Annotated in this window: 58 protein-coding genes and 2 riboswitches (2 of these 60 cut by a window edge); of the genes, 20 read left to right on the top strand and 38 right to left on the bottom strand. The window is 37.5% G+C overall.

The genetic code is table 11. The annotated features are described in order from the left end of the window. From phnE to C7437_RS14445, 14 genes are all read right to left on the bottom strand, one after another. A protein-coding gene (gene phnE / locus C7437_RS14510; protein WP_111440634.1) for a phosphonate ABC transporter, permease protein PhnE crosses the window boundary here: on the bottom strand, positions 1-121 show its start. It extends 668 nt beyond the left edge of the window; 121 of the gene's 789 nt are visible here — the first part of the coding sequence; its start codon is at positions 119-121; its stop codon lies beyond the left edge, outside the window. A gap of 12 nt (positions 122-133) precedes the next feature. Beyond that, entirely contained in the window at positions 134-913 is a 780-nt protein-coding gene (gene phnC / locus C7437_RS14505) for a phosphonate ABC transporter ATP-binding protein (RefSeq protein ID WP_111440632.1), read from the bottom strand. Between the two features lie 87 nt (positions 914-1,000). After that, positions 1,001-2,041 carry a PhnD/SsuA/transferrin family substrate-binding protein gene (locus C7437_RS14500; RefSeq protein WP_111440630.1) on the bottom strand — a complete coding sequence of 347 codons (1,041 nt, stop codon included), beginning with the start codon at positions 2,039-2,041 and terminating at the stop codon, positions 1,001-1,003. A gap of 119 nt (positions 2,042-2,160) precedes the next feature. Then, positions 2,161-2,964 (bottom strand): PHP domain-containing protein, encoded by an 804-nt coding sequence (locus C7437_RS14495; RefSeq protein WP_111440628.1) that lies wholly within the window; start codon positions 2,962-2,964, stop codon positions 2,161-2,163. Next, entirely contained in the window at positions 2,954-3,676 is a 723-nt protein-coding gene (gene phnL, locus C7437_RS14490; RefSeq protein WP_111440626.1) for a phosphonate C-P lyase system protein PhnL, read from the bottom strand. The genes C7437_RS14495 and phnL overlap by 11 nt, the downstream gene beginning before the upstream one ends. 17 nt (positions 3,677-3,693) lie before the next feature. Next, the gene (gene phnM / locus C7437_RS14485) at positions 3,694-4,875 is read right to left on the bottom strand and encodes a phosphonate metabolism protein PhnM (RefSeq protein WP_111440624.1); all 1,182 of its coding nucleotides are present in this window, start codon (positions 4,873-4,875) and stop codon (positions 3,694-3,696) included. A gap of 14 nt (positions 4,876-4,889) precedes the next feature. Then, positions 4,890-5,729, bottom strand: coding sequence for an ATP-binding cassette domain-containing protein (locus tag C7437_RS14480; RefSeq protein WP_111440622.1), 840 nt, complete (start codon positions 5,727-5,729; stop codon positions 4,890-4,892). Then, on the bottom strand, positions 5,722-6,588 hold the full coding sequence (locus C7437_RS14475) for an alpha-D-ribose 1-methylphosphonate 5-phosphate C-P-lyase PhnJ (RefSeq protein WP_111440620.1): 867 nt from the start codon (positions 6,586-6,588) through the stop codon (positions 5,722-5,724). Before C7437_RS14475 ends, C7437_RS14480 begins: the two co-directional genes overlap by 8 nt. Further along, positions 6,578-7,693, bottom strand: coding sequence for a carbon-phosphorus lyase complex subunit PhnI (locus C7437_RS14470; protein ID WP_111440618.1), 1,116 nt, complete (start codon positions 7,691-7,693; stop codon positions 6,578-6,580). The genes C7437_RS14475 and C7437_RS14470 overlap by 11 nt, the downstream gene beginning before the upstream one ends. Continuing rightward, a complete protein-coding gene (gene phnH / locus C7437_RS14465) occupies positions 7,694-8,290 on the bottom strand; it encodes a phosphonate C-P lyase system protein PhnH (protein WP_111440616.1) in 597 nt (198 codons plus the stop codon). An 82-nt stretch (positions 8,291-8,372) separates the two neighbouring features. Beyond that, positions 8,373-8,795, bottom strand: a complete 423-nt coding sequence (gene phnG / locus C7437_RS14460; RefSeq protein WP_111440614.1) for a phosphonate C-P lyase system protein PhnG — start codon at positions 8,793-8,795, stop codon at positions 8,373-8,375. A gap of 301 nt (positions 8,796-9,096) precedes the next feature. After that, positions 9,097-9,801, bottom strand: a complete 705-nt coding sequence (locus C7437_RS14455; RefSeq protein WP_111440612.1) for a GntR family transcriptional regulator — start codon at positions 9,799-9,801, stop codon at positions 9,097-9,099. Between the two features lie 327 nt (positions 9,802-10,128). Beyond that, positions 10,129-11,733, bottom strand: coding sequence for an ABC transporter permease (locus C7437_RS14450; RefSeq protein ID WP_111440610.1), 1,605 nt, complete (start codon positions 11,731-11,733; stop codon positions 10,129-10,131). Beyond that, positions 11,714-12,616, bottom strand: a complete 903-nt coding sequence (locus C7437_RS14445) for an ABC transporter ATP-binding protein (protein ID WP_111440608.1) — start codon at positions 12,614-12,616, stop codon at positions 11,714-11,716. Before C7437_RS14445 ends, C7437_RS14450 begins: the two co-directional genes overlap by 20 nt. A gap of 262 nt (positions 12,617-12,878) precedes the next feature. Between C7437_RS14445 and C7437_RS14440 the strand changes: the two genes are divergently transcribed. Then, positions 12,879-14,810 carry an FUSC family protein gene (locus C7437_RS14440; protein WP_245909302.1) on the top strand — a complete coding sequence of 644 codons (1,932 nt, stop codon included), beginning with the start codon at positions 12,879-12,881 and terminating at the stop codon, positions 14,808-14,810. A 48-nt stretch (positions 14,811-14,858) separates the two neighbouring features. Here C7437_RS14440 and C7437_RS14435 read toward each other — a convergent pair whose 3' ends face one another. From C7437_RS14435 to C7437_RS14410, 6 genes are all read right to left on the bottom strand, one after another. After that, positions 14,859-15,755: a DUF2971 domain-containing protein gene (locus C7437_RS14435; protein ID WP_111440604.1), complete on the bottom strand. Its 897-nt coding sequence runs from the start codon at positions 15,753-15,755 to the stop codon at positions 14,859-14,861. 164 nt (positions 15,756-15,919) lie between these two features. Then, the gene (locus C7437_RS14430) at positions 15,920-17,131 is read right to left on the bottom strand and encodes a quaternary amine ABC transporter ATP-binding protein (protein WP_111440602.1); all 1,212 of its coding nucleotides are present in this window, start codon (positions 17,129-17,131) and stop codon (positions 15,920-15,922) included. Continuing rightward, positions 17,128-17,988: an ABC transporter permease gene (locus C7437_RS14425; protein WP_111440600.1), complete on the bottom strand. Its 861-nt coding sequence runs from the start codon at positions 17,986-17,988 to the stop codon at positions 17,128-17,130. Before C7437_RS14425 ends, C7437_RS14430 begins: the two co-directional genes overlap by 4 nt. A 79-nt stretch (positions 17,989-18,067) precedes the next feature. Then, complete coding sequence (locus C7437_RS14420; RefSeq protein WP_111440598.1) at positions 18,068-19,060, bottom strand: ABC transporter substrate-binding protein; 993 nt, start codon at positions 19,058-19,060, stop codon at positions 18,068-18,070. A gap of 505 nt (positions 19,061-19,565) precedes the next feature. Continuing rightward, complete coding sequence (locus C7437_RS14415) at positions 19,566-20,603, bottom strand: ribonucleotide-diphosphate reductase subunit beta (protein ID WP_111440596.1); 1,038 nt, start codon at positions 20,601-20,603, stop codon at positions 19,566-19,568. 12 nt (positions 20,604-20,615) lie between these two features. After that, positions 20,616-22,841 (bottom strand): ribonucleoside-diphosphate reductase subunit alpha, encoded by a 2,226-nt coding sequence (locus C7437_RS14410; protein WP_111440594.1) that lies wholly within the window; start codon positions 22,839-22,841, stop codon positions 20,616-20,618. 179 nt (positions 22,842-23,020) lie between these two features. Then, positions 23,021-23,198, bottom strand: a riboswitch (cobalamin riboswitch). A 148-nt stretch (positions 23,199-23,346) separates the two neighbouring features. On the opposite strand from C7437_RS14410, the gene C7437_RS14405 reads away from it, so the two are divergent. After that, positions 23,347-24,144 (top strand): enoyl-CoA hydratase/isomerase family protein, encoded by a 798-nt coding sequence (locus C7437_RS14405; protein WP_111440592.1) that lies wholly within the window; start codon positions 23,347-23,349, stop codon positions 24,142-24,144. Between the two features lie 38 nt (positions 24,145-24,182). Here the strand turns inward: C7437_RS14405 and C7437_RS14400 are convergent, their stop codons facing one another. The 4 genes from C7437_RS14400 to C7437_RS14385 form a co-directional block, all read right to left on the bottom strand. After that, the gene (locus C7437_RS14400) at positions 24,183-24,998 is read right to left on the bottom strand and encodes a nucleoside/nucleotide kinase family protein (RefSeq protein ID WP_111440590.1); all 816 of its coding nucleotides are present in this window, start codon (positions 24,996-24,998) and stop codon (positions 24,183-24,185) included. 64 nt (positions 24,999-25,062) lie between these two features. Continuing rightward, positions 25,063-25,890 (bottom strand): undecaprenyl-diphosphate phosphatase, encoded by an 828-nt coding sequence (locus C7437_RS14395; protein ID WP_111440588.1) that lies wholly within the window; start codon positions 25,888-25,890, stop codon positions 25,063-25,065. Positions 25,891-25,899: 9 nt separating this feature from the next. Then, entirely contained in the window at positions 25,900-26,502 is a 603-nt protein-coding gene (locus tag C7437_RS14390) for a DedA family protein (protein WP_111440586.1), read from the bottom strand. Further along, positions 26,502-27,590, bottom strand: a complete 1,089-nt coding sequence (locus C7437_RS14385; RefSeq protein ID WP_111440584.1) for a metallophosphoesterase — start codon at positions 27,588-27,590, stop codon at positions 26,502-26,504. The genes C7437_RS14390 and C7437_RS14385 overlap by 1 nt, the downstream gene beginning before the upstream one ends. Positions 27,591-27,748: 158 nt before the next feature. Here C7437_RS14385 and C7437_RS14380 point away from each other — a divergent pair, with 158 nt between their 5' ends. Genes C7437_RS14380 through C7437_RS14350 form a run of 7 tightly spaced genes read left to right on the top strand, consistent with a single transcriptional unit; the run spans position 27,749 to position 31,950 of the window. Further along, complete coding sequence (locus C7437_RS14380) at positions 27,749-28,102, top strand: lmo0954 family membrane protein (RefSeq protein ID WP_111440582.1); 354 nt, start codon at positions 27,749-27,751, stop codon at positions 28,100-28,102. Between the two features lie 12 nt (positions 28,103-28,114). Continuing rightward, positions 28,115-28,753 (top strand): PspA/IM30 family protein, encoded by a 639-nt coding sequence (locus C7437_RS14375; RefSeq protein ID WP_111440580.1) that lies wholly within the window; start codon positions 28,115-28,117, stop codon positions 28,751-28,753. A 48-nt stretch (positions 28,754-28,801) separates the two neighbouring features. Beyond that, positions 28,802-29,239, top strand: a complete 438-nt coding sequence (locus tag C7437_RS14370) for a hypothetical protein (RefSeq protein ID WP_111440578.1) — start codon at positions 28,802-28,804, stop codon at positions 29,237-29,239. Beyond that, positions 29,236-29,937, top strand: a complete 702-nt coding sequence (liaF, locus tag C7437_RS14365; RefSeq protein WP_111440576.1) for a cell wall-active antibiotics response protein LiaF — start codon at positions 29,236-29,238, stop codon at positions 29,935-29,937. The genes C7437_RS14370 and liaF overlap by 4 nt, the downstream gene beginning before the upstream one ends. Then, positions 29,934-31,013 (top strand): sensor histidine kinase, encoded by a 1,080-nt coding sequence (locus C7437_RS14360; protein ID WP_111440574.1) that lies wholly within the window; start codon positions 29,934-29,936, stop codon positions 31,011-31,013. The genes liaF and C7437_RS14360 overlap by 4 nt, the downstream gene beginning before the upstream one ends. Next, entirely contained in the window at positions 30,988-31,629 is a 642-nt protein-coding gene (locus C7437_RS14355; RefSeq protein WP_111440572.1) for a response regulator transcription factor, read from the top strand. Before C7437_RS14360 ends, C7437_RS14355 begins: the two co-directional genes overlap by 26 nt. A 60-nt stretch (positions 31,630-31,689) precedes the next feature. Beyond that, a complete protein-coding gene (locus C7437_RS14350; protein ID WP_111440570.1) occupies positions 31,690-31,950 on the top strand; it encodes a hypothetical protein in 261 nt (86 codons plus the stop codon). Positions 31,951-32,110: 160 nt separating this feature from the next. On the opposite strand, the gene C7437_RS14345 is transcribed toward C7437_RS14350, so the two are convergent. From C7437_RS14345 to C7437_RS14335, 3 genes are all read right to left on the bottom strand, one after another. Continuing rightward, positions 32,111-32,575, bottom strand: coding sequence for a DinB family protein (locus C7437_RS14345; protein WP_111440568.1), 465 nt, complete (start codon positions 32,573-32,575; stop codon positions 32,111-32,113). Positions 32,576-32,648: 73 nt separating this feature from the next. Then, positions 32,649-34,829 carry a sensor histidine kinase gene (locus tag C7437_RS14340; protein WP_111440566.1) on the bottom strand — a complete coding sequence of 727 codons (2,181 nt, stop codon included), beginning with the start codon at positions 34,827-34,829 and terminating at the stop codon, positions 32,649-32,651. A 141-nt stretch (positions 34,830-34,970) separates the two neighbouring features. After that, positions 34,971-35,663 (bottom strand): response regulator transcription factor, encoded by a 693-nt coding sequence (locus C7437_RS14335; protein WP_111440564.1) that lies wholly within the window; start codon positions 35,661-35,663, stop codon positions 34,971-34,973. A 180-nt stretch (positions 35,664-35,843) separates the two neighbouring features. On the opposite strand from C7437_RS14335, the gene C7437_RS14330 reads away from it, so the two are divergent. After that, positions 35,844-36,716 (top strand): BsuPI-related putative proteinase inhibitor, encoded by an 873-nt coding sequence (locus C7437_RS14330; protein ID WP_111440562.1) that lies wholly within the window; start codon positions 35,844-35,846, stop codon positions 36,714-36,716. Positions 36,717-36,884: 168 nt separating this feature from the next. Here C7437_RS14330 and C7437_RS17085 read toward each other — a convergent pair whose 3' ends face one another. The 3 genes from C7437_RS17085 to aceA are packed head-to-tail and all read right to left on the bottom strand — an operon-like array spanning position 36,885 to position 39,948. Next, positions 36,885-37,007 (bottom strand): YhfH family protein, encoded by a 123-nt coding sequence (locus tag C7437_RS17085; RefSeq protein ID WP_211310036.1) that lies wholly within the window; start codon positions 37,005-37,007, stop codon positions 36,885-36,887. A 27-nt stretch (positions 37,008-37,034) separates the two neighbouring features. Further along, positions 37,035-38,633 (bottom strand): malate synthase A, encoded by a 1,599-nt coding sequence (gene aceB / locus C7437_RS14325; RefSeq protein WP_111440560.1) that lies wholly within the window; start codon positions 38,631-38,633, stop codon positions 37,035-37,037. Between the two features lie 31 nt (positions 38,634-38,664). Next, positions 38,665-39,948, bottom strand: a complete 1,284-nt coding sequence (gene aceA / locus C7437_RS14320) for an isocitrate lyase (RefSeq protein ID WP_111440558.1) — start codon at positions 39,946-39,948, stop codon at positions 38,665-38,667. Positions 39,949-40,161: 213 nt separating this feature from the next. On the opposite strand from aceA, the gene C7437_RS14315 reads away from it, so the two are divergent. Then, positions 40,162-40,806 (top strand): LytTR family DNA-binding domain-containing protein, encoded by a 645-nt coding sequence (locus tag C7437_RS14315; protein ID WP_111440556.1) that lies wholly within the window; start codon positions 40,162-40,164, stop codon positions 40,804-40,806. A gap of 107 nt (positions 40,807-40,913) precedes the next feature. Here the strand turns inward: C7437_RS14315 and C7437_RS14310 are convergent, their stop codons facing one another. Then, positions 40,914-41,804, bottom strand: a complete 891-nt coding sequence (locus tag C7437_RS14310) for a DMT family transporter (RefSeq protein WP_111440554.1) — start codon at positions 41,802-41,804, stop codon at positions 40,914-40,916. Between the two features lie 103 nt (positions 41,805-41,907). Between C7437_RS14310 and C7437_RS14305 the strand changes: the two genes are divergently transcribed. Continuing rightward, on the top strand, positions 41,908-42,138 hold the full coding sequence (locus C7437_RS14305) for an excisionase family DNA-binding protein (RefSeq protein ID WP_111440552.1): 231 nt from the start codon (positions 41,908-41,910) through the stop codon (positions 42,136-42,138). Between the two features lie 56 nt (positions 42,139-42,194). Here C7437_RS14305 and C7437_RS14300 read toward each other — a convergent pair whose 3' ends face one another. After that, entirely contained in the window at positions 42,195-43,181 is a 987-nt protein-coding gene (locus tag C7437_RS14300) for a homoserine dehydrogenase (RefSeq protein WP_111440550.1), read from the bottom strand. Between the two features lie 141 nt (positions 43,182-43,322). After that, the gene (locus tag C7437_RS14295; protein WP_111440548.1) at positions 43,323-44,594 is read right to left on the bottom strand and encodes an O-acetylhomoserine aminocarboxypropyltransferase/cysteine synthase family protein; all 1,272 of its coding nucleotides are present in this window, start codon (positions 44,592-44,594) and stop codon (positions 43,323-43,325) included. A gap of 116 nt (positions 44,595-44,710) precedes the next feature. Then, positions 44,711-44,827: riboswitch (SAM riboswitch) on the bottom strand. 334 nt (positions 44,828-45,161) lie between these two features. Between C7437_RS14295 and C7437_RS14290 the strand changes: the two genes are divergently transcribed. The 3 genes from C7437_RS14290 (at position 45,162) to pepT (ending at position 48,647) form a co-directional block, all read left to right on the top strand. Next, positions 45,162-46,859, top strand: coding sequence for a M3 family oligoendopeptidase (locus C7437_RS14290; RefSeq protein WP_111440546.1), 1,698 nt, complete (start codon positions 45,162-45,164; stop codon positions 46,857-46,859). Between the two features lie 15 nt (positions 46,860-46,874). Next, a complete protein-coding gene (locus C7437_RS14285; RefSeq protein ID WP_170122383.1) occupies positions 46,875-47,282 on the top strand; it encodes an RDD family protein in 408 nt (135 codons plus the stop codon). Positions 47,283-47,420: 138 nt separating this feature from the next. Next, the gene (gene pepT / locus C7437_RS14280) at positions 47,421-48,647 is read left to right on the top strand and encodes a peptidase T (protein WP_111440542.1); all 1,227 of its coding nucleotides are present in this window, start codon (positions 47,421-47,423) and stop codon (positions 48,645-48,647) included. 78 nt (positions 48,648-48,725) lie between these two features. On the opposite strand, the gene C7437_RS14275 is transcribed toward pepT, so the two are convergent. Then, the gene (locus C7437_RS14275) at positions 48,726-49,925 is read right to left on the bottom strand and encodes an NAD(P)-dependent malic enzyme (protein ID WP_111440662.1); all 1,200 of its coding nucleotides are present in this window, start codon (positions 49,923-49,925) and stop codon (positions 48,726-48,728) included. Between the two features lie 715 nt (positions 49,926-50,640). Between C7437_RS14275 and C7437_RS14270 the strand changes: the two genes are divergently transcribed. From C7437_RS14270 to C7437_RS14260, 3 genes are all read left to right on the top strand, one after another. Further along, positions 50,641-51,330, top strand: a complete 690-nt coding sequence (locus tag C7437_RS14270; protein ID WP_245909301.1) for a hypothetical protein — start codon at positions 50,641-50,643, stop codon at positions 51,328-51,330. A 79-nt stretch (positions 51,331-51,409) separates the two neighbouring features. Further along, a complete protein-coding gene (locus C7437_RS14265) occupies positions 51,410-51,724 on the top strand; it encodes a DUF3243 domain-containing protein (RefSeq protein ID WP_111440538.1) in 315 nt (104 codons plus the stop codon). Next, positions 51,714-51,926, top strand: a complete 213-nt coding sequence (locus C7437_RS14260) for a hypothetical protein (RefSeq protein ID WP_111440536.1) — start codon at positions 51,714-51,716, stop codon at positions 51,924-51,926. Before C7437_RS14265 ends, C7437_RS14260 begins: the two co-directional genes overlap by 11 nt. 73 nt (positions 51,927-51,999) lie before the next feature. On the opposite strand, the gene C7437_RS14255 is transcribed toward C7437_RS14260, so the two are convergent. Then, positions 52,000-53,079 (bottom strand): AI-2E family transporter, encoded by a 1,080-nt coding sequence (locus tag C7437_RS14255; RefSeq protein WP_111440534.1) that lies wholly within the window; start codon positions 53,077-53,079, stop codon positions 52,000-52,002. 117 nt (positions 53,080-53,196) lie between these two features. On the opposite strand from C7437_RS14255, the gene C7437_RS14250 reads away from it, so the two are divergent. Then, positions 53,197-53,640, top strand: a complete 444-nt coding sequence (locus C7437_RS14250; RefSeq protein ID WP_111440532.1) for an NUDIX hydrolase — start codon at positions 53,197-53,199, stop codon at positions 53,638-53,640. A gap of 51 nt (positions 53,641-53,691) precedes the next feature. Here C7437_RS14250 and C7437_RS14245 read toward each other — a convergent pair whose 3' ends face one another. Both C7437_RS14245 and C7437_RS14240 read right to left on the bottom strand, forming a co-directional pair. Continuing rightward, positions 53,692-55,137: a DEAD/DEAH box helicase gene (locus tag C7437_RS14245; protein WP_111440530.1), complete on the bottom strand. Its 1,446-nt coding sequence runs from the start codon at positions 55,135-55,137 to the stop codon at positions 53,692-53,694. Between the two features lie 8 nt (positions 55,138-55,145). After that, a complete protein-coding gene (locus tag C7437_RS14240; RefSeq protein ID WP_111440528.1) occupies positions 55,146-55,445 on the bottom strand; it encodes an AraC family ligand binding domain-containing protein in 300 nt (99 codons plus the stop codon). A 340-nt stretch (positions 55,446-55,785) separates the two neighbouring features. On the opposite strand from C7437_RS14240, the gene C7437_RS14235 reads away from it, so the two are divergent. Beyond that, positions 55,786-56,007 (top strand): DUF2187 family protein, encoded by a 222-nt coding sequence (locus C7437_RS14235; RefSeq protein ID WP_111440526.1) that lies wholly within the window; start codon positions 55,786-55,788, stop codon positions 56,005-56,007. Here C7437_RS14235 and recQ read toward each other — a convergent pair. Continuing rightward, positions 55,992-57,671: the 3' portion of a DNA helicase RecQ gene (recQ, locus tag C7437_RS14230; RefSeq protein ID WP_211310035.1), read on the bottom strand. Its footprint extends 87 nt past the window's final position; the window shows 1,680 of its 1,767 coding nt (coding positions 88-1,767); its start codon lies off the right edge, out of view — the gene reads right to left on this strand; its stop codon occupies positions 55,992-55,994. The two genes, C7437_RS14235 and recQ, sit on opposite strands and share 16 nt — an antisense overlap.

Raw genomic sequence — 57,671 nt, 5'->3', positions numbered from 1 at the left:
CAATTCCATGAACAATGTTAAAGTCCGTTATGTCCGATGATAAATACGTCAAGGCGATAATAATCCCAGCAAATAGTATCGTTTGCCACTTTCTTTGGTTTCGCATTACTTTTTCATTCACTATAATTGCCCCTTACACAGTCACTAACTGTCTTTTTTGAACTTTTGGTGTAGTTGTTCCGTAAATTAAGTCCGTGCTGTCCGTAGTAAGTTTATAACTCGAACCATCAAATACAATACCGCCTTTACTTAAACCAATAATGCGATCGGAATAGTCTCGTGCAATTTCCACTTGATGCAGATTGACGATACACGTAATATTCAGCTCCATCGTAATGGATTTTAAATAGTCCATAATTACTTTTGATGCATTTGGATCAAGGGAAGCAATCGGTTCATCACAAAGGACAATTTTGGGATCTTGAATGAGCGCGCGTGCTATACCTACACGTTGTTGCTGACCACCACTTAACTGATCACATCGTTTGTACGCATGGTCTTCTATTCCTAATTTTTTCAGTAGGTAAAAAGCTTGTTCTTTTTCATCTTCTGTAAATTTCCCTAGGATTCCTTCAAGCGTTGTTTTATATCCAAATCTACCATGTAGCACGTTTTCAATAACAGATAAGCGTGGCACGAGATTATAATGTTGAAAGATCATACCAATGTTCGTACGCATTTTACGTAGTTCTTTTTTGTTCAAACTGCCTACGTCTTGACCATCAAAAACCACGTTACCTTCGTCGATTTCGACCATTCGATTAATACAACGTAAAAGTGTAGATTTCCCAGCTCCAGATGGTCCTATAATTGAAACAAACTCTCCCGCTTCTACATTAAAGCTAACATCCTTTAAAACTTTGGTTTGTGCGTTATATGACTTCCCCAAATTCTCCACTCTAACTAAAGACATATATATTCGCTCCCTTTTAGCTTATTTATAAAACTAGAGCATGCACGTAAACGTATGCACACTCTAATTTTTCAAACATTTACTTTCTTACTTAGAAAGTTCACGAATTGGATTGAACCAAGCATCTTCTACTTTTGCGAATCTTTCATCAGCTGACCTGAAGAATAATCCTGACTCACCTGAATCTTCCGGAACAAAGATCTTTTCATTGTTCGCGATTTCATCTGAAGTAAATAATGCTACTAATGTGTCATAATCTTCTTGTCCTAATGCTTCTAAATTCGCTGCAAATGGAGCATTTAATACTGGTGTAACAGACATTAACATAAATTCTTTTCCAGTTACTGTGTTAAAAGGTTCTGCTGCATCGTCTTTCACTGTATATACAGATCCTACTGTGTTCGCTTCACCTTCTGTAACTTCTACATAGTTATCTACACATGTATCACAGAAAGCTGCAACCTCTGAATTGTTACTTAAAAGGTTAACCGCAGCTCCTTGATGCGAGTTACCGAATAATACTTGAGAGAATAATGGGCCGCCTTCCATCAAATCTTCTGCAACTAAATCTTCGAAGCCTGGTTTTTCTGCGTAATGAGCGATAATGGATGATGATGGAACAACAAATCCTGATGTTGAACTATTTGATACGAATGACATGCTTTTTTGTTCTAATGTATCTAACGAAAACTCTCCGTCTACTTTAAAGTCATCTTGTGCATCTACATTTACACCTAACCAACTATGGTATAGCGCGTCGTCTAATGTACCTGATTCACCTGTTGGTACAACTAATGGTTGAATTGCATCATTTCCATTTTTAGCTTCGATATAACCTTGTGCTCCCATGAATGCAATATCTGCATTATTATTAACCAATGTTTCAATAGCAATTGCATAGTCAGTTGTTAATTGATGTTCTACTGTTTTACCTGTAGCATCTTCAATTACTTTCCCAATCTCATCACGTGAAGATTTCATGTCTGAACCAGATTCGTTTGGATACCAAGCAATTTTAATCACATCATCCACTTCTGATTCCGATGCACCTGCTTCACCTTCTGAACATCCTGCTAGTAGTAGTGCTGCTCCTAAAAACATCGTGGTAATAGACCATTTTTTCTTCATTAATAATTCTCCTTTTCGCTAAATAAGATGGAATTGCAAAGTCATACCTTTATATTGAAACATAAATTATTTTCCATTTGTGTAAATTTACAGTATCTTCAAAAACTATTACTCTTCGTTTACATCTTTACAAATGAAGGACATACAATATCTCCAACTTCAATAGCTGCTCCGTACAACCCGTGATAGTCTGTTCCCCCGGTCATGATTAAGTCATATTTTTCAGCTAATGCTTCTATCCTCAAGAAATCTTCACTTGTATGATCAAAATGATTCCGTTCAATTCCATTTAAACCAATCTCGACAAGTTCTGGAATAAGGTCATAGGAATTCAACTGACCAGGATGCGCCACAACAGCTATGCCACCATCTCCCAGAATTGCTTGAACTGCATCAAATGCGTCGATGTATTCAACATCACCTGCAGCAACTCCTTCTCCTTTAAATAAGCTTTTGTATAGCTGCTTATATTCGGACGATGTATAGACTGCTTCTGTTAAATGTTGCATGATATGTTGTTTGTAAATGGTCTCGGACGGCATAGCTGTTTCTTTTATAGCCTCCATATTTAGCGCATATCCTGCATCCTTTATTTGTTCTATTTGCCATAAAGAATGCTTTTGGCGTCGTTCTAACAAAGGCTTACAAAGCTTCTGTATATGGACAGCTTCAGGCTGATAGTTGTATCCCAGTACATGTACTTTGCGATCTCTTTTAAAATCGTAAGCTGAAATTTCAATACCAGGTATGACCTTTATCCCATACTCTTCTCCAAGCTTCATAACTTCAGGTAGTCCTTTGACCGTATCATGATCGACAAAGCTGATATGCGTTACTCCATGCTCACTTGCCTTTTTCATCACTACTTCTGCAAAATCTGATCCGTCTGAATAACGACTATGGACATGTAAATCAGCTTTCATGAGTCACTGTTTCTTTCGCTAGAGTCAGTTCTCTTGTTTGCATATCGAAAACCTTGTCACAAAGGCCTTCCATGAATTCGATATCATGAAAAATACCAACTAATGTTGTGCCTTTGTTTTTCAATTTCTCGATCATTTCACGTACCCTCACCTTGGATTGCTGATCTAAACTCGCTGTTGGTTCATCTAGTAATAGAAGTCTTGGTTTTTTCACAGTTGCCATCGCAATATTCAGGCGTAATTTTTCTCCACCTGAAAATGTATTCGGGTAACTATCCCATAGCTTAGGGTTCATCTCAAAATGTGCCAATGCTTTTTCTGCTTCTATAAGTGCTACTTCTTCTGTTTCTCCCATTTCCAGCAACGCATTAATAACGAGCTGACGGCAGGTAGTTCTTGGCATAACATTTAAAAATTGTGATACATATCCGATTTCATATTTGCGTAAATACAACATCTCTCTTTCTGAGATCGTTGCCAAATCCACCAGTCCAAAACGCGCCGAATCGTATAAAATCTTTCCTGTATCGGGTAAATAGGAGCGATAAATACTTTTCAATATTGTCGATTTCCCACTGCCACTTTTCCCAACTATACCGATGAATTCTCCAGCTTCTAGGGAGAAATTAATATGTTCGGTTGCAGGCATCGTTTTTCCTAAATGATGAATAGTAAATCTCTTGCCAAAATCCGTTATTTCTAGCATTGTCATCTTCCTACCTCCTGCACTTATTTGATTCGGTAATGGGTTGTCGTTATTAAAGCTCCATTTACCATAGTTGCTGTCAACATCGGGTAGCCATCTTCCATACGTTCAATTACTAAAATATCGGCTTTCTTTCCAACTTTTATGGAGCCCAACTCATTGTCCATTCGTACTGCTTTAGCAGGATTAAGCGTGACCATCATGAACATCTTGTGTAGATCATTGTCGTACTTTTCATGCAAATCGAATATGGCATGCAGTAGTGCAGCTGGGTAATAGTCACTGCAGAGGATGTCTACACAATCGTTTGCAATGGCTTCTACTGCTGATAGATTTCCTGAGTGCGAGCCGCCTAGCATGACATTTGGAGCTCCAGCAATTGTGTGTAACCCAATTTCCTTCGCTTTTTGTGCAACTTCTAGTGTGATAGGAAATTCACTGATAGTTGTTCCAAACGATTTTACTAACTCAATTTTTTGAATGTTATCATCGTCATGTGATGCGACTGCGATACCTTTTGAAATAGCGAAATCTGCAACTTCCTTTATTTTTTCAATTGTTATGAGCTCCGTACTTTGGCGCTCTGCAATTAGTACATTCACATCATCATCCGAAATATTTCGGTACCCTTTTAATGTTTCACGGTAGACTTCTAGATTTCGATACTGCCCTTGCCCTGGTGTGTGGTCCATAAATGACAGCAAATGTACTTTGCCATCTTCAATATTTTTTACTAGTGTATCTATTTCATCCACATTGTCTATTTCAAAACGTGCATGCATACGGTGACGTATTAAATGTAGTTCTGTGTGCGTTGCATCAATGGCATCAACCATACGTTGTATATTTTCCGGATTTCTCATCGGTTTATGAGTAAACACATCTTCCCGGTAGAATGATAAAGAATGGAACATCGTCGTAATCCCGTGACTAATCAATATTTTTTCAGCTTCTCGTAAACTTATATTGAAGTCCATCATGCTTGTTGGTCTTGGAGAAGCAATTGTCTCAATATAGTCAGAATGGATATCGATGAATCCAGGGGAAATATATCCCCCTCTTGCATCAATTAGCACTGCATTCGGGAAATCCAAAACTTCTTCTTGTGGGATAATTGCTTGAATAATTTCACCCTCCACGACAACTGCAAACCCCGCAATAATTGCGCCTTCTGTTATGATCTTCCCGTTATGAATAATGTACATAGTGACCGCTCCTCCTATAGTAATGAGTAAACTAATTGCTGCGTGTACTCATGTTGTGGGTCTTCCAATACTTGATCTGTTAAGCCTTGTTCGATGATTTCCCCGTTTAATAGGACAATTGTACGGTCAGCAAGCATGCGAATAACTGCTAAATCATGCGATACAACAATCATGCTAATTCCTAAATCACGTTGAATATTTTTGATCAAATCCAGCACATTTGCTTGCACAGATAAGTCTAGTCCAGTCGTTACTTCGTCCAAAAATAGGATTGGAGGGTTATTCGATAATGCCTTCGCAATTTGAACTCTTTGTTGCATCCCACCAGAAAAATTGCGTGGTTCTTCTTTCATTCGATGTATTGGTATATGCACACTTTCCAGTAACCTTTTGCTCGTCGCTTCCATCTCTGAAACATTGCGATTGCCTGCTGCGATTAATTTCTCTGCGATATTGCCGACAGAAGAAAAGTTCATCTTCAACCCTTGCACTGGGTTTTGATACACCATGCCGTATACATGATTTCGTATAGATCGTTTTTGTTGAGAGGACAGTTCAAAAACATTTTTCCCAGCTAGTATTGGTTCGCTAATATATGCTTCTCCCGAAGACACATCTGCATCGAAATACAAGCATTGCATCATCGTAGATTTACCACTTCCACTTTCTCCAACAATCCCTAAAATTTCTCCAGGATACAAATCAAATGAAATATCTTGGCAAGCATAAACAGTTCCGCATTGCTTACAGAAGTTTTTTTCCAAATTTCTATTGTCAATATCCGAACATTGTTTACATCCTGTTCCGAATTGTTTTCGTAGGTTTCTTACTTGTAGTATTGGTTCTTCATGCATAGCTAGTTTGCACCTCAGCTTCCTCTTTCTTATTCAACTGATCCATGCAGTAGCTCGTGTCATTGCATTGATAGATGGTTTTCCCAGATTCTTTATCAATTAATTCATCCAAAAAGACATCTGTTGAACCACATAAAAGACATTGCTGACCTTCAAATGATTCCACTGTAAATGGATAGTCTTCAAAAGCTAAGGATTCTACATTTGTATAAGGTGGCACAGCGTATATTTTCTTTTCTCTACCTGCTCCGAGTAGTATTAACGCATCTGTTTGGTGCATCTTGCCATTATCAAATCTAGGAATTGGACTAGGTGCCATGACATAACGATCATTCACATAAACTGGGTGATCGGCCGATGTAGCCGTCTTTCCGTACTTCATAATTTGTTCAAAAAGCATGAGCCAAACACCACTATAATCATCTTCGGAGTGCATTCTTTTCGTCATATATTCTCTTGCTTCTACTTTACGGAGTGGTTCAGGCATTGGAACTTGCAGAACGATAATTTGATCTTTCGTTAAAGGTACTTCTGGAATACGGTGCCTTGATTGAATGATGCTCGCTTCTGCCGTTTGTTCCGTAAGCTCAACACCAGTAGTTTCGTGAACGAGTTTTTTTATACTGACCGCATTTACTGACTCATCTGCACCTTGGTCAATTACTTTCAGTACATCTGACTTACCAATGATAGATAGTGTGATTTGTAATCCGCCCGTTCCCCAACCGCGTGCTATAGGCATTTCACGTGATGCAAACGGTACTTGATAACCTGGAATTGCCACTGCTTTCATGATGGCACGACGAATTTCTTTTTTTGAACCTTCATCGAAAAAGGCAAAATGTGTGTTAGTTTTCAACTTTTTGTCCCCCTTTCTTCACCTGACGGATGCTGTCCAGTTTTGATTGGAACGTAACATAATGCGGTAATTTCAAGTGAGAAATAAATCCAGTTGATTCTACTGAGTCAATATGAAGTAAAACAAATTCTTCATCATGTGTTGGGAAATCTGATTCCTGATGCTCCAAACATTGATCTAAAATACTCATCGCAATTGCTTTCGTTTCGTTTTGTCCGTAACAAATGCCGTATCCAATTTCAAGTTCTAATTCATACTCGTTATTTTCATTTTTGACATTGTTTGGAACAAATGATTCTACTTCTGTTACTGTGATTTCTCCGATGTAGAACTCATCTTCTTCGTTCTGCTCTGTTTCATTTGGATGTTGCACATAAATAGGAACTGCTCCTACGCGCACCTCTCCAACGTTTGGATGGACTTGCCCATATCCTCGCAGTGACGCATACCCCAGTGATGTAACAGCTCCCGTTTGACCACGCGTCAGCACCTGAAGTCTTTCACTACGAGTTGATGGGAATTGCAAACTTTGCTTCGTGATATCTATTGGTGGTGTATTGTCTGCTTCGTGTGTTTCAAATAGTCCTTCTTCACGTAAGTAATCTACTACTTTAGGGAAATAGATTACTTTATCTAGTGACGCTACTTGGTTTAGTGCTTCCTTATAACTCTGTAACCATTGCATGTTTTCTACAGGATTTTCTTCAATTAAATTAAAATCGAGTAATCGATGTGTGTAATCATATGTAGCGCCTAATAATTGACCACCTGGAATATCCTTGAAACTTGCCGAAATTCGGCGTTCCACGAACATTTTCTCTGGTTCAACCGTTTGACTATAATAAGGTCTTGGCAATGTAGAACGATGTGCACGCATTAGGAACACAGCTTCCTCCATACTTCCTTCCGCTTGTTTAATGGCTAGTGCTGCCAAGTAAGGGGAATACAAGCTACTTTCGGACATTACTTGATCCACCATCGCTCGCATTGTTGACATGATCGTGTTAATCTCGATTACTTCTTGGCCTTTTAAACGTTCATACTTTAATCGCTTTATAGATGCGTCAATTGCTTGTGTACCGCCTTTTACTGGAACGTATCCCATTTATCTCACCTCCGTCATGCTTACTGAAGTTGTGCGAGGAATGCACACGATTTGTGCATTTGCATCTGTGAATATCAAGTCAAGTCCTAGCGGATATTCCTTTGTACGTTCATTTCTCTCTAGCCACATGGATGCGTTAAAGCTCGTATTTACTTGAGATGTATACTGAATTCCTGGACCAGACAGTAGGCACTCACCTGTATTGTTTAATGGAGTACTTTCTACAATCCATGTTGATGACAGCTGTGGATCAATAAGTGTCCCATTTTTACATTTCTGTATAGCACTTTTGATAGCCATTTCCGAATCTTCACGCAACACAATGACAAAGTCTGCTTCGTTAATCGGCGCGAATTTTGCTGCTGTATATTCTGAAATTTTCTCTATCAAATCCTTTTTGTCTTCCGAAAGGATGTGGAATGTTACTTCTGCATCTAAAAATGTCATGGCACTTAACACGGTAGCGTCATAGCAGGGGAGATTCATATCCACTCGCTCCGCTAAGTCAGATAAGGAAGAAATCGTTCCGGGACGTGACATACTGTGTAATACTTTTCTGTAAACTTGCTGCAAATCATGTACTAGATCTATCGCCATACTATCTCTCCTACTCATTTAGAATTTGTGTCTAGATTTTGACTAATATTCAACCGGCGTTCCTCAGCCACTTAAATACTAGTCAAACTTCCATCGTTTCAAAGCTAACTTTTGTCTCAAATAGTTCTGCTTGTTTTTTCGCAAGCTCTTTTGTAATTTGTTTTTCTGCTTTTATTAGTTGCACTTCCCAAGTTGTTGTCTCTGGCAAGTCTGCTTTATATGCTGCATCGATAATTGCTAAATGTTTTGCAAGCTCGTCTTTCATGCCGACTACAATTCCTATACCGATGCGATTATTTATCTCTACTTTTGCTTCTGTTATAAGGACTTCTCCTATATAAAATAGGGAGTTTTTTGCCGTTTCTCGCATCTTAATCATTGTTAATCCATATTGCGGAGCCAAAATTTCACGGCATTCATACGTTTCCATAATGGATTCTGCAAACTGCTGAGCCAACTGGCTATCACCTTGAATGAGAATCTCAGTTCTTTGTCTTCTTTTCATAGGGTTGAATCCTCCTCTGCAATTTCATCTTAACTTGTCGCCAAGTGACCGTGTTTTAAGGTATCGTAAATGTTTGTAAATTTTATTAATAGTTCGGAAATGAAAACGGATGACCGGGGGGCTAGATTGTCGGGTTCAGCTGTGTTTTTGTTGCGTTGACTATGGGATTATCGCTTTCGGAGGCATATTGTCTCCCTTGGGATTATTTTTCCAGTTGATGCCGGTATTTATAGTGAAATAATGGGTTTTCACGCATTAAAAAAGCCAAAGAACATAATTGTCCTTTGGCTGTTCGATATATTTACTCCATCGTGATATCGTATTTAAACCGATCACTACGATACAATATTTTTGTATGCTCTAGTACTTTATTCGTGTTCACATCTATACAATCACTCTCCACAATAATAAGTGGCACCATGCTTTTACAAGACAATAATTGTTGCTCTTCAGAAGTAGGGAACGTAATACTGAGCATACTTTTTTTACTTGTAAATTTCTTATGGCCAAGGCTACGATAGTATGCAAACATAGACTGAATTTTTGGTCCGTCTTGTTGGATTCCTGGAAACATCTTGCTACTAACAAAGGATGCGTGAATGGCGATTGGTTCACCATTTATGTATCTCAGTCTTCCTATTTTAAAAACATCTTCACAAGCTTCAGCGTTCAAACTTGCATAAATTTGTTCACTATATTTGATTTTTTCACATACAACATTTTCTGTTTTTAGCTCATGCCCTGCTTTTTCCATTTTATCTGTAAAACTTGTTTTTCCAGTTAGATGCAATTGAATGGGAATAGATTTTTCTTTTAAATATCTACCTTTCCCTTGCTTAGAATAGATATATCCCCGCTCTTCTAATTTCGTCAATGCATTTCTGACGGTCATTCTTGGCACTTTGTATTCGCTTGCAAGTTCATGTTCAGAAGGCAGTTTCTCTCCATAATTAATCTTCTTCGTAACGATTTGATACATCATATCATCTATAATTTGAGTTTCCATATTTGCTGAGATAAAATCCTCTCCCTTATTCTTTTATCTATAAGATAAATTAGACACCTACAATTACTACATAATTAATATTTCTACTGAATTTATTATGCATGATTTCTAAAATAGAGCAAAATCAATATACGACTTATCCGAAATTAAGTGCAAAAAGAGACTTTTCTCCTGTTTTTGTGCTTATTTTAAAATATGTCGTATCTGACTTTTGCACATTTTGAAGTTTCGCACTTTTTTTGGTAGGTTCGTTTGTGTATCTATCAAAAAAATCATCATACTCTATGATCAATTCCATAAAAAAAAAGTTTCAAATTGCACAAACCATTATCCCAAAATATCTCGTCTATTATAAGTGACAAATCCTAAAATAATTAGGGTAATCGCAATAATAACTATTACGGATAACGTCATAAAGTCCATTTCTTCTACCGGAAGCTGTGGAATATGTCCAAATGGTGTGAGTTTCCCCATCCAGTCCGGTAATTGAAGTAAAGCACCTAAATACACAACTATAAATGAATACACATAATACAGCCAAGTAACCCCTGTGAATTGCGGAAGGAACCCCGTTAACAATACCGCAACACCAATCATCGTCCACATCGCAGGTAGATATACTAGTGCCGCTTCAAGCAATGTACGAACCGGAATTGCCTCGTCCATCACAGCTACACTTGCAGACCACAAACCTACTACCGCTAATAGCAACATTACAACACTCGTAACGATCGAAATGATTACATAACTTCCCATAACACTCGTTCGAGATACTGCACGGGTGAGTAAACTTTCGGTATGTCCCTTTTTCTCTTCACCCTTTAACTTGAAGACTATTAGGAGGGCAGGAACTGTACAAAACATTGCCAATACCATCATTAACATCGGAATAAATTGTTCTATCAATGAAAATCCATCCACTTGTGTCAATAGAGCATCCATCATATCTACATCTTTAAAAAACGATTCTAAATCACCTAAAACAGATCCATAGGAAGCACCCAATACGAGTATTCCGATTGCCCAAGCGATTAATCCTGTACGCTGAACTCTTAGTGCTAGACTAATTGGACCTTGTAAAAAAAGAGATGCATGTATTTTGCCAGGCTTTGATGATAAAAATCCTGCACCTAAATCACGAATAGAATTTAGGAAGAATGCAATCACCAATAAAAGCAATGCTAATAATCCTACTAATAAAATGGGAGTCCAATAGTTATAGACATACACTTCGGCACTGAGTACAATTCCTAAAGGAGAAAACCAAGAAAGTGTTTCATTGCCAATGTCTCCAATTGCTCGGATTAAGTAGGCAAGTATCAACACTGCGAAGCTGAACCCTATCGTTCCGCGAGAACTCTCCGAAAGCTGTGCAAATATAGCGGTTATCCCCACGAAGAAAATTCCGGTTATTCCTAAAGCTGCTCCGTATAACAAAGATCCTTCTAAACCCAAGCTTTCAATCCGTAAGGCAGCCAGCCCAAAACCAATTATGAATGCTAATAACACATTCGTCCCACAAACAACTAAAACAGTTGCACTTAAATTCGACAAACGTCCAACAGGAAAGGCCTGAATTAGTTCAACCTGTCCATCCTCTTCCTCCATACGAGTATGTTTTGCTACAAGTAAAATATTCATGATCGCAACAGCTATAGCAGTGAATAGTAGCATTTGGTGTGCTAGCATTGCTCCATTCGTATAGTTATCTAAACCTTCACTAGGTCCTACCATAGCTGTCATTACTGGATTTAACATCGTTTGCGCTATTGCTTGTCTTTCTTGTTGATTTTCGTATAAACCAGAAAAGGAAATTGCTGTACTGAACGTAATTAATAATAGGGAGATAATCCAAATTGGAATCCGAACACGATCTTGACGCACTATAAATCGCACGAGAATCCCTGTCTGTTTAAATGACTGTTTTAACATTAGGTTTCACCTCATAGTGACTTATAAATAAATCTTCTAGAGTTGGTGGTGCACTTTCAAGTCTTACTATGCCAAACTGACTAACGTATTTGATCACCATATCCAGTTCTTCTGCATCTACTTGGAACGAAAGTACTTGACCTGTTTCTTTAATAGAAGAAATACCTCTTAGTTCCTGTAAACCAATCACCTTCAGTTTCGTTTCAACAAGTAAGTTTGTACGAGTTAAATGCCTTAACTCACTGAGCGTACCAGTTTCAATCATTTTCCCTTCGCTAATGATCCCTACTCGATCACAAAGTTTTTCTACTTCCGATAAAATGTGACTGGAAAGTAGAATGCTTTTCCCATCTTTTTTTGCATCTAATACACATTCTTGAAATACTCTCTCCATCAGTGGATCCAAACCAGATGTTGGTTCATCTAAAATGTACAAATCCGCATCGGATGCAAAAGCCGCTACTAACGCTACCTTTTGTCGATTCCCCTTTGAATAATTTCTGCATTTTTTGCTTGGGTCCAATTTAAACTTTTCTATCATTTCTTCTCTTCGGTTTTTATTTCCTGCTCCGCGTAATTTCATAAATAGGTCAATGACTTCTCCGCCCGTTAAGTTAGGCCACAGGTTTACATCTCCTGGTACATATGCAATCCGTTTATGAATATCAACAGCATCTTTCCATGCATCCATTCCAAAAATAGTCGCTTCCCCTTTTGTCGCTTTAATCATTCCTAGCAATAAACGAATCATGGTAGATTTTCCTGACCCATTTGGCCCGATAAAACCATATACTTCCCCTTCATCTACATGGAGATTCACTTGATCTAGTGCAGTGAATTTCCCAAACTTTTTTGTTAAGTTATGTGTTTGAACAATTGACATAATTTCACCCTCCACCATATGACTATTATTAGAAAGCATACCATTTTCATGTCATCTTGTTTATTACTTTTATTACGCATTAATTAGCTACGAATGCTTACAAATCTTATTCTTTTGTTATCCTACTATTTCAGCAGTATAATACGGATAACGAAAAAAGCTTAGGGCGACGAGCTTTGTGCAGGATTAAGGCTACTTTTTATAGACAATTACCCAGTAAAATTTTTATGCTTTATTATTTTTTGAAAAAGGGGGAATCCACTTGAATAATAAAACTTCTGAATCTATTTTTTCCACACTTTTATTAACCATCAAACAAGCTTTTACCGTGAACAAAAACCCCCTTCCTTGGTTGAAAGCTTTTAGCGCTGGTGTATGCGCAGGCTTACCGGTTTTAATCGGCTATTTGTTAGGTAGCTTACAATATGGCCTTATCGCAGGTCTCGGAGGACTTACATACTTGTATGTCTTCAACATTCCGTATGCTTTTCGGGCTAAAAAATTATTTTTTGCATCAATAGGATTATCCATTGTTATGGCACTAGGAACCCTATTTGCCCCTTATCCTTTTGTATCCGCGTTTGTAGTAGCGATTATTGGAGCAATTGTGACGTTTCTTTTTGGAGCTTTACGAGTCACCGGTCCAGCGGCAATATTCTTTGTTTTAACCTTTCTAATGGCAACTAGTATGCCAGAAGATCCATCATTAGCTCCACTTCGCGCGGGCCTCGTATTTTTGGGAGGTGCATTTTCTTGGTGTGTTGGGATGATTGGCTGGTTTCACAGTCCACATGGTCCTGAACAAATTGCTGTGAAAAAAGTGTACGTAGATCTTGCCATATTTATGGACTCCATTGGAACGAAGCGTATTGATCGTTCGAAACGGAACATCGTTACTTCTTTGAAAGCCGCCGATGAAATTCTATCGTCCGGGTACGTCCCTTGGCGTGTTTCGGAGACATTTAAACGACTCGTTTTGTTAAATCAACAAGCAAATGTAATTTTCTTGAATATCCTTGAAAATATTGATGAGCTTGAGGGTGAAGTGCCTGCTGAACTTAGAGCAACGATTCGATCTATTTCAGCCTCGTTTGAAGTGAATGAGTCTAAAAAAATGGATGCTCTTGAAGTTCCTAACAATGAACAAGCAGAAATACATTTCTTGGTTAATGAAGCTATTGCCATTCTAAATGGCTCTTCATCTGAGACTCACCGAGTAATGCATATTTCGAAGCCATCTCTCCGAATCGTACTAGGAGGATCTTTTGATAAAAATTCAGTTGTCTTTCTAAATGCTCTGCGATATGGATCTGTACTTTTGGTAGCCGCACTTATCGCTCAATCCTTTAATTTTGATCGTTCATATTGGGTAACTTTATCGTGTGCTGCCGTCTTGTCTGGAGCGACTATTATGGGGACATTTCACCGAGCAATTCAGCGATCACTTGGGACAATCATTGGAATTTTTATCGCTAGTGCTATTCTTTACTTTCACCCGGACGGCTATCTCATTGCAATTGCCATTTTCCTTCTAACCTTTTTGACCGAACTCGCAATTGTTTTGAATTACGGAATCGCAGCTTTGTTCATTACGCCAAATGCATTGTTACTTGCAGAAAGTACGACGCAAATTCATGATATTTCATACTTTAGCTCTGCTCGTGTAACTGACGTGCTTATTGGATGTGCTATTGGGTTGATTGGGACGTTTATTATGAATCATAAAAGCGCAGCAAACTTGCTTTCTCATATGATGGCCAAAACAATTCGAAGCCAGCAACAATTTTTAGTTACTTTATTTTCAAAAGAGACCGGCCTAGTAAAGCCCCAGCATTCTAGGGAACTAAGCAAAATGCAAACGAACCTTACAAATTTGAAGCTTGTTTACACGACAGCTTTAGGAGAAATCCCTAGAGATAAAACTCGACTAAATAGGCTATTTCCTGTGATCCGTTCCATTGAGCAGCTTGGTCATTTGCTTGACTCCTCTGCCAATTACAAAGACCGTCCAGTACTAAATGATCGCGACCTTTCGCAAATGTTACTTGTGTTCGAAACGTTAGCAAAAGCAGCAGAACAAGAAATTACATTTTCTAAAAAAGATGTTCCTGAGATCATTAATTTTTCGAAGATACAAGTAGAAGTTCAGTATTTGCAGGATTCACTTTATACGAGTGGCTTAAAAGCACAATAGTAATAGAGTGCCTGTTGAAATAACAGGCACTCTTTTTGTATTGATTTGTCAGCGATAGGGAATACGAGAAAGTTTAATGGGGACGTTTGGGTATCCTACATTCTTCAAATAATAATTGATGCTTCTCGCGGTAAATTCGTTTGTTCCAGAAGGTCCAATTACGAGTTGATTGATAGGTAGTTGATTATCATTTTGTGGCAGTTTATTGTGTGTCAATAACTCAATATACGGCAAAATGATATTGTTACGCGCACGGAATTTCAGTTCATGCTGATACGGCATACTTTTGGAATTCGTTACAATAATTCGCCACTCTTTTTCTTCTGAGAATGAAGAATGTTTGAAGAGTGGTAAGAAATAACCGATTGTCCGAGCTACCTCTTTTGGCGGATAGTCGGGGTGTATTCCGCTCAGTTCCACACTATTCAATGCGACATTAATAATTCGACGTATGATTCGTTCTTGTAGTTTTTGATCATATATTACTTTTCGAGGGAAAAAGTTTTCCTCACTCAAATGAAAAGAGACATCAAATAAGGCTGCAAAGTCAAATCCTATAGAAATTCCATGTGGACTACGACTATACCCTCTCCATTGACTCAGTAAATCTTCACTTTCACAAAAGGACACAACAAATATGTCTGTGTCTTGATCTTCTAAAATAGTAAATACTTCTTCTAAATAGGTACGTTTTAAATTTCCGATAGGAAGCTCTTGAATTAACTTTTGTACGATTGTTTCACAAACTTCAAGACCATGACTATATTCTTTCGAGTCATTCATGAATTTTATATGAGATGCCCAAAAGGTTTTATTACTAATGATTCCTTTCGCACCTTCTAGATTTGTATAGTGATACAGTGCTTTTATATTTTTAGTGAAATATTTCCTAAATTCTTTACTGATGAAAGGAATAAGTGACTTGAAATCAAGGTTTTCAGACATATTAACTCACCTTCCGTTTAGTTTATATCTCTATTTTAGTTTGTTTTTGATGCTTTCATAGTCTATTATATGAGCTTTTATATCATTTAATCTAAAATGTCCATTCACAACAATAAACCCCCCGAATTCAAAGCCAACTACTGGCCAAAATTTGGGGGTTCTATTTAAACTTCCGTTTCTAGTTCTGTTTCTTCTGTGCTATCACTAATTATACTTGCTAGCACATGCACTCTTAAAATAATTCCTCTAATTGTTTTATCCTCATCGGTAACAACTATTGGATATTTGGATTCCAGTACGTACGGGATAATATCTTGTACATATTCATCTGGAGCTACAGTTATCACATCAGTAGACATAACTTCTTCTAGTGTTTGTTTGTGTCTAATTCCTTCGATTGCTTGGTCAATTGTAACAATACCTTGCAATTGACGTTTGCGGTCTGTAACGAAAGCACTGGAAATACCGTTCTCACGCATTACTTGTGTTGCAACGTTTAAACCATCTTTTAATGATACAAGTCCAAATGGCTTCATCATTATGTTTTCAGCTTGTAGAATTTTCGTACGATCAATATCACGAATAAATTCAGAAATATAGTTACTTGCTGGCTTAGCCAAAATTTCTTCTGGAGTCCCTATTTGCTCTACTTTTCCGTCTTTCATAACCGCAACACGATCGCCAATTTTAAACGCTTCATTGACATCATGTGTGATAAAAATAATTGTTTTTTGCAGCCTATTTTGAATATCAAGAAGCTCTAGCTGCATCTCTCTACGGATAAGTGGATCAAGTGCAGAAAAAGGCTCATCCATTAGTAAAATATCTGGATCATTTGCAAGCGCCCTTGCAATACCAACTCGTTGACGCATACCACCAGATAATTCATCCGGATATTTGTTCTCATACCCTTTTAAACCAACAGTTTCGATATGCTTTTGTGCAATTTTCTGACGCTCTACTTTCGACATACCTCTTACTTCAAGACCATATTCGATGTTCTCCAGCACTGTTCTATGACTAAATAAGCCAAAATGTTGAAAAACCATCGCAATTTTTTTCTGACGATAATATTTTAACTGAGTTTTATTATACCCAGCCACATTTTCTCCATCTACATAAATTGCTCCTGATGTTGGTCGATTCAATAAATTTAAACAGCGTATTAATGTAGATTTTCCACTTCCGGAAAGTCCCATAATAACAAATGTTTCACCTTCCATGATTTCCATCGAAGCGTTATATACACCTACTGTATGGCCCGTCTTAGCAAGAATTTCTTCTTTCGATATGCCTTTTTCAATCATAGGAATAATCTTTTTAGGTCTTGGCCCAAAAATTTTAGATACATTTTCGATTTTTAGTTTTACTGTCATGCAGCATTCCTCCTATGTTTCTGAAGACGCTTCGCAATTCCGCCAGTAATACGGTCAATAATAATTGCTATAAAAACAATACTAATTCCCGCTTCAAACCCAAGAGAAATATCAATACGGTTAATCGCATAAAGCACTCGTTCTCCGAGACCTTGCGCACCAACCATCGAACCTACAACTGCCATAGCAAGCGCCATCATAGTTGTTTGGTTAATACCAGCCATAATAGTTGGTAATGCTTGAGGTAATTGAACTTTCACGAGCATTTGAGTTGTGGAAGATCCAAATGATTGTGCAGATTCAACTACTTCTTCATCTACATTACGTATTCCCAATTCTGTTAAGCGAATTACTGGTGGTACTGCATAAATAATCGTAGCAATTACTGCCGGTACATTCCCTAAAGGAAAGAAGAAAATTACTGGAATTAAATAAACAAAACTTGGCATAGTTTGCATCGCATCTAGAATCGGTCGCGTAATGGATGACATCGTTTTACTAAACGCCGACAAAATACCTAATGGAATCCCAATAACTAGAGAGAGAACAACGGAGATTAGTACAATCGAAATCGTAGTCATCGTTTCAGGCCACAAATCAAAAGTACCTATAAGGAATATAAAAAAGGAAAATAGAAGCCCTCCGTACATATTAGTAAAATACCAACCTAACAGGAAAATAATAATCATTAATATCCACCACGGAATAGCAAGGAGCCCTGCTTCAAGGCCCTTAATCATTCCAGATGCAATTATAAAAATAAAATCAAAGAATGCCTCAAAATTTATAGCTAAAAAATCGGTAAACTTTTCAACAACATCTCCAATAGGTATTCGTACATCAGGGAATTCATACATATATATTGGACTGCATCGTACAAAACAGTCGCATTCACCTCTCATTTCTTTGGTTGAATTTAAATTTTATAGACAGTTATTATAAAGTAGCTTTTACTTTTTTAGCTACTTCTTCTGACACCCACGTTGTCCAAATGTCTTCATTCTCTGTTATCCACCACTTAGCAGCTTCTTCTGGTTCAACTTCATTTTCATTCATATACTTAAGAATTTCTTCTGTTGCATCATTACTTGATTCATATTTACTTAAAAAATCCACTACATCTTTTGCTTGTGAAGGTAAATCTTTATGAACTGCAATTACAACATCATTCGGAGGGAATTCTGTTCCCTTCGACTCTTCCCAAATTGCTTTATCATAGGGTATATCTTCTAGTAACGTTAAATCATAACTCGCTGTAACCCATGTTGGAGACCAATAGTATCCCACCCACGGCTCACCTTTTTTATACGCTCCGGCTAAATCAGCAACAATTGCTGAATCGGACCCCGGTGATAAATAGTTAAACTGCTCATCAAGTCCATATGTTTCAATTTTCGTTTCCAAGTCTTCACTTACTACCCAACTAGATGGTGCTCCAATAATTCGGCCCTTGCTATCATCTTCAGGATCTTGGAAAAGCTCTGGATACTTCGCTAAGTCTTCCACAGTTTTTAAATCTGGAGCTACTGGTTCGATTCCTCTTGCAGCATCCCCTTCAATAACGTAAGTTGGAACATATAGTCCTTGTGAATTATCATTAAAATTAGTTGCTATATTTGTAATATTTCCACTTTCAATTGCTGCTTCATAAATCTCTTTCACATTATCTGTCCAAACTTCCATGTAGACATTAATGTCTCCTTGCTCAAGCGCTTGCATCGTTGCTGCACTAGTACCACTGGTCACTTCTGTTTCATATCCATAACCTTCTTCAACAATTAACTGCGCGATGCTATTATGGACTCGAATACTATCCCATCCTGCATCAGCAAATTTTATTACTTCAATACTGTCTGCGCTTTCCTTACTACTACATGCAGCAAGTACTAAAATAGTACACAATGACACAAATAATATAATCTTTTTCATAAGTTCATTACCCCTTTTATCTTTTTTAATTAGACGATTAGTTCGTTCCCCTTTTAATGATACAACTTAACAAATACCCTGAATTTTAAGAAATAAACGTCCAAATATAAATCTATAAACCTCATTTTTTGGAACATCTAATTTATAAGTTCCTATGTTACTAGACTTAATGACCTATTGCAAATTGAATTATTTGACTAATCGGCGAGTTTAAATAGTTGTGAATATTGCAAAACCTTGAGAAAGGTACTTAGAATGCTTAGTTTTGGTATTATTAAATACCCTATTCAAATATACTTTATAGTGTGAAATTTATTTTTGAAACTTAACTTTTTTAAATTAATTTGTCGATTTCCCGGGAAATAAGTCAGAATAAAGGTATCCGCCATTACTCGGCGGATACCTTCTTATGTTGTATGGAGTTTCTGACCGGATGGATAAATTTGTGACCGTATAAATGAATTTCGGACCGGATAGACAAAATTTACGTCCAATCAAGCTCAAATTACAAATCATCAAACCCATTATCCTGTACATTCACTTTTACATATTGGCGAGACTTTTGTTCAAAGAAGTCTGTTTTACCAAGATCCACTTCTTCGTAGGCTTTGATCCATTTCAATGGATTTTTACGGTATTCTGGGAATGGTTTGTCATAGCCTAGTTGGTTGCAGCGCACATTTGCGTAGAAGTATATATAGGCTTCTACATCTTCCACGTCTAGTCCGTCTATTTTCTCACCGATTACTTCTCGTGCCCAGTCTACTTCGAGTTGTGCAGCCTCACGGAAGATCTCTTCCACTTCATGAGCACGTTCTGGTGTATCGTATTCTGGATATTCTGCTAGCAATTCTTTGTATATTTTTACGAATAAATCAACGTGCAGTTGCTCATCACGATTAATATAGTTAATCATCGTACTTGTTCCGACCATTTTTTGATGTCTTGCAAGATGGTAAAAGAACGAGAATCCAGAATAGAAAAATAAACCTTCTAATATTACGTCATAAACAATCGAACGTAGCATACTATCTACATCTGGTTGCTCTGCAAATGCTTCATAACCTTTCAACACAAAATCATTTCGCTTTTGCAAAACCGGTTCCGTTCTCCAAAAATCAAATACATGGTCCTGTTCATCTCTCGATACTAAACTAGACAAAATATATGAGTAAGAGTGATTATGAATTACTTCTTGCTGCGCCAAAATGATCATCAATGCATTCAAACTTGAATCTGTTAAATAGTCAGCTACTTTCCCAGCAAAATCTGTTTGGACACTGTCTAATAAAGCAAGTAATCCAATGATTTTCAAGAATGCTTCTCGTTCTTCATTCGATAAAGTAGGGAATTGCTTAATATCATTGCTCATATTGATCTCAAAAGGTGTCCAAAAGTTACCGAGCATTTTTTTATATTTAGGGTAAGCCCAGTTAAATCGAACATCATCCCAGTTTAATACATTCGAACTTTGCCCATTAACAATTCCTGTAGAACGGTTTGGGGCATCTTTATCCATTAATTTTCTTTTTTCTAAAATCATTTCATTTCCTCCTTAGCTAGAACAAGAATCACAGTCTACTAATTCAACCGAAGTTGAACGGACATAATAGGTTGTTTTCAATCCACTGTTCCAAGCGTCTAAATGGATCGCGAGTAAGTCTTTTGCTTTAATCGTATTTTGCACATATAAATTCAACGAAACCCCTTGGTCGATATGGCGTTGACGTGCTGCATTTTGTTTTAACGTCCAATGCTGGTCGATAAAATAAGCGGACTTATAAAACCAGGTTGTTTCAGAATTTAGATCTGGTACAGTTACTGGAATTTTGTAATCCTTCTTCTCTTCCGAATAGAATTTTTGGAAAATCGGATCGATACTTGCCGTACTTCCTGCTAAAATCGAAGTAGATGAATTAGGTGCAACTGCCATTAAATAACCGTTTCGAATACCACTTTCTGCTACTTGACTGCGCAGTTCGTTCCAAGCTTCACTCTCGTATTGGCGTCTGTCAAAATACGCTCCTGTTTGCCAATCAGATCCTTCAAATAAAGGATATGCACCTTTTTCTTTCGCTAATTCTAGAGAGGCCTGAATCGTTAAAAATGCTACTTTTTCATATAATGTATCCGCAAAATCTACTGCTTCATCCGATTCCCAGCGGATACTATTAAGAGCCAGTAAATGATGCCACCCAAAAGTTCCAAGGCCAATACCACGGTATCTTGCGTTTGTGCGCTCCGCTTGTGGAACAGGAATCATATTTAAGTCAATAACGTTATCAAGCATACGTACTTGAATCTTGATAAGACGCTCCAAAACATCTGCTGGAACTGCGCGTCCAAGGTTTATCGAAGACAGATTACATACAACGAAATCTCCCGCTTTACGGCGAGTTACAATCACATCATCTTCTAATTGAATCGATTCAAACGTTGTCGCGCTTTGATTTTGGAATATTTCCGTACATAAATTACTGCTGTATACCATACCTGCGTGCTTGTTTGGATTGCTACGATTTACTTCGTCACGATAAAACATATATGGTACGCCTGTTTCTAGCTGTGAACGCATAATTCGTTTCATCAGATCAATGGCTTGAACCGTTTCACGAGACAAGCGAGCATCGTTCACACATTCCTCATATTTTTCCCGGAATGAACCTTCTCCCCGTTCTTCATCATAAAAGTCTTCTAACGAATACCCTTTCAATTGACGAACTTCATGTGGATCAAATAAATGCCATTCTTCTCGAGCCTCTACTTTCTCCATGAATAAATCAGGTAAACACACGCCAGTAAAGATATCATGTGCACGAAGACGCTCATCTCCGTTATTTAAGCGTAAGTCTAAAAATGTGAAAATATCTTTGTGCCATACATCTAGATAAACAGCTACCGCCCCTTGGCGCTGACCCAATTGATCAACACTTACTGCAGTATTATTTAATTGCTTAATCCAAGGCAGGACTCCACTTGAAGCCCCTACAAATCCACGAATGGAAGAACCACGACTACGAACTTTCCCCATGTATACACCAATTCCACCACCGAATTTTGAAAGTGTCGCAGTGTCAGTATTGCTATCGTAAATTCCTTGTAGGCTATCATCTACTGTGTCGATGAAGCAGCTAGACAATTGTCCATGAGGCTTTCCTGCATTGGATAAAGTAGGCGTTGCAACAGTCATATAGAGATTGCTCATTGCCCAGTAAGATTCTTTAATTTTTTCAATGCGTTTTTCTTTTTCGTCTTTCATTAACGTCATCGCAATGATTAACCAACGTTCTTGAGGCAGTTCGACAATGGATTTATCAAAGTCTTTTGCTACATAACGATCGAGTAATGTTTTTACCCCAATATAAGTGAATAAAAAGTCGCGTTCTGGTACGATCATTTCCGCTAACTGCTGTAGTTCTTGTGTAGAATACGCTTCCGCAAGGCGTTTGTCGTAAAGACCTTTTTCCACTAGTTGTTGTACATTGCTCGCAAATTTACTATAAACTTTGTCAGCTGTCGTTTTTCTGAGCATTGCTACTTTTTCATAGACGTCTGCAAGATGTATACGCGCTGCAACAAAGGTCCAGTAAGTTTCATCTTCATCTAAAAAGCTTAATGCATCTAATGACATCGATTTTGACCAAGCGGAAGTTGTCCCTGCTGGATATTTCTTTGTCCATCTTTCATGTGATTTGATAAGAGGTGCTATTTTTTCTTCACCGAATTCGTTGATTAAATTATGTAAGACCTCTTGTTTGGATGTGTATGTAATGGATGTCATGTATTTTCCTCCTTGAAATTTAATGTTATTTTATTTTCTCTAATAAACGACAAAAAAGCGATGTCCCAGCCATCTTCGGCTGAGCCATCGCTCAAAATTAAAAGTAGGAAACAAAAAGACGCATCTAAAATTAAAGATAAAGAGGCCTTCGCTCCCACCTCTCAACCCCCGAAGAAAGTGTGCTTATCGATAAAGAGGCAGGTCTACTGGCTCGTGTTTCATCCTCCTGTTGGCCTTCCCACGATTGCTCGCAGTGGCTTTTTCAACAGTCGTCCACACTTACAGTTGCGGGGACAGCTTCGGCATATACCGAATTCCCTTTTAAACCATAAAGGTACCTAATCATCGTTAACATACTATATATTGTGTTTACTTCATCTATATAATCTAACATATTGTGTTTGGACTTGTACAGGAAATTTTACTTATACCATATTTCTAATCTATTTTCTGTTTTCTGTTATATAATAAATGTAGAAATTATAGAAGGAGGACTTCAAGCACCATGCAAATAAAAACTACAAGAATGGACGCAGAAGATGCTAAAATTATTTATCAAGAAACGGCCGGGCTTGCAATAATTACAATCCACCGTCCTCAAGCGAAAAATGCTTTAACTGCAAACATGTGGGATCAATTAGCAAAGATTGCAGTCAACGTATTAGATAATCCCAAGAATAAAGTATTAATACTACGCGGTTCAGGAGAAAATTTTACAGCAGGTTCTGATTTGAAAGAATTCCATACCATTTCTTTAGAGCAAGCGGAAGAAGCTTTTATACATATGGAAAAAACAATTTCTATAATCGAACTACTACCTATTCCTACAATCGGTGTCATTAATGGTCCAGCAATGGGTGCAGGACTAGAACTTGCGTTAGCATGCGATATTCGTATCGGCTCTGAAAAGGCTAAAATGGGGATTCCAGTTGGAAAATTAGGAATTACAATCAATAATAAATTTGCACAACGTCTTGTCAGCTTAATCGGCCCAAGTAAGACAAAAGATTTGGTATACACTGGTCGCATATATAAAGCAGAGAAGGCCTATAAAGTCGGCATGTTGAACTACTTAGTAGAAGAAAAAGATTTGGTCAAATACTCTATTCGAATGGGAAAACTGGTGGCATCCATGTCTCCTGCTTCCCTTCTCGCTGTGAAAAGTTCTGTTCAAGAATGTATAGATAGTGCACCAAGTCTATGGCCAAGCTCGACTCCTTTTGTGGATAAAAACGACTTCCCAGAAGGGGTTACAGCATTTGTAGAAAAACGTCTTCCTCAATTCAGCCGTAAAACAAACTAAGTTTAATAGACTGTTTTCATATTATAGGAGGGAACAGTCTATTTTACTTTTTCCATTTGAATGCCTTGAACATGCAGATTTATCTGGTCCAGTTCTATGCCAAAGTGACAAACAAATTGGCGTTGAATTTCTTTTTGCGCTTCTTCCATTTTTTCCATTACATTATAATTCACTGGTGCTGCAATGGTCACTTTTAACGTCGCAATTGGTAAAAAATCCATTTGAAATTGCACCGCATTTACCCCTATAATTTTGTCCATCTTACTGCAAACATGCTCGATAATATCCATGTAAACTGATTTAGCAATTTGGATAGTTCCTTGTTGGAAATCAGGTCGAACAATCGTTGTTTCTCCGATTTTTTCTTTTTTATTCGAAAAAATATCTAGTCCTCTATGTACTAATTTCCGAAAAAAATTTTGTTGGACTTGTTTATATGGAATGGGCATCACGTGTTTACCTTGTGTTTCTCGGATGAAACGAGCAATATTTATTTCCCTAGGAGTTCGCACATCTTGAACATATGAAAAATGCTGTATGTCGCCAAGTTCTAATCTCTCTGCTATTTTTTTGGTCATTTTATCGGATGTGCCAATGATTAATAGAGACTCTATTTTGTTTTTCTGAATAGCATTTTGTACCTCAGCTTTATGTTGCTCATCTGAAAAAATGGCGCGTCTCACGGCCGTAATGCTGTTTTTTTCGAATTTTGCGGATATCCCCGCAACTTTTCCTCCTTCTATTATCAATAAACCATCATCAATAATTGCAGGAATGTGATGCTGATGAGCAAATTGAAGTGCAATTGTACTCTTTCCTGTTCCACTTGGTCCACTTAATGAGTAAATTTTCATGACGAATACACCCCTTAAAAACGATAAAAGGCAGAAATCCAAGGATGTCTGCCTCTTTAATTACTTACAAGAATATGATAATCGCTAATACTGCTGCTAACACGAGACGATAAATTGCAAACGGCATTAACTTAACGCGTGATATTAATTTTAAGAAGAATTTAATGGAGATAAGTGCAAATACGAATGCACTAATAAATCCTACTACATAAAAACTTATATGATCCATATTAATATGTTCCCAGTTTTTCATAACAGATACTAGACTTGCTCCTGCCATGATCGGTACAGCCATTATAAACGTGAAATCTGCAGCTGTTTTATGACTCATCCCAAACAAGACTCCTCCTGAAATGGTAGCACCGGAACGAGAGAAACCAGGCCACAATGATAGACACTGCACAAGTCCTACTTTAAATGCTTTTGCATACGTAATTTGGTCCAAACTTACAACTGAAGGTTTTTTCGGTCCGAACTTATCCGCAAAAATCATTAATATAGAACCTGCTACAAGGCTATAAATAACTGTTTCCACTCCAAACAAATGATCATCAATAAAGTCTTTGAAAGCAAATCCTAAAATAACCGCTGGAAGCATTCCAACTATTACATGTAGCAAATTGAACTGCTTACTCGATTGTTCACTTTCTATTTTATATAATCCTACTAAACTAAATAATCGTTTCCACATAACCACAACTACAGCTAAAATAGAACCCATTTGGACAACTATTTTAAATGTATTTGCTGAATACATTCCTAAAAACTCTTCCGTTTTCAACCACATATCATCGACAATAATCATATGCCCCGTGGAAGAAACAGGAGCAAACTCAGTCATACCTTCTACAAAACCTAATATAAGTGCTTTTAATAATTCTAATAATTCCATAAAATCTCCTTAGTCACGTTTTTTAAAATACCAAACCAGAAATGCAATACCAATTATTGCTATGATAACATATACCACGTTGGAATATATATCCATATACCCTACTATTTCACTCCAATTATCGCCTACTGCTGCTCCAACCGACACTAACACCGTGTTCCATATTAATGTTCCAAGCGTTGTAAACAATAGGAATAATCCAAACTTCATGTTCGACATCCCTGCAGGAATCGAGATCAAGCTTCTTACTAGCGGCACAAGCCTACCGAAAAATACAGCCCAAACACCGTATTTATCAAACCATGCATCCGCCTTATGAACATCCTTGATCGTTAATCGTAAATACTTTCCATACTTTCCAACAATCTTTTCCAAACGCTCTACATCCAATAATGTTCCGATTCCGTATAAAATTGCTGCTCCAATGACAGATCCTAAAGTGGAAGCAATAATCACACCAAACTTCGTCATAGTTGTCGTAGTCGTCATGAATCCTCCAAGCGTTAAAATAACCTCAGAAGGAATTGGGGGAAAAATATTCTCTAATAATATCAATAAAAAAACACCAAAATAACCAAACTGGCTCATCCAGTCCGAAACCCAAGCTTCCATTATACTTCCACGTCCCCTAACTTAATGTTTACTACCCATAATTCTGATTGACTTCCTAAACGAATCGGCGGACCCCAAAATCCAAATCCAGAAGATACAATGGCATGTAAGCTTCCTTTTCTTTTATACCCATAATCTAGTTCAAATAACTTCCTTGTGAAAAGATGATTCGGCCACATTTGTCCTCTGTGCGTATGACCAGAAACGTGAAAATCCACTCCTTCTTTTTCAGGAATTAACAAATTCGAAGGGGTATGATCCATTACAAACCATGGAAAATCATTATTCCCTGGTGCAAGATCCGATACTTGTTTTCTTTTTTTATTCGTCAAATCTTCCCGGCCTGTCAAATAGAACGAATCCTTAACAAGAATAGTTTCGTCTATGAGCATTCGCACCCCAGACATACTCATTTCTTCTATTAATAGCGGTATTTTTTTGCCGTAGTATTCATGATTTCCAAGGACTCCATATACACCATACGTAGAAGTAAGTTGTTTCATCACCTCTGACATCCCTTTTTTCACAAACCAGATGGGATCATCATCAACTAAATCTCCTACTAAAAGAACAAGATCTGGCTGCGCTATATTGGACAGTTTCACGAAACGTTTTAAATGCGTCTTATTGGATAATAAACCAAGATGGAAATCAGAAGCAACTACTATCTTTAATTCATTCAATTTAGAATCCTTTTTCGGCATGGTAATCGACAGCTCGCGCACAACTGGTGTATACGCATAATATGTACCTGTTAATATAATTAAAACAAATAAGCTAAAAATGACCCACCCAATTAGTGTTACCTGGTTTGGAAAAACCCATATTAAAATGGTAAACATCGGAAATAGGATTACCCCGTACTGCATGACAATCATCCAGTATGCTCCAACTACCTGAAATAACCGCAGACGGTGATCAATTCTGCCAATAATTAGTGCAGTCGCAAACAATGCCCACACAACACCGAAAATCCACGGATTCACTTGCACCATATTTGTAAACCATGTGAAAACACTCCAACCAAAGTAAAAGACAATTGCTGTGTAAAGTAGGATAGCGATCACAAGTGCACCTAGTCTTTTCATTTTGAGATCTCCAGTAAACAGATTTTTTTATTAGTATAACAGATTTTGACCTAGTACTCCTAAGTCTCTAGACCGAGATGAAAATCATGTTTAAGCCCGTTTGGATTTTTTTATAAAATTGATAAGCTATATATACAAACGAGAGGAGGAACAATCACATGAAAAAATTTGGTTTATTAGTACTTGGCTTTATCGCTGGAATTGTTGCAGTTGCTAACTTAGGTTCTCTCTTAGGACTTGCAGTTTCAGGTTTAATCGTATTCGCAGGGGCACACTTCTATTTGAAGAGCCACTCGACTTTCCTAAAAGTTTTCTGGGCAATCGTTGGTATTTTCGGTTTATTCTCTGCTGTAGCTAATGTTCCAGGATTTATCGGAATCATCGCTATTATCGGCGTTTACTACGTTGTGAAAAGATGGAAAAATGAAAACATTAGCTTTTCATCGGCTAAAGTAGTTTCAGATGATCCATTCGTAAATTTTGAAAAACAATGGAATGAGTTATACAAATAAGGAGGAAAAAACATGACATCATTATTAAGACGTTTAAAATACTCAATTGAAGCAGATTTAAACAAATTATTTGATAAAAAAGAAGAAAAAAATCCAATCACAATGTTAAACCAATACATTCGCGAAGCTGAAAAACAAACAGAACAAACAGGTAAATGGTTAGAACGCCAAGGAAAGCTAAAACAAGAGCTTGAAAAAGAACTTGAAACTACACATCAAATGATGGAAAAACGAAACAATCAATTAGAACTTGCAAATGCTAGTGGCGAACAAGATTTAATCGCATATGCCCAAGCAGAAGTAAATGCATATTCAGAAAGAGCCAACGTCTTAACTGCGAGCATTATCCAAACAACAGAAGAGCTAGTCGGATTAGAACGCAAATTTGAAGAAATGAAACATAAAGTAAAAGACATGAAAGTACGCCAATTACAATTGATGGGCAAAGAAAACGTAACAAGAGCACATCATCAAATGGATCGCATGTTGCAACCCGAACAAAAAGATAAAAACTTCGGCACATTTCAAGAAATGGAAAACTACATCGATCGTCTCGGACAAAAGATTGAAAAAGAACATGAAGTAACATCTATGGAACAACGTTTGGCAATGTTAGAAAAAAATGAACAACCAAAGGCAGAAATTGTGTAAACTAAAGATAGCTACGTAAGAGAAGACACTTAGTCTTCTCTTACTTTTATGGATGAGGATGGATTTTGGCTTATTCGCAAGTTCGGGTGTGTTTTACGCAAGCTCGATTATGGTATTCGCAAGATTGAACCCGGTATTCGCAAGGTCAATCCTGTTTCGCGCAAGATTGCTTGGATAATTCGCGGAGTTTGGGTTTCTCGCAAGTTCAGGTGTGTTTTACGCAAGATCAATGGTGGTATTCGCAAGATTGGACCCGGTATTCGCAAGGTCAATCCTGTTTCGCGCAAGATCACTTGGATAATTCGTGGATTTTGGGTTTCTCGCAAGTTCAGGTGTGTTTTACGCAAGCTCGATGATGGTATTCGCAAGATTGGACCCGGTATTCGCAAGGTCAATCCTGTTTCGCGCAAGATCCAACTCACTTGTCGCAGCTTTACGGCGTCTGCCGCTTTTCCTAGTGTGAAGAAGGAGGATTACTTAATATGAAAGAAAACCAGACAAACAAGTTGGCTTTTATTTTTCTTTGTTTTGCTGTGCTTATGTTCATCGAGGCGACCATTTTTGGAAATGGCAATATTGTATTAGTCCTTCTTGGCATTGGGATGATTTACTTTAGCTTACGTAAACAATCTCGTTTTTGGTTTTGGACGGGGTTTGTATTCCTCATAATCGCTATTTTTTCGATGTGGAGTCTGCGGTTATTGTTACTCACGATTATGTTATATGTCCTTTATAAGTTATGGAAAAATGAACCAATCACACAAGTTATTCGACCATTTAATACTACGTATGAAGAAAGCCCAAATAGTATTATTCAAAACAAGTTATTTTCCGCGCAAACGACTCCTTTTCACGCATATGAATGGCAGGATGTTCATGTGCAAAGTTTTTATGGTGATCACGTGATTGATGTGACGGAAACTGTTTTACCGAAGGGTACTTCATTGATTTCCATTCGTCAGTCTCTTGGGAAGGTAACAATCTATGTACCGTATGAGATTCCGGTTCGCCTTCATTATGCGACGATTATTGGGGAAGCGAATATTTTCGGACACGGTGCCCAGCGATTATGGAACCAGTCGGTTTTGTTGAAAGACAGTTATTTAGATGGTGTGACCTATGCTTCTGAGCTTGTAATTACCGTGTCCACTTGGATTGGGGATATCGAGGTGATTAGAAAGTGAAGATACTTCTAGGGCAAGGAATTTCGATTTTCATCATCTTATTGGCACTCGTAGCACTTCTGTTGTATGCACTTTGGGGCTTTCCAAACGAGGATGCTTGGTGGACTTTACTAGAAATGACGTATGCAGAAATTCCTTTTGGTGCGTGGATCATCATTGTTTTAGCATTTATAAGTTTTAGTTTTTCATTGAATACGCTTCAGAAAGTCAGGGACCAGGAAAAGAAGATAGAAAAAGGGTTAAGACCATTATTAGAAGCAGAGACATTTGTTCCTGTTAATAAAAAGCAGGCATATTCGAAACGACTGCATGTAACGACAAGTCAACTCGAGCAGCTCATTCTAACGCAGCGAAAAACATTGCAGCGCATCACCAATCAAAAAGCAGAAGATCAAGATAAATTAATACAAGAACGAATCGTGCAAGAACGTCAACGCCTGGCAAGAGAGCTGCATGACTCAGTTTCACAACAATTATTTGCCGCGTCCATGTTACTTTCCGCAATGGTTGAAATTGAAGAAGCTCAGCAAGGTGAAGCTCCGAAAACGCTACTCCAAACCGAGAAAATTGTTCAACAAGCGCAACTAGAAATGCGTGCCTTACTGCTCCATCTTCGTCCTGCAGCTCTTCATAACAAGACACTAAGAGAAGGCCTAGAGGAATTGCTTACAGAACTTCAAGAAAAAGTATTATTTACAATTCGTTATCGATTAGAAGATGTTCAGTTATCAAAAGGGGCGGAAGATCATTTATTCCGAATCGCACAAGAAACCTTATCCAATACACTGCGTCATGCAAAAGCAACGGAAGTCGATATTTTGTTTGTTGAACGGGACGATTTAGCTATCTTCCGTGTGCAAGATAATGGAGTCGGGTTTGAGATGACAGAAGGTAAAAACGGTTCTTACGGCCTTCAAAATGTGAAGGAACGAGCAGTCGAAATTGGAGCTACTTGTAAAGTTGTTTCTGTCCCTTCTCAAGGAACTATTGTTGAAGTGAAACTACCGATAGAGAAAAACGCAGAGTTGATAAAGGAAGGTGAGCCAGAAAATGATACGAATATTATTAGCGGATGATCATGAGATGGTACGCATTGGTGTGTCTGCATATTTACAAGCACAGCCTGACATGAATGTGGTAGCTGAGGCAACAAATGGGCAAGAAGCGGTAGACCTAGCACTCGAACATAAGCCAGATATTATTTTAATGGATATGGTCATGCCGATTATGAACGGAGCCGAGGCTACTCACGAAATCATCCAAAAATGGCCTGAAGCAAAAGTGATGATTGTGACAAGTTTTATAGACGACGACAAGGTGTATCCTGCTCTCGAAGCTGGAGCTATTAGTTATTTATTGAAAACGTCGAAAGCCTCACATATCGCTGATTCCATTCGAAAAACATTGACTGGCAGTGCTGTTTTGGAACCTGAAGTTACGAATAAAATGATGAAACGCATGCGTCAAGGGGCTTCACGTGATTTACACGAAGACTTAACAGAACGGGAACGAGAAGTATTACTCCTCATGGCAGAGGGTAAAACCAATCAAGACATCGCAGATACCCTGTTTATTGCACTAAAAACAGCAAAAACACATGTCAGCAATATCCTTTCAAAACTCGAAGTGAGTGATCGAACGCAAGCAGTCATCTACGCATTTGAACATGACCTAGTTCCATCCAAAAAATAACCTATAGAAGCTTTCCAACATATGCTACTAAAAAAGATGGAGCAAAGGATGTTTGTATAGATGATACCTGAAGATCCAAAAAACGATCTACCACCTCACTTTGGCGAGACCATTGAGTTTCTTGGCTCTGTCATTCTTACAATTGGATACATTGTTTCCACGATTGGCGAGGGCATCGTACTGTCGGAATTAACTCAGGCAAAAGAAGATGAGAAAAAGTCAAGTATAAAACAAGATGAGCAACTTTCCGACATACAGAGTAAATTGGATTATTTGGTAAGTGAAATGGAAGTATTGAAGAAAAGGGGATCATTCTTTTGAATGGGCTATCCTCTTTTTTTGTGTTTTGTTGTGTTCATGGCTGGTTTTGTGCCGTTCATTAGTAGGATTGTCGTCTTCACGAGTTGTTTTGTCTCGTTAAGCCATATTTCCCCAAACAAAAAGGACAATCCTAGGATTGTCCTTTTTGCATGATACATTTTTACTCTGCTGTTATGCGATTCATTGCATCAATGACTCCTGTATGAATACCTTCGTGCCAAGTAATGAACTGTGCAAGAGCTTCTACAGTATCCATTTGGTGAACCCCACCAATGATCATTGGCTCGGGTACCGAATTTTGTAAATTGTTTTCTAGTACCGCTGTAATTCGTACAGGTTGTTCCTCTAATGCTTGGATTAACTCTTCCAATGTTGGAGGCTCAACTTCCCAGTTATCTGGGCTAGTCCCACTAAGGAATAGTGGGAACCATTGTGGATTCACAATCTCATATGTAGGAACTGCTCTTTTTGTCAGTCCTTCCATTGATGCGTATACATGACCAATATTCCAACGAAGCGTATTACTAAATCCGGCTGGTTTTACATCCAAAGTTGCTTCTGTACTTTTTTTAATCTTTCCTAGTAAAGAAATACGTGCAAAATTTAATTGTTTTAATGTTTCCATTATGCTCAACTCCCTTTGCTATATAGTATAACAAAGAAAACGAGAAATCCCACTTCAGGATTCCTCGCTCACTTTAAATTGCCGCTATTTTCACAATGACTTTAAACAAATCTCCGTCTACTTCCATTCGTAGGCTGCCTCCGTGTAAATCCACAATAGATTGCGCTATCGCAAGACCTAGACCTGAACCATCTGTATGGCGAGATGTGTCAGCTCGTTTGAACCTCTCCGTTAATTCATTGATATCATTGCCTAATTCATACTTAGCTATATTCTTGATGACGAATACCGCTTCCCCGTCAACTTGATCCAAGTTAATATACACTCGCGTATTTGGTAGTGCATATTTCAATGTATTAATGATTAAGTTGTCGAGCACTCTCCACCATTTTTGACCGTCTACATAGGACATGATCGGTTTTGTACCAATTGTTACGCGGTATTCTAATCCTGATTTATCGATATCTTCCTGATGCTCCGCGATTGCTTGTTGCAATAATTGAGTTAAATCCACTTTTCGCTTGTCTAGTTCAATATTGCCCGTAGCCATTTTAGATACTTCAAAAAGATCCTCTATTAATGTTTTCAAACGCATCGATTTTTTATCCAAAATTGCAATATAGGATGCCCGTTCTTCATCTGTAATATTTGGATTTTTCAACAAATCTGTATACGTAATAATGGATGTTAAAGGTGTTCGTAGATCGTGGCTGACATTGGTAATTAACTCTGTTTTAAGACGCTCGCTTTTTGCTTGTTCAGAATGAGACGATTTTATTCGATCGCGAAGCTGATTTAAACTAGCTGCATGTTCGGCAATTGGCGACTTTCCTTTTTCTTCGATTTTATTGCCAATAACGCCTTTAGCCATTTCCTCCGTTTTCACCATCACTCGGTTCAAGTACGCCATTCTCTTTAATAGAACAATGAGCACTGGAATACCTATCAATAAAGTCGCTGGAATCCAAACGATTATAACAGCCGGTTGCCAGAAAAACATCATCGTACCAAAACCCCAAAAGAACACAACAATTAGTAAAATTAACGTTTGAACGCCAATTGAACGCTTCAAGAAAAATCCTTCTAAAGATTTTAACCAGCCATACATTAGGCTCTGTTTCCAATCAGCACTACCAATACTAGTTCGTATCCATTTCCATTGATATAATGCCAACGCTGTAAAAAGGACGGCCACAATAATTGTAATGATATTGAGATCGTACCCTTTGTAATAAAAAATAAATCCAATTAATTCTTTCGTAGCCGAGATAGCTACAAATATACTAATGAAAAACAACGCGATTCTTACATCGATCGGAAATGTAAAATACTTTTCCTCGGCTTTATCATATCTAAATTTCTCACCATTCTTTCTCCACAACAAAACGAATGCGATGGCAGCTAATACACCGGCTAAAAGTGCTCCATAAAAGATCCGCTGATTTGTTATAAAGTAATTATATGAATAAGCTCTGTTTCCACTTAAAATACTAGCCTCTGGAATAGCAACAGTTCCTTCAAATTGGGCAAGTTGATTTCCCACTAGTTCTTGGACATTCCATAATTCCTCTACATTTTCATAAGTAGTTCTTTCTTTTAAATAACCATGGTTACTTGAGTATTCCTTACTAAATGAATTGTTTGACTCAATATCGCCATTTGTAAATCGCTCTCCTGTTTCAACATTTTTAAAGTCATAGTTAATGTTATCATTTTCAATCAAGAAATCATTTTTTACTCTTTCGATTGATTGATAATAGGCATCAACTTGTGCTTCTTTTTCTAGTCGAATCTTTTGTTCTATATAACTATCATCTGTGAAATTTTTCGTAATGTCTTCCATTTTTTTATCACGTTCTGTAATAAATGGTTCATTTGTTGTTTCTGTTGCAGTTGCAGTTTCTGTTGTTGTAGTTGCTTCTTCTGTTACTGTTGTGACTTCACCTGTTGGACTTGCGTACTGTTGTTGAATCGACTCTAATTGACTTTCTAAGCTTCCGTTCCGATTGCGATATTCCTCCATCTCATCGGCTGTCACCGTAATATTTTTCTTTACTTCTTCTTTATCCGGAGTAGCTAAAACTAATGGAACAATAGAAGACTCAAAGTCACTTAATTCATTTGTAAAACTTTCGCTATCAAAATAACTCGTTCCGATAAAATTATGTCCCTCTTCAATTAAAGTAAACAGTGAGAACATCGTAATTACCGCTAAAACACTTAGCAAAATATTTTTACTTACTGGATGTTTCATCCCGCTAACCCCCCTTTCATGATTCGAATGATTTGCATAAAACTTTTATTATTTTCAATAGAAGGTAAGATGTTGACTGCACAGTAGGTTAAACATAAAACGCCACATACAATAGCAAAAATGGACAAAAGTAAGTTTACTTTACTTGTCGATTTTGTACCCAACACCCCACACCACCTTTAAATATCTTGGATTTTTTGGATTTGTTTCGATTTTCTCTCGAATTTTACGGATATGTACCGCGACTATGTTTTCTGCATTGTAAGCTGGTTCATTCCAAACACGTTCGTAAATTTCATTGATTGAAAACACTCTACCTACATGGGTCATGAGTAGCTCTGTGATTTTAAACTCTATTGGTGTTAGCTTTACAACTTCTCCATCTACCGTAAGTTCTTTTGCTTCTTGGTTTATCCTAAGTCCGTCAATTTCAATCACAGCTTGTTGTGCATGATAAGTTCCAAGCTTCGTATACCGGCGTAACTGTGACTTCACACGTGCTATTAACTCCATTGGATGGAATGGCTTCGTCACATAGTCATCTGCTCCAACCGATAGCCCATGAATTTTATCCGAATCCTCAGCTTTCGCACTCAGCATAATGATAGGAATATTTTTTTGCTCCCTTATTTTAAATGTAGCTGCAATTCCGTCCATCTTTGGCATCATAATATCTAACAAAATCACGTGAACTTCATGTTCTTCTATTAACCGAAGCGCTTCTAATCCATCCGCTGCTTTCAAGACGTTATAGCCTTCATTTTTCAAATAGATCTCAATACCATCTCGAATATCTTGGTCATCATCTGTTACTAAAACAGTAAACTCTGTCATCTCTTCCCCCCTAGGCCCGCACAATGTGAGTCATGCATCGTTCTTATACTTCTAATTGTACCCTTCATTTCTTAACATTCCATCAGGTTAATTATGAAGAAATTCTTAAGAAAAAGGATTTTTGTTTGCATGTAACTTTCTTTGCGCTTAACTGTCTAATGATTTAAAGGAGTGATTAGAATGAAAAGACTAATATTGCGTATATGTTCGATTGTTATTATATTGATCCTAGCAAGCTGCGGTACCACTAATTCAAACACTACTAATGGTAGCGATCCACAATCGCAGGAAGTAAAAAGTATAACCACGAAATTAGAGCTAAAAGAGAATGGCAATGCCACGTTTACGATTAAAAATGAAACAGATGAAGCAACGACTTTAACGTATCCAAGCGGACAGGAAGTAGAATATCAGCTAATAGACAAGGATAAAAATAATGTATTCACTTATTCTGGTAATAAAGTATTTATCCTAATGCTTTCAGAGAAAGTACTACAACCAAATGAAGAAACGGTTATTCCAATCGAATTAAAAACGGAATTAACCTCTGTTCCCGCTGGTTCGTACACACTAGTCGCTTGGTCCACTGCCGAAGAATTAAGTGAACAAAAACAACAGATAGCTTATGAATGGGTTGGACATGAAACAAAAATAGAAAGTGAAGTGCCTTCTGACACCACTGAAAGATTGGTAGTCTATAAAGGAGATGCTAATGCAGAGTTTATTGAGCCATACGAGGTAACTTTTGATTTCTCAGAAGATTTATTTCATCAAATTTTCGAGGGAATTATGGTACTCGAGGTTGGGTTAATTGATTATCGTATTGAGAATAATAATACGGAACTAACCTTAAATATGAATGGATTAGATAATGTACAAGGAAGTGCTGGAGAAAATATATTTATTGGGACAATTGTTCATTCTTACTTTGAAAACTTTCCGGACTTAGAGAAGATATATTTTGAAGAGGAGGGTAAATCACCAGTTGAACTTGCACATATAGTTGTAACGGAGCCATTTACACGAAATCAGAACTATACAAATAAAAAATAGTTCTATATATTGCATCCCTGTGTCAAAAATATTAGCCGACTTGCGCTAGACACTTACCATGCAGGAATTTTATATACTTTCTTATCTCATGAAAAAAAGCTCTACCCCTCATAAGAAGGATAGAGCTTTTTATATGTGTGGTGGTTTCCATTGTCTTTACCGTCTGTGTTATTCTTCGTACATACCGATGCATCGTTCACATTCATATAGGGATGATTCTACTTGTTCAGAGATAACACATCCGCACTCACGACAATGTTTTTGGTTTCTATCTTGAGTAGTTGTAATCATGTAAATCACCTCCTATAATGAATTTTCTTAACTAATTTTTTCGTAACCAGGTAATGTCAGGAACTCGACAAATTCATCTTTACTTATTAATGAAAGGAATAGCTCAGCTGCTTCTGTGTAGCGACCGTTTGCGTAGCCTTCATTGCCAAATGTTGCTTTCAATTTACCTAGTTCTTCTGTAAGGACTTGTTCCGCTAGTTGAATGGTAATATTACGACCATCATCTAGTTTTCCTTCTGAATGACGAATCCATTGCCAAACTTGTGTACGGGAAATTTCTGCTGTTGCTGCATCTTCCATCAAGTTATTGATGGGTGCTGCTCCATTTCCACGTAACCATGATGCTATATATTGAACCCCTACGCTGCAATTTAATCGAAGTCCCTCTTCAGTAATTGTCCCCTTAGGTACTTCAACTAAATCTGCCGCTGTTACGTGAACATCTTCCCGTTTACGATGAATTTGGTTTGGTGTAGGCATATGTTCTTGGAATTGCTCCCAAGCGACAGGTACTAGACCTGGATGCGCTACCCATGTTCCATCGTGTCCATCCGTTGCCTCTCTGCGTTTATCTTCTCTCACTTTAGCGAAGGCTGCTTCGTTTGCTACTTCATCGCCTTTAATCGGAATTTGTGCAGCCATTCCACCAATTGCAGATGCATTTCTGCGGTGACATGTTTGGATGCATAAATGCGAATATGCTTTCATAAATGGTGATGTCATCGTTACTTGACCACGATCAGGTAAAATTACTTGTGACTGATTGCGAAGTCGTTTGATGTAACTGAAAATATAATCCCAACGTCCGCAGTTCAGTCCTGAAGAATGATCACGAAGTTCATATAAAATCTCATCCATTTCGAATGCAGCCATGATTGTTTCGATTAGAACTGTTGCTTTGATCGTTCCATTCGGAATACCTAATTGCTGCTGTGCGTAGATGAAAATATCATTCCAAAGTCTTGCTTCTAAATGACTTTCAATCTTTGGTAAGTAAAAGTAAGGACCGGTTCCGCGAGCAATTGCCTCTTTTGCATTATGGAAGAAATAAAGTCCGAAGTCGAAGAAGCTACCAGAGATTGGTTCCCCATCGATTTGTGCATGTTTTTCCATAAGGTGGAAACCTCGTGGTCGAACGATAAGCACTGCTGTTTCTTCCTTCAAACTATACACTTTACCTGTATCCGGTTGCGTAAACGAAATAGTTTTTCTTACAGCATCTTTCATATTGACTTGCCCTTCAATCATATTCTCCCATGTAGGAGAAGTGGCATCTTCAAAACAAGCCATAAACGTTTTAGCGCCAGAATTTAAAGCATTGATAACCATTTTGCGATTAACAGGACCTGTAATCTCTACTCTGCGATCTTGTAAGTCCTGAGGGAGTGGAGCAATTGTCCAATCCCCTTCTCGAATCTCCTTTGTTTCCGGTAAAAAGTCTAGCTTTCCGCCATTATCTAGCTTTTCTTGGCGTATTTGGCGCGCTGCTAGTAATTCTATTCTTCTATCATTAAAAAGGTGATGTAGGGAAGCCACGAAATCTAATGCTTCGGGCGTTAAAATTTCTGTACTTCCTTCTACTTCTTTACCTACGATATTAATTTTTTTTGTAGTAGTTTGGTCCATTTAACGTTCAGCCTCCCATTCACTTTTCTGATCAAGCAAATTGTGCAGTTTCTGTAGAACCTTTCATTGCTGTTGTAGAAGAAGTTCCTCCAGAAACAATTTGCGAAATATCATCAAAGTATCCAGTTCCAACTTCACGTTGATGTTTCGTAGCTGTATAACCTTTTGCTTCATTTGCAAACTCTGCTTGTTGAAGTTTAGAGTATGCAGCCATACCGTTTGATTTGTAATCATGCGCTAATTCGAACATGCTGTGGTTTAATGAATGGAATCCAGCAAGTGTTACGAATTGGAATTTGTAACCCATTTTCCCTAATTCCACTTGGTATTTTGCAATCGTTTCTTGGTCTAAGTTTGCCTCCCAGTTGAAAGATGGTGAACAGTTGTAAGCTAGCATTTTTCCAGGGAACTCAGCATGAATAGCGTCAGCAAATTTTTGTGCTTCTTCTAAACTTGGATGAGAAGTTTCACACCAGATAAGATCTGCGTATGGTGCATATGCTAAACCACGTGCAATTGCTTGATCGATACCTGGTTTTGTACGGAAGAATCCTTCAGGTGTTCTTTCACCAGTTAGGAATGCAGTATCACGTGGATCGATATCACTAGTTACCATGTCCGCTGCATCAGCATCAGTACGTGCGATTAGTACAGTTGGTACACCTAATACGTCTGCTGCTAAACGAGCAGATACTAGATTACGAATAGCATTTTGTGTTGGAAGAAGTACTTTCCCACCAAGATGGCCACATTTCTTTTCAGAAGCAAGTTGATCTTCTAAATGTACGCCTGCTGCTCCAGCTTCGATCATGCCTTTCATAAGTTCGAACACATTTAGTGGTCCACCAAATCCAGCTTCTGCATCTGCAATAATTGGTGCGAACCAATCAAATCCATCTTCTCTACCTTCTGTATGATCAATTTGATCAGCACGTTGAAGCGCTTGGTTAATACGTTTTACTACAGCTGGTACACTGTTTGCTGGGTATAAGCTTTGATCCGGGTACATTTGACCTGAAAGGTTTGCGTCTGCTGCAACCTGCCAACCGCTTAAATAGATTGCTTTAAGTCCAGCTTTCACTTGTTGTACTGCCTGGTTTCCAGTTAAAGCTCCAAGTGCGTTAACGAAATCTTCTTCGTGAAGAGATCCCCAAAGTCTTTCTGCTCCCTTGCGAGCTAGTGTATGTTCAATTAGGATAGACCCACGAAGTTTAACAACATCTTCTGCTGAATAAGTACGTTCAATTCCAGTCCATCTGCTTTCTTCTGTCCATTGTTTTTGTAGCTCTTCTACTTGTTGTTTTCTAGTTACCATTTCTCAACACGCCCCTTTTATTTTGTTATACTGAAGATAACTGTCTGAAAAATATGACTTCTAGACTGTTACATAACAGCTCTTCTTCTTGTGTATTACTATATAACAGTTGATTGTTTTTTGTATCGACTTTTGGATGAGTAACCTTTTATTGGTGATGGAATCAAAATAGGATGGATGAATACAGAATTTTGAGAATTTGGGGGGGATCAAATGGAAATATTAAAGCAATTTAGTAATTTACTAGAAGATTGGATTCCAAAAGAAGCATCAATCGCTGTTGCCATGGCGAATCAATATGTATACTATGTTGCAGGAAAATATGATTTGAAGATAAAAGAGGGCCAAAAAATACAGGCTGATAGTATTGCAGACCAAGTCATGCAAAAACGTTGTAGAACAGAAGCTCTTATGGATGATACACTCTTTCAAGTTCCTTACTATGGGGTTGGTTATCCAATTGAGATTAACGGAGAAGATGCGGCTATTGTAGTGATACTCCCACCCCAACATGCTATATCTGCTGCTCCCGTATTCAAATTTCTGACGGGGAAACAGGAAGAGGAATGGCGTCCAGTTCCGATAGAAAAAGTCTCTTATGTAGAAAGCCTTCAAAAAAAGACATGGTTTTACGCAAACAAAGAGCCTCATAAAACGAATATTACTTTAAAGGATTTACAGCTAAGACTTCCAGATAACTTTTTGCGTATTCATCGTTCTTATATTGTCAATATCGCTTTTATCGATCGAATAATCCGAGACTTTTCTTCTAATCTAATCGTTTTATTACACGATGGTACCGAACTTCCCGTTAGTCAATCATATGTAATGGACGTTCGAAATGTATTAGGGTTTTGACGGAACAAAAGCGCACTTTTTCTGTATGGACGTTTTCGGTTCGCTTTGGATGAAACTTATGGTACTAAAATAAACGATTAAAACAGTAGAGGGGCTATGTGACTGTGTCACTTAGCCCCTCTCACTATTACATGCTTTTTCTTCCTACTTGCCCCTAACGTTAATACAATGATTCCACCAAGTAAAAACAAAATACCAATCCAAGAAGTGACACTAAGTACTTCTCCTACGATAAATACACCTAATATAGCAGCTGTTGTTGGTTCGGCAAGCGACAATGTCAGCGCTGATGATGACGGAATCTGGTGCAATCCTTTCGCGTACAACACATAAGCTACAGTCGTCGTTGCAATCCCTAAGTAAAAAACGACTCCTATATTTCCCACATCCTTCAGCCAACTGACACCATATAGGAAGAAAAACGGCAATAACAACACAGCACTTACTGAAAAGGTCATCGCAACAGCTGGAAGCGATTCCTCTTTTTGTAATAAAGACTTGCTAGACATTGTATAAAGTGCAAATACTAATCCAGCAATAAGTGAAGACAAAATTCCCCTTGGATCCATCGTAATTTCGCCTTTATTTAAAAATAAAAAAAAGCATCCCATAATTGCGAATGACGTGGAGATCATCCAAACCCTAGTTGGGCGTAATTTGAAAAGTTGCCATTCAATCATGCCTGAAAATACAGGTGCACTTCCAATAGCGACAACACTTGCAATCGCAACTCCTGTTAAGCGGACCGATGAAAAGAACAATAGTTGGAATAGCGATATACAAATACCTGCATAAATGGTTTCTTTCCACGTCCAGGATTTTAAATTTATCTTTTTCAAGAGTACTAGTACAAGAAGTAATGTAAAGCCTCCAACTGCTGAGCGTCCTGCAGCTATCGTGAATGGATGTGCACTTGTTGGTAAAAAAGTTTGCGCCGTTCCTGTTGTCCCCCACAGAATAGCGCCAAGCAAAACAAATATGTATGGTAATGCAGCCAATACTTCCACCCCTTGTAAAATTTTCTTACTTCATCAAAATATATCACATATTGAGATAGTGCTTGTCGTATTCTATAATAATAGAGACAGGAGGCATTTGCACATGTATATGACCGTGGAAGAAATTGCGAATTATTTATCAATGCCTATTGAACAAATTAAACGATATATTGCAGAAAAAAAGATTCGTGCCATTTTTGATGGAGAACAATATTATGTGAATAGTGCACAGTTTGAAACGCATCTGCATCAAGTAGAAGATTTAAAACGTCAAATTGACGAATGGAGAAACACCCCTATTCCAGATGACATCGACGTGAAAGACGAAGATTAACGCCAAAACAAAAAAGGACATTCTCCTCATATGGAGAATGTCCTTTTTGATTTAAATTAAATTGTAATAAAGAATCCTGCGCGTTTTCCGATGATTTCTGCGTAATCTTCTACCATTACACTTGCAGTTGGAAGACTACCAGCACCTGGTCCAACTAATGTTAAAGTACCGATATAGTTCGTGTCTAATGACACCGCATTGTTTACACCATCTATTGCATATAAAGGATGATCTGACCCCACTAGTTGTGGGCCTACAGATGCATAAAGTTCTCCATCTTCATCTTGTACTATTTCTGCTACATGACGATAACGAAGTCCTTCTTTTTTGGCTTTCTTCACATCTTCTAAAGTAATATCATCGATTCCAATTATTTTAACATCGTTCCAATTTGGCTGTTTTCCAAAAGCAAGCGCACTTAATATCATTAGTTTGTAAAAAGCATCTTTACCTGAGACATCATTGTATGGGTCTGCTTCCGCATAGCCTAGTTCTTGCGCTTCTTTCAAAGCATCTTCAAATTGGCATTCATTTAAACGCATTTGTGTCAAAATATAGTTAGATGTTCCATTTAAAATCCCCTGAATTTTCTCCACAGTATTTACTTGAAGAAGGTTTTTCAAAGTTTTAATAACCGGAACTCCACCTGCAGTTGTTGCTTCATATCCGATAAATACGCCTCGGGATTTTGCTCGTTCTTGAAGTGGGATACTGTATTTAGAGAACATCACTTTATTCGCAGTGATAACATGACATCCTTTGTCGATTGCTCTACATAAATAGCTGTAAGCTGGTTCTTCATTGACAATTCCTTCAAAAACAACTTGAAGTCCTGGAATGTTAATAATATCTTCAAAATCATCTGTTATTAGTACACCTGGTGTTTCAGGTCTTACTTTAGATAAGTTATTAACCAATATTGCGCTAATTTCAATATCCAAGCCAAGTGATTTCTTTAAGTCTTCTCTTTTTTCGTTGATCACTTGGTAAATTCCTTGACCAACTGTTCCGAAACCTAATATCGCTGCCTTTATCTTTGCCATACTTTCTCCTCCAAATGAATCTGCACAAATGAGCTTCAATATTTATATTCTGTCGCAACCTAATTACGATTAACTATTTTAAATATTGTAGCCTATTCTAGCTCAATTAACAACAAAATTCTATCTAGAGAGGACATTTGTTTACCCTACAAGTACTTTGTCTAAGGCATTTTGTAAATCTTCTATTGCTTCTAAACCTACGGACAAGCGAATCAAGTCCTCTGTCACACCCGATTTCACTAAATCTTCAGGCGTTAGCTGTTGATGTGTTGTAGATGCCGGGTGGATAATTAGTGATTTTGCATCTCCTACGTTCGCTACGTGGGACCAAATCTCGATGTTATCAATGATTTTTTTGCCCGCTTCTTTTCCACCTTTTACTCCAAATGTAAGGATAGAACCAAAACCATTTTCAAAATACTTTTTCGCTAACTCATGAGAGGGATGATTTTCTAAGCCTAGATAGTTAACCCACTCTACGTTTTCATGGCCTGCTAAAAATTCAGCAATTTTTTGTGCATTCTCATTGTGCTTTGTAACACGTAGATGAAGTGTTTCTAAACCTTGTAAAAAAGAGAAGGCTGCATCTGGGCTAAGTGTTGGACCAAAGTCACGAAGTAACTGAACACGAATTTTCACTGCGAATGCTACATCTGGCACATCAATTCCATATCGTAAACCATTATAAGTTACGTCTGGCTCTGTAAATCCAGGGAATTTTTCTGAATTCCAATTGAAGTTACCACCGTCAACTACTACGCCTCCGATTGTTGTTCCATGTCCCCCAATCCATTTAGTCGCAGAGTGAATTACTACATGTGCACCGTATTTAATCGGGTTTGTACCGTATGGTGTAGCAAATGTGCTATCTACTAGTAATGGAACTCCGACTTCATTGGCAATTGCAGCTACTTTTTCTACATCTAAAACATTTAGACTTGGATTTCCAATGATTTCACCAAAGAAGCCTTTTGTTTTGTCTGTAACTGCTGCGCGGAAGTTTTCTGGATCTGTTGAATCAATAAATTTCACTGTAATACCGTAACGAGGTAATGTATGGGCAAATAAATTAAATGTTCCTCCATATAAATTCTCCGCTGCAATAATTTCGTCGCCAGCTCCTGCTATATTCATAATAGAGAAGGCAATTGCTGCCATTCCAGAAGAGAAAGCTACTGCTGCAGTTCCTCCTTCAAGTAGTGCAATTCGCTGTTCGAAAACATCTACTGTTGGATTTGTAATACGCGAGTAAATATTACCTGATTCTTTTAAAGCGAATAAATTTTGAGCGTGCTCTGTGTCACGAAATACGAATGAAGTTGTTTTGTGGATTGGTACAGCTCGCGAACCTGTCACTGGATCTGGTTGTTGGCCACCGTGTAAAAGAAGTGTTTCTTTTTGAAGTTTTGTCATGTTGAATTCCTCCGATTTAGTAGATTAGATGGTTGCTTTTGGAGGCTAGAGAGGATTTAGAACATACAAAAACCCCTCTTCGCTTAAGAAGAGGGGTGCAATTTCGCAAGTTCCTCCTCTTATCTTCCAAATTCACAACTTGAATTTGTAGGATTTAGCACCTTTCCAAGTTGTGAAACTTGTTGGTTGCTGGGCATCGTAGGGCCTATTCCCTCCGCCACTCTTGATAAGAGTATTAAATTTAGTTTTCCATCTTGTTACACATTATAAGATTTCATATATCTCTAAGTCAAGTATTATATTACAAAATTCTGAACCTTCTTCTAACTTGGTAGCCTTTTTCTCTATATGGTTAGCGTCTTAATGCAACGTAATCTACATATAAATGAATTAGTACTTCACTAAATCCTCTTTCGCTACACGTTTTCTCTTAGTCAAATCGGTTATTTCGTCTATTAGCGTCTATAAAAACCAACAACAAACATAGTTGCAATTCTTTAGAAAATATTTAACAATGAAATGAGAACGTTTCGGATTTCGAAGGAGCGCGTGGGAGGAGAATTTCAAATGGTGACATTTAAAGATTATGCATACAAACGCCCCAACTTAGAAGAAATCAAAGTAAAGTTCAGCGAGACATTAACGAAGTTTAATGAGGCCTCTTCTGTTGAAGAACAAAATATAGCTATTCAAGAGGTAATTGCATTACGCAGTGAATTTTCTACCCAAGAAAATTTAGTTTATATCCGGGCTTCGATTGATACAAATGATGGTTTTTATCAAAAAGAGCGCGAGTACTTTGATGAAGTTGGTCCTGAAGTCGAAGAACTTGTCACGGAATATTATAAATCACTTGTTGCTTCTCCTTTTCGTAAAGAATTAGAAGAAAAATGGGGTAGCCAATTATTTGATCTTGCTGATTTTCAAATTAAATCCTTTGCTCCAGAAATCATTTCCCTTATGCAAAAAGAGAATAAATTAGCTTCTGACTATTCAAAACTTGTAGCATCTGCACAAGTTGATTTTAATGGGGAAATATTAACACTTGCACAGCTCGGTCCATATGCTGAATCCATTGATCGTGATGTTCGCAAACAAGCAAAAGAAGCTAGTACAGGTTTCTTCCAAGGTCATGAAGATAAATTTGATGACATTTACGATCAACTCGTAAAAGTTCGTCATGAAATCGCTATAACCCTTGGCTACAAAAACTTCGTTGAGCTTGGGTATGTTCGGATGAATCGAATCGATTATAATGCGGAAATGGTAAAGAAATTCCGTGATCAAGTGCGTGACTACATCGTACCTGTAGCAACTAAACTGTATGAACGCCAAGCAAAACGAATAGGTGTGGATCAGTTAAAATTTTACGATGAATCCTTAAGTTTCTTATCCGGTAACGCTACACCTCAAGGATCTCCTGAGTGGATAGTGGAAAACGGCAAGAAAATGTATGATGAGCTCTCTCCTGAAACTGCGGAGTTCTTCCAATTCATGATGGACCGTGATTTGATGGATTTAGTTGCGAAGAAAGGAAAAGAAGCTGGTGGTTATTGTACGTTTATCGATGACTATGAATCACCTTATATTTTCTCTAACTTTAATGGTACTTCCGGTGATATTGATGTACTAACTCATGAAGCAGGTCATGCCTTCCAAGTGTATACAAGCCGCAATATCGGAATTCCTGAATATATTTGGCCAACATTTGAATCTTGTGAAATACATTCTATGAGTATGGAATTTTTCACTTGGCCTTGGATGGAATTATTCTTTAAAGAACAAGCAGACAAGTATAAGTTTGCTCATCTAAGTAGTGCCCTCCTATTCTTGCCTTATGGAGTGGCAGTGGATGAATTCCAACATATTGTATATGAAAACCCAGAGATGACTCCTGCTGAGCGTAAAGCTGCTTGGAAAAAAATCGAGGAAATTTATTTACCTCATCGTGACTATGATGGTCAGCATTACTTAGAATCCGGTGCTTTTTGGCAACGTCAAGGACATATCTACTCTACCCCGTTTTATTATATTGATTACACATTAGCCCAAATATGTGCATTCCAATTTTGGAAACGTTCAAGGGAAAATCACGAAGCTGCTTGGAAAGATTATTTACATCTTTGTAAGCTTGGTGGATCTAAGTCCTTCACACAACTAGTTGCAGATGCAAATTTAATTTCTCCGTTTGAAGAGGGTTGCGTAGAGTCTGTCATAGGTTCGATTGAAGATTATTTAAATAGTGTCGATGATTCTGTACTATAAAAAGGGAGAGTGAATATGGAGAATCCAGCTGGGTTTTGGGTGCGTATTTTGGCTAGCCTTTTAGATGCTATTATTATTGGAATTCCACTTTCAATCATTAGCTACCTGTTTTTTGGGGTTTGGGAGGAAACATCTATTACGAGCTTTGGAAGTATTCTCTATTCAATAATAGTTCCTGTTTTATGGGTTGGTTTTACTGTTGGAAAGAAAATAATGGGCATTCGCATTGTCAAAGTGGATGGCTCAAAAGTTGGCTATGGAGTAATGATTTTACGAGTAATCGTTGCTGGTATTATATACGTCGTGACACTAGGAATTGGATTAATTGTAAGTGCATTTATAGTAGGGCTTCGAGATGACAAACGAGCAATCCATGACTTAATCGCAGGTACTTATGTTACCAAAAATCCTCCAGAAATTTGAATGGGTGAACAAGTATTAGCTACTGCTAGTGCTTGTTCTTTTTCATATTCCCAAGAATCTGAGCTCATTATTCCGTCTGTCGAAACAATCTGTTAAAATAGAGCTATGCATTACCATCAAGAAAGGGGAATTATTTTCATGAAAGAAACATTAATCGAGCGTTTAACTCGCTACGCAAAAATAGACACTCAATCAGATGCCATGAGTTCGACTTGCCCATCAACAGAAGGACAATGGGATTTACTACATGTACTTGAAAAAGAACTTGCTGCAATTGGCTTAGAAGAAATTACATTAGATGAAAATGGCTACCTATTTGCGACATTACCTTCTAATACAGACAAAGATCTTCCGACGATTGGATTTTTAGCACATGTAGATACAGCTACTGATTATACCGGTAAAAATGTAAACCCACAGCGCATCAAAAACTACGATGGTCAAGATATTAAGCTAAATGAAGCTACTATTATGTCTGTAAAAGACTTCCCTGAACTTAATAACTATGTTGGTCACACATTACTCACTACAGATGGCACAACACTTTTGGGAGCTGACAATAAAGCAGGAATTGCCATCATCATGACGGCAATGGAATTTTTCATCCAAAATCCTGACGTGAAGCATGGAAAAATTCGAGTAGCATTTACACCCGACGAAGAAATTGGGCGTGGTCCGCATAAATTTGATGTAGAAAAATTCGGAGCAGAATTTGCTTATACAATGGACGGAGGTCCACTTGGGGAATTGCAATTTGAAAGCTTCAATGCAGCTGCTGCATTGGTTTTAACTAATGGGATAAGCGTACATCCAGGATCTGCAAAAGGAAAAATGGTTAACTCCATTACGATAGCTACTAAATTCCAATCACATATGCCAGCTGATGAAGTACCTGAAAAAACAGAAGGTCATGAAGGTTTCATTCACCTGATGAATATTAGTGGAGATGTTGAAAAAACAGAGCTTAGCTATATTATTCGAGACCATGACCGTGAAAAATTTGAAGCGAAAAAACAATTATTTTTAAATACAGCAGAAAAAATAAAAGCCGAATACGGAGATAATGCAATCTCAGTTGAACTAGGTGATCAATACTTCAATATGGGTGAAAAAATTACGCCCGTGATGGAAATTTTAGATGTAGTAAAAGATGTAATGATTTCATTAGACATCGAACCTCTTATCATTCCAATTCGTGGTGGTACAGATGGATCACAACTATCTTATATGGGAATGCCAACACCAAACGTATTTACTGGTGGAGAAAACTATCACGGGAAATATGAGTTTGTTTCGGTAGATGCGATGGAGAAATCGACAGAAGTAGTTAAAGGCATCATTCAATCGTTTGAAAAACAAGCTTAAGTCGAGTTGTGCTGGACAATAAAAACAAAAGCGTTCCAAGAGGTTAAATTTCAACCTCTTGGAACGCTTTTTTGAAAATTAATTTGTTTTCAAAGCTGGTTGAAATAAAACCGAAACTCCCGAATCAATTGCTGCATCAGCAACTGCTTGCGCAACAGCAGTAACCACACGGTCATCGAAAGCATCAGGAATAATATTATCTTCTCTAATGTCACTGTCGTCAATTAGTGAAGCAATTGCTTGAACTGCTGCAAGCTTCATTTCCTCATTGATATCCGTTGCCCTAACATCTAGAGCGCCTCTGAAGATACCAGGGAAAGCTAATACATTATTCACTTGGTTCGGATTATCTGAACGTCCTGTTGCTACAACTCGAACTCCCCACTCTTTTGCAAGATCATAAGCAATTTCTGGAGTCGGATTAGCTAACGCAAAGATGATCGGGTCATGATTCATCACATCTACCAAATCTTTTGTAATTAGATTTGCGACAGAAACACCAATGAATACATCAGAACCAGTCATTGCATCTTTCAGTGATCCCGTTAAATTGGATGGATTAGTTAAACTTGCAACATTCTCTTTAACTGGGTTCATGCCATTTTCTCTTCCTTTGTAAATAATACCTGTTGAGTCACACATTACAATTTCCTTGTATCCTAATTGGAGAAGAATTCTTAAAATAGCTATTCCTGCTGCTCCTGCACCATTAATCACTATTTTTAAATCGGAAACATCTTTATTTACAAGCTTAATCGCATTTTGAAGGGCAGCACCAACGACAATTGCTGTTCCGTGCTGATCATCATGGAATACTGGAATATCTACCTCTTGACGAAGACGATCTTCTATTTCAAAACAGCGAGGAGCGGAAATATCTTCTAGATTAATCGCACCAAATGTCGGACTCAAAGCTTTTACAATTTGCACAATTTCATCGACATTTTTAGTGTCTAAGCAAATTGGAAATGCATCAACGTTTGCAAATCTTTTTAATAAGATTGCTTTTCCCTCCATTACCGGCAAGGCTGCTCCTGGACCTATATCTCCAAGCCCAAGAACTGCTGTCCCGTCTGTTACAACTGCGACTAAATTTCCTTTCGCTGTATAATCATAAATTGTGGATGGGTTATTTTTTATTTCTATACATGGCTCAGCTACTCCTGGTGAATACGCTAGGCTCAAATCCTCCATACTATCCATTGGAACTTTTGATACTAATTCCATTTTCCCTTTATTATCTTTGTGTAATTTTAAAGCTCTAGTTCTTAAATCCATGAACCCACGTCCCATCCTGTTTTTTTATTTTCCCCTTTAATAAGCAAAAATAAAGTAGCAACCACTTTATTATTCCTTTATTTTGAAAATTATAAAGTCATATAAATTTATTGTCAATCCTTTACTCTTAGTGAAGTTCTTCACATATAATTTCCTTTGTTTATATTTATATGTATAATTTTTACTTATAAAGGTTGTATTCCCACGACGTGGGAGTTGCATATTTACTAATAATACCTTGTAACACTTGTATTTACTTATAGTAAGTGAAGATGACTGGCTTTTATAATTCAGTTAAAAGTGCAATGAAAAACTACTGAATAACAGGATATGAGTTCACAAAAAATGTACAAAAAAAATTTCGGCAACCTATGTGGTCACCGAAAATATACAAGCACTACCTTAACGTCGAGGGGGCTAAGTGTGCGAATCAGCTACAATTTGGAGAAAAGTCGCCGATAGAAATCTCTCATTAGGAGTAAGTTTCTATATGATAATGATAATCATTTACATTTAAAAAGTCAACAAATTTTATTAGAAAAGCGGAAACGCCTATCTCTGCGTAAGGCAACAAATGGGGAATTGCGAGGAGACAGTTCCTCAGCCACCGCAGTAATTACCCATTTGACCCCGAGGGGCAAGGCGCTGTAGCTAGACAGATACCTAGTAAAAAAAATTTACTTTCCTATCTTGCATAAAATTGTATAATACTTTTATGACAACCTTATCGAGTGATCAAATCAAACAATTGAATAACTACAGCATTTATGTAAAACCTATGGGAACAACACTTTTCCATGCTAATAATATAGACAGTTCTTTAGATATTATTAAATTGATCTCAAATGCGCCTAACGATCCCATCGCCGCTTCTTTTTTTATGCGAAGAGTTGGTATGTTCATTTCTATGCAGTTTTATATGATGACCGTATACGATGAAATTTGGGATGGACCTTTAGAGCAATTACAATTTTTCTCAACAACTGAGTATGGGATTAAAACAATTAGCACGTATATACCAGAAGAGTTTTTTCGTGATGTCAAAGAAAACCGCGCTGATGATATTCTACTTATTTTGGAGCAACAGTGTTTCGCCATTATTCAACAAATTCGGACAAAATGCAGCATCTCTCCAGTAACACTATGGGAAAATGTTTTCGGGTATCTCTTGTGGCATTACTATACTTTTTTTGAAAACCCTGTTATTGAAGAACAAGCCCTAGAAGACTGGACGTTGCTACAAGATGAAGGTATTTGGAACAATTTCACGTCCAAATCATACTTGGCTACTTATTTGAAAGGAAAGCGGCCCGCTCAGTTGATGAATACAACAGTACGAACAACATGCTGTTTCTCAAAAGATATTCCTGGTCTACAGAAGTGTGGATTTTGTCCAATCAATTAAAATTTTTCATTTAAAAATACATGATTTCTTACTCTTTGGGAATAGCTAATACTAGTACAACGAAAAGGAGTGAGGAAACTTGGCAAACAATATAGATGAACGCGTAGAAGCTAAACTGGACAGTATCGGTCAGGAAGAAAAAGAAGAAATTCTAAAAAACTTTTCCACATTTCAATCATACCTATCTGGAAAAGTAGCTGCAGGTGAAAAAATGGGTCTTAGTGATGAGACTTTAGCAAAAGCAACAGAAAAAGTAGCAGGATATTTAGCCAATCATGAAGAACCACGAAATCGCGAAGAACATCTTTTACAACAACTTTGGATAAGTGGAGACAAAGAGCAGCAACAAGCACTTAGTCATATGCTCTTAAAACTCGTAAAAAATGGTGCGTGATAAACGCAAGGATGCGGAAGGTCGTTTCCTAGATAATCCCGATGGCGTAAGAACTACCAAGGAAAGCTTATTTGATATGCATGAAGATATGCAAACGGTAGATGCAATCCCCGTAGAAGATTTGACAATAGAGTTAAAAGATGAAGAATTCCACCATCATACAAAAAATCGTTCAGCTAGTTCTGAGCGATACCTCCAATAATAAGAATGGAGCCGTCCTCCCCGGATAGCTCCATTCTTATTTATTTAAATAAATATAAGGCACCTTACATATGTTAGATAGATTTAGTCGCAGCATCTTTTATAACTTCTCGATGTGCGTATATATTTTTTAGTATTGTTTTAATAACTGCATATGTTGGAATTGCTAAAATTATTCCCCATAGTCCAGCAATATTTCCAGCAGCTAAAATAATGGTAATAACTGTTAGAGGATGAATATCTAATGATTTCCCCATAACATTTGGCGTGATAAAATTACTTTCAATTTGTTGCGACACTAGCATTATAATAGCTACATAAATGGCCATCTTTGGTTCTTGAATTAACGCAATAATGATTGCTGGAACAACAGCAATATAAGGTCCTAAAAAAGGAATGACATTCATCATCAGACCAAATAATGCTAATAGTAATGCGTATTCAAGCCCAATTGCCAAGTAACCGATAAGGAGCATAACACCTACTAGAAAACTAACAAAAAGTTGCCCTTGAATATAAGAGCGCAACGTATCATTAATATCTGATAGCGTTTTTCGTACCCACGTTTTCTTTTCTCCCTTAAAAAATTTAGCAACAAAAGGAGCAAATTTTTCATGGTCTTTCAACATGTAAACTAGGAAGAAAGGTACTAACACTAGTAAGAATACGCCTTGGAAAACATTTTGGATAAACTTGATTAAGAGAGAACCCGCAGTAACTGCAATTGTATTAATTTTACCTGTTGCTTCTTCAATTGTTGTTTGAAGTGATTCTGGAAGCTTATCTTTTTGAGAAAGTGTATATTTCGTCCATTCTTCTACTTCCAAAATTATTTCTGGTCCGTTTTCTGCAAGTGCATTTGCTTGTTTTGTTAGAGCCGGGCCAATTAATGCGTAAAATAACCAACCTAAAAGCCCTATCGCGATAAATACGGAAATAATACTTGCCCATCTTGGAAATTTTACAGTTTCTAACCACTTTTGAAGAGGTCTAGATAAGTAAAATAATACGCCTCCTATTAACAGAGGTATAAAGATTGTTTGTCCAACTATTAAGATGGGCGAAAAAATAGTTTTCACTTCCATAAACATACGAATAATTATTAATGTTAGAAGTATAGCTACTCCTACTTGAAACCAAAGCTTCTTCGTCACTCAATTCTCACTTCCTCGACTGGTTTTAATTTGTTTATTTTATAGACCGTCATTATAAGTATCTTATCATTATTTATTGTAAACTGTTAGTAACTATCTAACATCAGGAGGTAAAATATGGAATACTATAAAGAGTTAAGAAAACACGTCGGACATAGTCCACTTATACTGCCTGGTGCTGTTGTGATTATTAGGGATAGTAATAAGAATATTTTGCTGCAAGAAAGAGAACCTGGTATTTTCGGTTTGCCTGGTGGTTTGATGGAGCTTGGTGAAAGTTTAGAAGATACCGCTCGCAGAGAAGTATTAGAAGAAACTGGTTTGAAACTTGGAGAGTTAACTTTCTGTCATATGTACTCTGGTCCTGAATACTATTCTGAAGTCTCCAATGGAGATGCTTATTATTCGGTTACGGCTGTCTATAAGACAGATGATTATGAAGGTCGTATTTTAGCGAATAGTGTTGAATCAATCAGTCTTCAGTTTTTTGATCCAGCTCATTTGCCTGAGGGTATCTTGAAAAATTATCGGAAGTTTATTGAGGATGAACTTGGAGTCTGACGAAGTATTATATAAAAAAGGCTTTCCTGTTAAGGAAAGCCTTCATTCTTATTATTTAATGGCAATATGCACTTTTAAAAGTTTACCTTTTATAGTAGTGTTTCTCATTGTTTTTAAAACAAGAGATCCTTTGCCATTCAAAATTTCAACATATGATACATTGTCTTGAATCGTGATGATTCCAATGTCGTCTGCGGAAACACCTTCAATTTTCGCTATAGTTCCTACGAAATCTACTGCACGAATTTTCTTTTTCTTACCACCATTAAAGTATAATTTTGTGATATTCGCATTCAATTGATCACCTTTAGACTTTTTAGCTTCTGGGTGCTCCTGCATTTTCAAATCGAATTCTGCACGGTTTTTTGCAACAGCAGTAGGTGACAACTCAGGTCCTGTAGTAATTTCAAAGCCAATAAAATTTTCAATCGCATTCACAAACTTATCTTCATGCGGTGTTACTAACATGATCGATTTACCACTTCGTCCAGCACGTCCTGTTCGACCAGTACGATGCACATAACTTTCTCGCTCCAACGGAACATCATAATGAACAACATGCGTGATATCTTCAATATCGATGCCTCGAGCAGCTACATCTGTTGCGATTAAATAACGGAAATCACCTTTTCGGAAATCATCCATTACTTCGAAACGATCTTCTTGCATCATGCCACCATGAATTTTATCTGCCGTATAGCCTTTTTTATCTAGTGCATCGACAAGCTCATCCACACGTTCTTTTGTGCGGCAAAAGATAATACAGCTATCTGGATTTTCTTCAATCGTTAGCTTTTCAAGGAATGCCAGCTTTTGATCGTCTTTTACAACATACTTCAGATGCTCAATATCAGGTGCATTTTCTTCTGCAGCATCGATTTCAATTGAAATCGCATCCTTCATGTACTTGCTACTTAACTTTTTAATTCGATCTGATAATGTAGCTGAAAACAACATCGTCGTACGTTCATTTGGAAGTAATTTAATAATAGATTCTACTTGTTTTAAAAAGCCCATATTCAACATTTCATCAGCTTCATCAATTACGAGATATTCGACTTTAGATACATCAAGTGTCGCTTTTTCGATGTGATCAAGCACGCGCCCTGGTGTACCCACAACGATATGTGTTTTTTGTTTTAATGCAAATTTTTGTTTTGCAAACGGTGATTTCCCGTAAAGAGCAAGTCCCTTAATCCGTTTGTAGCGCCCTATATTTGTGATGTCTTCTTGTACTTGTACTGCTAATTCTCTTGTTGGAGTTAGTACTAATGCTTGGGGCTTATTTTCGTCCCAATCTACAAGTTGACATAACGGTATGGCGAATGATGCGGTTTTTCCGCTTCCTGTTTTCGACTTTACTAGTACATCTTGCTTTCCAAGGACAACTGGAACTACCTTTTGTTGTACTTCTGTTGGCTCTGTATAGCCTAATTGTTCAATGGCATGTAAAATCTTTTCATCGAGATTTAATTCTTTAAAATGCACTATGCATATTCTCCTCTTTAATTACCTATTTTAATAACTACTATATCTGAATCTTCCACTGCCTTTAATGCATGCTTTTCGAGTGGATTCATGTGAAGTACATTGTTTGTTGTGACGACTTGCTCTACGCCTTCTACGGTAAAGATTACTTTACCTCGTCGAATAACTATTAATACATGTGCGTCAGCATTATGTTCTTTTATTTCTTCCCCTATACGCAATTGAATATTCACAACATCATTGTTATCAAATTGAATGACTTTCGACACATTCTTTTCTTTTTCTTCCAATAGATAGGGCGTCTCAATTAAATGCATGTGTATTCCTCCTTTGTATAATATCCTAACTCTATCATATACAATTTTTATCAAAAATCAAAATTTGGTTCGCTCCCTTTACAAATTTCCACGAAGTAAACTTGCTTTGGAAGGAAACAACAGAGGAGCTACGTAACTAGGTCACGTAGCTCCTCTGCTGTTTTTCACGTTTACTCAGTTACCAAAAAGAAGATTATATTACTCTATTTTTCCTCAAATTCCGACCAAATTCGATAGGAAATACCTGAAATATTCTCTTTTCCGTAATTAAATGGCCCAAGTGTGGTATAATAGAAGTATCGCTATTTGCGTAAATAAAACTAGAAAAGAGGTTATACACATGAGTTTCCAACGACAACCTAAGGAAGTTTCTCCCTTTGTAGCAGCTAGGAAAGTTGATGAGAAGATCTCTTTTACTCGTAATGACATTGAAGTTCAAGGTACTATCTTCAAAATATTAGAGCAATCTGTAATTGTAGAAATATCTACTGAGGATGCTAAAAAAATTAATGTACCTTCTAATTTAACAGTAGTATCCCATAAACATTACACTGTGGTATAACGATTGATTTCTTCGAGAAAAGCTTTTCCGTATTTTTCTCGTTTGTTATCCCCTACACCATGTACATCTAATAACTCTTCTTCGGTTTGCGGACGCTTTACACACATATCTTGAAGTGTCTTATCTGAAAAGACAACAAAAGGTGGGACACCAGCATCGTCCGCAATTTTTTTCCGAAGTATTCTTAATCCCTCAAACAACGGATCATTTGTAGCGATTTGTTTCGTTACCGCCACTCCTTTACGCATTATCTGCTTTTTCCCTAACAAGACACCCTTACCTGTATCGGATACATAAATTGTCGGCAAATTACCATGATTCACTAACAGTAACCCCTCCGAAATCATAAACTCCATTAAACCTAAAACATCTTTTGCTGATTTATTTTTTAGAATACCATACGTCGATAGTTTCGTAAATCCAAAATCGATTACTTTTTTATTTTGTGATCCTGTTAATACTTGCGCTGTAATTGTCTTTCCAAACTTCTGTCCCATTCGTACTACACATGACAAAACCATTTGAACTTCCTGTGTAACATCCTGTACCTCTCGTGCATCTGTACAATTTCCACATTGCCCACAAGCTAAGCTATCTGGTTCCCCAAAATAGGTTATGATAAATTGCTGTAAACAACTTTCTGTATGACAATAATCGATCATCCCTTGCAACTTCTCTAATTCTTGTGGAATCCGTTCACGGTCCTGTGCTTGATCTATTAAAAATCGTTGTGTTTGCACATCCTGTGACGCATATAGCACAACACACTCACTCGGAAGTCCATCTCGGCCTGCTCTTCCGGCCTCTTGATAATAACTCTCCATGTTTTTAGGTAGTTGATAATGTATCACGTACCGCACATTCGATTTATCGATCCCCATTCCAAAGGCATTTGTCGCTATCATCACTTGCGCTTCGTCAGTTAGAAATCGTTCTTGTTCCTTATTTCGAAAAGCTTCTGGAAGTCCAGCATGATATTTTGCCGTACGTACTCCCGCTTTTACCAACAAGTCATGAAGTAAGTCTACTGTTTTACGAGTGGCAGCATAAATAATACCCACTTCTTGTGCATTCTTTTTAATAAAGTCTTTCAAAAATTTATTCTTATCTTGTCCTAATACAACAGAAAACGATAGATTGGAGCGAGCAAAACCAGTGATTACAGTGTTATCTTCCTCTATTTCAAGTATTCTATTTATATCTGTACGTACATCAGGAGTAGCTGTAGCGGTTAAAGCAAGCACTACTGGTTGCTCATCAAATACTTCCCTTAATCGATGTATCGAACGATAGCTTGGTCTAAAGTCATGTCCCCATTGTGAGATACAATGCGCTTCATCCACTGCAATTAATGGTACTTTCACACGTTTTAATTGATTTAGAAAGCTTGTAGACTCTAATCGTTCCGGTGCTATATAAAGTAAACGATACTGACCATTCACGACTTCTTCCATCGTTTCTCTCACTTCAGTTGCCGTTAATGTACTATTTATAAAAGTTGCTGGAATTCCTACTTGTAATAATGCATCGACTTGATCTTTCATAAGTGAGATAAGTGGCGATACAACAATGGTTGTACCGTCTAATAGAAGGGATGGGATTTGGTAACATAGTGACTTACCTCCACCAGTAGGCATCACACAAAGACTTGATTTACGCTCCAT

It is taken from the genome of Psychrobacillus insolitus (assembly GCF_003254155.1).
In the GTDB taxonomy this organism is placed as follows: Bacteria; Bacillota; Bacilli; order Bacillales_A; family Planococcaceae; genus Psychrobacillus; species Psychrobacillus insolitus.
The sequence above is the reverse complement of the archived record's forward strand: the minus strand, read 5'-3'. Positions and strand labels throughout refer to the sequence as shown.

Bases quoted from the DNA above. Each gene is read 5' to 3' on its own strand.
- phnC (WP_111440632.1), bottom strand. From the start codon at position 913: ATGTCTTTAGTTAGAGTGGAGAATTTGGGGAAGTCATATAACGCACAA.
- C7437_RS14500 (WP_111440630.1), bottom strand. From the start codon at position 2,041: ATGAAGAAAAAATGGTCTATTACCACGATGTTTTTAGGAGCAGCACTA.
- C7437_RS14495 (WP_111440628.1), bottom strand. From the start codon at position 2,964: ATGAAAGCTGATTTACATGTCCATAGTCGTTATTCAGACGGATCAGAT.
- phnL (WP_111440626.1), bottom strand. From the start codon at position 3,676: ATGACAATGCTAGAAATAACGGATTTTGGCAAGAGATTTACTATTCAT.
- phnM (WP_111440624.1), bottom strand. From the start codon at position 4,875: ATGTACATTATTCATAACGGGAAGATCATAACAGAAGGCGCAATTATT.
- C7437_RS14480 (WP_111440622.1), bottom strand. From the start codon at position 5,729: ATGCATGAAGAACCAATACTACAAGTAAGAAACCTACGAAAACAATTC.
- C7437_RS14470 (WP_111440618.1), bottom strand. From the start codon at position 7,693: ATGGGATACGTTCCAGTAAAAGGCGGTACACAAGCAATTGACGCATCT.
- phnH (WP_111440616.1), bottom strand. From the start codon at position 8,290: ATGGCGATAGATCTAGTACATGATTTGCAGCAAGTTTACAGAAAAGTA.
- phnG (WP_111440614.1), bottom strand. From the start codon at position 8,795: ATGAAAAGAAGACAAAGAACTGAGATTCTCATTCAAGGTGATAGCCAG.
- C7437_RS14455 (WP_111440612.1), bottom strand. From the start codon at position 9,801: ATGGAAACTCAAATTATAGATGATATGATGTATCAAATCGTTACGAAG.
- C7437_RS14450 (WP_111440610.1), bottom strand. From the start codon at position 11,733: ATGTTAAAACAGTCATTTAAACAGACAGGGATTCTCGTGCGATTTATA.
- C7437_RS14445 (WP_111440608.1), bottom strand. From the start codon at position 12,616: ATGTCAATTGTTCAAACACATAACTTAACAAAAAAGTTTGGGAAATTC.
- C7437_RS14435 (WP_111440604.1), bottom strand. From the start codon at position 15,755: ATGTCTGAAAACCTTGATTTCAAGTCACTTATTCCTTTCATCAGTAAA.
- C7437_RS14430 (WP_111440602.1), bottom strand. From the start codon at position 17,131: ATGACAGTAAAACTAAAAATCGAAAATGTATCTAAAATTTTTGGGCCA.
- C7437_RS14425 (WP_111440600.1), bottom strand. From the start codon at position 17,988: ATGTATGAATTCCCTGATGTACGAATACCTATTGGAGATGTTGTTGAA.
- C7437_RS14420 (WP_111440598.1), bottom strand. From the start codon at position 19,060: ATGAAAAAGATTATATTATTTGTGTCATTGTGTACTATTTTAGTACTT.
- C7437_RS14415 (WP_111440596.1), bottom strand. From the start codon at position 20,603: ATGATTTTAGAAAAAAGAAAATTAATGGATAAAGATGCCCCAAACCGT.
- C7437_RS14410 (WP_111440594.1), bottom strand. From the start codon at position 22,841: ATGACATCCATTACATACACATCCAAACAAGAGGTCTTACATAATTTA.
- C7437_RS14405 (WP_111440592.1), top strand. From the start codon at position 23,347: ATGCAAATAAAAACTACAAGAATGGACGCAGAAGATGCTAAAATTATT.
- C7437_RS14400 (WP_111440590.1), bottom strand. From the start codon at position 24,998: ATGAAAATTTACTCATTAAGTGGACCAAGTGGAACAGGAAAGAGTACA.
- C7437_RS14395 (WP_111440588.1), bottom strand. From the start codon at position 25,890: ATGGAATTATTAGAATTATTAAAAGCACTTATATTAGGTTTTGTAGAA.
- C7437_RS14390 (WP_111440586.1), bottom strand. From the start codon at position 26,502: ATGGAAGCTTGGGTTTCGGACTGGATGAGCCAGTTTGGTTATTTTGGT.
- C7437_RS14385 (WP_111440584.1), bottom strand. From the start codon at position 27,590: ATGAAAAGACTAGGTGCACTTGTGATCGCTATCCTACTTTACACAGCA.
- C7437_RS14380 (WP_111440582.1), top strand. From the start codon at position 27,749: ATGAAAAAATTTGGTTTATTAGTACTTGGCTTTATCGCTGGAATTGTT.
- C7437_RS14375 (WP_111440580.1), top strand. From the start codon at position 28,115: ATGACATCATTATTAAGACGTTTAAAATACTCAATTGAAGCAGATTTA.
- C7437_RS14370 (WP_111440578.1), top strand. From the start codon at position 28,802: ATGGATGAGGATGGATTTTGGCTTATTCGCAAGTTCGGGTGTGTTTTA.
- liaF (WP_111440576.1), top strand. From the start codon at position 29,236: ATGAAAGAAAACCAGACAAACAAGTTGGCTTTTATTTTTCTTTGTTTT.
- C7437_RS14355 (WP_111440572.1), top strand. From the start codon at position 30,988: ATGATACGAATATTATTAGCGGATGATCATGAGATGGTACGCATTGGT.
- C7437_RS14350 (WP_111440570.1), top strand. From the start codon at position 31,690: ATGATACCTGAAGATCCAAAAAACGATCTACCACCTCACTTTGGCGAG.
- C7437_RS14345 (WP_111440568.1), bottom strand. From the start codon at position 32,575: ATGGAAACATTAAAACAATTAAATTTTGCACGTATTTCTTTACTAGGA.
- C7437_RS14340 (WP_111440566.1), bottom strand. From the start codon at position 34,829: ATGAAACATCCAGTAAGTAAAAATATTTTGCTAAGTGTTTTAGCGGTA.
- C7437_RS14335 (WP_111440564.1), bottom strand. From the start codon at position 35,663: ATGACAGAGTTTACTGTTTTAGTAACAGATGATGACCAAGATATTCGA.
- C7437_RS14330 (WP_111440562.1), top strand. From the start codon at position 35,844: ATGAAAAGACTAATATTGCGTATATGTTCGATTGTTATTATATTGATC.
- C7437_RS17085 (WP_211310036.1), bottom strand. From the start codon at position 37,007: ATGATTACAACTACTCAAGATAGAAACCAAAAACATTGTCGTGAGTGC.
- aceB (WP_111440560.1), bottom strand. From the start codon at position 38,633: ATGGACCAAACTACTACAAAAAAAATTAATATCGTAGGTAAAGAAGTA.
- aceA (WP_111440558.1), bottom strand. From the start codon at position 39,948: ATGGTAACTAGAAAACAACAAGTAGAAGAGCTACAAAAACAATGGACA.
- C7437_RS14315 (WP_111440556.1), top strand. From the start codon at position 40,162: ATGGAAATATTAAAGCAATTTAGTAATTTACTAGAAGATTGGATTCCA.
- C7437_RS14305 (WP_111440552.1), top strand. From the start codon at position 41,908: ATGTATATGACCGTGGAAGAAATTGCGAATTATTTATCAATGCCTATT.
- C7437_RS14300 (WP_111440550.1), bottom strand. From the start codon at position 43,181: ATGGCAAAGATAAAGGCAGCGATATTAGGTTTCGGAACAGTTGGTCAA.
- C7437_RS14295 (WP_111440548.1), bottom strand. From the start codon at position 44,594: ATGACAAAACTTCAAAAAGAAACACTTCTTTTACACGGTGGCCAACAA.
- C7437_RS14290 (WP_111440546.1), top strand. From the start codon at position 45,162: ATGGTGACATTTAAAGATTATGCATACAAACGCCCCAACTTAGAAGAA.
- C7437_RS14285 (WP_170122383.1), top strand. From the start codon at position 46,875: ATGGAGAATCCAGCTGGGTTTTGGGTGCGTATTTTGGCTAGCCTTTTA.
- pepT (WP_111440542.1), top strand. From the start codon at position 47,421: ATGAAAGAAACATTAATCGAGCGTTTAACTCGCTACGCAAAAATAGAC.
- C7437_RS14275 (WP_111440662.1), bottom strand. From the start codon at position 49,925: ATGGATTTAAGAACTAGAGCTTTAAAATTACACAAAGATAATAAAGGG.
- C7437_RS14270 (WP_245909301.1), top strand. From the start codon at position 50,641: ATGACAACCTTATCGAGTGATCAAATCAAACAATTGAATAACTACAGC.
- C7437_RS14260 (WP_111440536.1), top strand. From the start codon at position 51,714: ATGGTGCGTGATAAACGCAAGGATGCGGAAGGTCGTTTCCTAGATAAT.
- C7437_RS14250 (WP_111440532.1), top strand. From the start codon at position 53,197: ATGGAATACTATAAAGAGTTAAGAAAACACGTCGGACATAGTCCACTT.
- C7437_RS14240 (WP_111440528.1), bottom strand. From the start codon at position 55,445: ATGCATTTAATTGAGACGCCCTATCTATTGGAAGAAAAAGAAAAGAAT.
- C7437_RS14235 (WP_111440526.1), top strand. From the start codon at position 55,786: ATGAGTTTCCAACGACAACCTAAGGAAGTTTCTCCCTTTGTAGCAGCT.